The sequence below is a fragment of the Acidithiobacillus sp. AMEEHan genome, from assembly GCF_030996345.1.
In the GTDB taxonomy this organism is placed as follows: domain Bacteria; phylum Pseudomonadota; class Gammaproteobacteria; order Acidithiobacillales; family Acidithiobacillaceae; genus Igneacidithiobacillus.
In genome coordinates this window covers 2153029-2210699 of sequence record NZ_CP118747.1, presented here as the reverse complement: position 1 = coordinate 2210699, position 57671 = coordinate 2153029, and the positions used below count along the sequence as shown (strand labels likewise).

51 protein-coding genes and 3 pseudogenes (2 of these 54 only partly in view) are annotated in these 57671 nt (G+C 58.5%); 46 read left to right on the top strand and 8 right to left on the bottom strand.

Going from position 1 to position 57671, the window contains the following annotated elements; genetic code table 11:
• The 34 genes and pseudogenes from ORD17_RS13510 to pstA form a co-directional block, all read left to right on the top strand.
• A pseudogene (locus ORD17_RS13510) lies at positions 1-288 on the top strand (LpxD N-terminal domain-containing protein) (its annotated part extends 126 nt beyond the left edge of the window); the annotation flags it as partial.
• Between the two features lie 2 nt (positions 289-290).
• Entirely contained in the window at positions 291-920 is a 630-nt protein-coding gene (locus tag ORD17_RS11255; protein ID WP_308388596.1) for a UDP-3-O-(3-hydroxymyristoyl)glucosamine N-acyltransferase, read from the top strand.
• An 8-nt stretch (positions 921-928) separates the two neighbouring features.
• Entirely contained in the window at positions 929-1375 is a 447-nt protein-coding gene (gene fabZ, locus ORD17_RS11250) for a 3-hydroxyacyl-ACP dehydratase FabZ (RefSeq protein WP_308388595.1), read from the top strand.
• Positions 1372-2154 carry an acyl-ACP--UDP-N-acetylglucosamine O-acyltransferase gene (gene lpxA, locus ORD17_RS11245; RefSeq protein WP_308388594.1) on the top strand — a complete coding sequence of 261 codons (783 nt, stop codon included), beginning with the start codon at positions 1372-1374 and terminating at the stop codon, positions 2152-2154. The genes fabZ and lpxA overlap by 4 nt, the downstream gene beginning before the upstream one ends.
• Positions 2151-3119 carry a Gfo/Idh/MocA family oxidoreductase gene (locus ORD17_RS11240; protein WP_308388593.1) on the top strand — a complete coding sequence of 323 codons (969 nt, stop codon included), beginning with the start codon at positions 2151-2153 and terminating at the stop codon, positions 3117-3119. The genes lpxA and ORD17_RS11240 overlap by 4 nt, the downstream gene beginning before the upstream one ends.
• A gap of 3 nt (positions 3120-3122) precedes the next feature.
• Positions 3123-4229, top strand: a complete 1107-nt coding sequence (locus ORD17_RS11235) for a DegT/DnrJ/EryC1/StrS family aminotransferase (protein WP_308388592.1) — start codon at positions 3123-3125, stop codon at positions 4227-4229.
• Positions 4226-5344: a lipid-A-disaccharide synthase gene (lpxB, locus tag ORD17_RS11230; RefSeq protein ID WP_308388591.1), complete on the top strand. Its 1119-nt coding sequence runs from the start codon at positions 4226-4228 to the stop codon at positions 5342-5344. The genes ORD17_RS11235 and lpxB overlap by 4 nt, the downstream gene beginning before the upstream one ends.
• Positions 5341-5919: a ribonuclease HII gene (locus ORD17_RS11225; RefSeq protein WP_308388590.1), complete on the top strand. Its 579-nt coding sequence runs from the start codon at positions 5341-5343 to the stop codon at positions 5917-5919. The genes lpxB and ORD17_RS11225 overlap by 4 nt, the downstream gene beginning before the upstream one ends.
• The gene (gene dnaE, locus ORD17_RS11220) at positions 5916-9407 is read left to right on the top strand and encodes a DNA polymerase III subunit alpha (RefSeq protein WP_308388589.1); all 3492 of its coding nucleotides are present in this window, start codon (positions 5916-5918) and stop codon (positions 9405-9407) included. Before ORD17_RS11225 ends, dnaE begins: the two co-directional genes overlap by 4 nt.
• Before the next feature lie 12 nt (positions 9408-9419).
• Positions 9420-10370 carry an acetyl-CoA carboxylase carboxyltransferase subunit alpha gene (locus ORD17_RS11215; protein WP_308388588.1) on the top strand — a complete coding sequence of 317 codons (951 nt, stop codon included), beginning with the start codon at positions 9420-9422 and terminating at the stop codon, positions 10368-10370.
• The gene (gene tilS / locus ORD17_RS11210) at positions 10357-11781 is read left to right on the top strand and encodes a tRNA lysidine(34) synthetase TilS (RefSeq protein ID WP_308388587.1); all 1425 of its coding nucleotides are present in this window, start codon (positions 10357-10359) and stop codon (positions 11779-11781) included. Before ORD17_RS11215 ends, tilS begins: the two co-directional genes overlap by 14 nt.
• A 66-nt stretch (positions 11782-11847) precedes the next feature.
• On the top strand, positions 11848-12639 hold the full coding sequence (locus ORD17_RS11205; RefSeq protein ID WP_308388586.1) for an ABC transporter permease: 792 nt from the start codon (positions 11848-11850) through the stop codon (positions 12637-12639).
• Positions 12640-12825, top strand: a complete 186-nt coding sequence (locus ORD17_RS11200) for a hypothetical protein (RefSeq protein WP_308388585.1) — start codon at positions 12640-12642, stop codon at positions 12823-12825. It begins immediately after the preceding gene.
• A pseudogene (locus ORD17_RS13505) lies at positions 12792-13004 on the top strand (ATP-binding cassette domain-containing protein); the annotation flags it as partial. The gene ORD17_RS11200 and the pseudogene ORD17_RS13505, both read left to right, overlap by 34 nt.
• Before the next feature lie 266 nt (positions 13005-13270).
• The gene (locus ORD17_RS11195; RefSeq protein ID WP_308388584.1) at positions 13271-13639 is read left to right on the top strand and encodes a hypothetical protein; all 369 of its coding nucleotides are present in this window, start codon (positions 13271-13273) and stop codon (positions 13637-13639) included.
• A gap of 115 nt (positions 13640-13754) precedes the next feature.
• Positions 13755-15041, top strand: coding sequence for an FAD-dependent oxidoreductase (locus ORD17_RS11190; RefSeq protein WP_308388583.1), 1287 nt, complete (start codon positions 13755-13757; stop codon positions 15039-15041).
• A 63-nt stretch (positions 15042-15104) separates the two neighbouring features.
• Positions 15105-15959 carry a DUF1641 domain-containing protein gene (locus tag ORD17_RS11185; RefSeq protein WP_308388582.1) on the top strand — a complete coding sequence of 285 codons (855 nt, stop codon included), beginning with the start codon at positions 15105-15107 and terminating at the stop codon, positions 15957-15959.
• A 98-nt stretch (positions 15960-16057) separates the two neighbouring features.
• Positions 16058-16485 (top strand): annotated as a pseudogene (gene ndk, locus ORD17_RS11180) (nucleoside-diphosphate kinase).
• Entirely contained in the window at positions 16482-17570 is a 1089-nt protein-coding gene (gene rlmN / locus ORD17_RS11175; protein WP_308388581.1) for a 23S rRNA (adenine(2503)-C(2))-methyltransferase RlmN, read from the top strand. The pseudogene ndk and the gene rlmN overlap by 4 nt, the downstream one beginning before the upstream one ends.
• A gap of 3 nt (positions 17571-17573) precedes the next feature.
• Positions 17574-18434: a type IV pilus biogenesis/stability protein PilW gene (gene pilW / locus ORD17_RS11170; RefSeq protein ID WP_308388580.1), complete on the top strand. Its 861-nt coding sequence runs from the start codon at positions 17574-17576 to the stop codon at positions 18432-18434.
• Entirely contained in the window at positions 18427-19416 is a 990-nt protein-coding gene (locus ORD17_RS11165; RefSeq protein WP_308388579.1) for a helix-turn-helix domain-containing protein, read from the top strand. The genes pilW and ORD17_RS11165 overlap by 8 nt, the downstream gene beginning before the upstream one ends.
• Positions 19385-20485, top strand: a complete 1101-nt coding sequence (gene ispG / locus ORD17_RS11160) for a flavodoxin-dependent (E)-4-hydroxy-3-methylbut-2-enyl-diphosphate synthase (RefSeq protein WP_308388578.1) — start codon at positions 19385-19387, stop codon at positions 20483-20485. Before ORD17_RS11165 ends, ispG begins: the two co-directional genes overlap by 32 nt.
• 12 nt (positions 20486-20497) lie before the next feature.
• Positions 20498-21766 (top strand): histidine--tRNA ligase, encoded by a 1269-nt coding sequence (gene hisS / locus ORD17_RS11155; RefSeq protein ID WP_308388577.1) that lies wholly within the window; start codon positions 20498-20500, stop codon positions 21764-21766.
• A gap of 44 nt (positions 21767-21810) precedes the next feature.
• Positions 21811-22419, top strand: coding sequence for a tetratricopeptide repeat protein (locus ORD17_RS11150; RefSeq protein WP_308388576.1), 609 nt, complete (start codon positions 21811-21813; stop codon positions 22417-22419).
• Positions 22419-23615: an outer membrane protein assembly factor BamB gene (gene bamB / locus ORD17_RS11145; protein ID WP_308390094.1), complete on the top strand. Its 1197-nt coding sequence runs from the start codon at positions 22419-22421 to the stop codon at positions 23613-23615. The genes ORD17_RS11150 and bamB overlap by 1 nt, the downstream gene beginning before the upstream one ends.
• Before the next feature lie 5 nt (positions 23616-23620).
• The gene (gene der / locus ORD17_RS11140) at positions 23621-24967 is read left to right on the top strand and encodes a ribosome biogenesis GTPase Der (RefSeq protein WP_308388575.1); all 1347 of its coding nucleotides are present in this window, start codon (positions 23621-23623) and stop codon (positions 24965-24967) included.
• Positions 24964-25374, top strand: a complete 411-nt coding sequence (locus ORD17_RS11135; protein ID WP_308388574.1) for a hypothetical protein — start codon at positions 24964-24966, stop codon at positions 25372-25374. The genes der and ORD17_RS11135 overlap by 4 nt, the downstream gene beginning before the upstream one ends.
• A complete protein-coding gene (locus ORD17_RS11130) occupies positions 25328-25840 on the top strand; it encodes a histidine phosphatase family protein (protein WP_308388573.1) in 513 nt (170 codons plus the stop codon). The genes ORD17_RS11135 and ORD17_RS11130 overlap by 47 nt, the downstream gene beginning before the upstream one ends.
• A 72-nt stretch (positions 25841-25912) precedes the next feature.
• Positions 25913-26290 carry a DsrE family protein gene (locus ORD17_RS11125; RefSeq protein WP_308388572.1) on the top strand — a complete coding sequence of 126 codons (378 nt, stop codon included), beginning with the start codon at positions 25913-25915 and terminating at the stop codon, positions 26288-26290.
• Between the two features lie 86 nt (positions 26291-26376).
• On the top strand, positions 26377-26952 hold the full coding sequence (locus ORD17_RS11120; protein ID WP_308388571.1) for a cytochrome b/b6 domain-containing protein: 576 nt from the start codon (positions 26377-26379) through the stop codon (positions 26950-26952).
• 12 nt (positions 26953-26964) lie between these two features.
• Complete coding sequence (locus tag ORD17_RS11115; protein ID WP_308388570.1) at positions 26965-27600, top strand: molybdopterin-dependent oxidoreductase; 636 nt, start codon at positions 26965-26967, stop codon at positions 27598-27600.
• A gap of 163 nt (positions 27601-27763) precedes the next feature.
• Positions 27764-28849: a phosphate ABC transporter substrate-binding protein PstS gene (gene pstS, locus ORD17_RS11110; RefSeq protein WP_308388569.1), complete on the top strand. Its 1086-nt coding sequence runs from the start codon at positions 27764-27766 to the stop codon at positions 28847-28849.
• Between the two features lie 119 nt (positions 28850-28968).
• Complete coding sequence (pstC, locus tag ORD17_RS11105) at positions 28969-29928, top strand: phosphate ABC transporter permease subunit PstC (RefSeq protein WP_308388568.1); 960 nt, start codon at positions 28969-28971, stop codon at positions 29926-29928.
• Positions 29925-30842: a phosphate ABC transporter permease PstA gene (gene pstA, locus ORD17_RS11100; RefSeq protein ID WP_308388567.1), complete on the top strand. Its 918-nt coding sequence runs from the start codon at positions 29925-29927 to the stop codon at positions 30840-30842. The genes pstC and pstA overlap by 4 nt, the downstream gene beginning before the upstream one ends.
• Before the next feature lie 10 nt (positions 30843-30852).
• On the opposite strand, the gene ORD17_RS11095 is transcribed toward pstA, so the two are convergent.
• Positions 30853-31431 (bottom strand): Maf family protein, encoded by a 579-nt coding sequence (locus ORD17_RS11095; RefSeq protein WP_308388566.1) that lies wholly within the window; start codon positions 31429-31431, stop codon positions 30853-30855.
• On the bottom strand, positions 31428-34229 hold the full coding sequence (ppc, locus tag ORD17_RS11090; protein ID WP_308388565.1) for a phosphoenolpyruvate carboxylase: 2802 nt from the start codon (positions 34227-34229) through the stop codon (positions 31428-31430). The genes ORD17_RS11095 and ppc overlap by 4 nt, the downstream gene beginning before the upstream one ends.
• Positions 34230-34443: 214 nt before the next feature.
• Between ppc and hfq the strand changes: the two genes are divergently transcribed.
• From hfq to ORD17_RS11050, 8 genes are all read left to right on the top strand, one after another.
• On the top strand, positions 34444-34716 hold the full coding sequence (gene hfq / locus ORD17_RS11085; protein ID WP_308388564.1) for an RNA chaperone Hfq: 273 nt from the start codon (positions 34444-34446) through the stop codon (positions 34714-34716).
• Positions 34713-36023 (top strand): ribosome rescue GTPase HflX, encoded by a 1311-nt coding sequence (gene hflX, locus ORD17_RS11080; protein ID WP_308390093.1) that lies wholly within the window; start codon positions 34713-34715, stop codon positions 36021-36023. Before hfq ends, hflX begins: the two co-directional genes overlap by 4 nt.
• A gap of 20 nt (positions 36024-36043) precedes the next feature.
• Positions 36044-37174 (top strand): protease modulator HflK, encoded by a 1131-nt coding sequence (locus ORD17_RS11075; protein WP_308388563.1) that lies wholly within the window; start codon positions 36044-36046, stop codon positions 37172-37174.
• On the top strand, positions 37171-38049 hold the full coding sequence (locus ORD17_RS11070) for a protease modulator HflC (RefSeq protein ID WP_308388562.1): 879 nt from the start codon (positions 37171-37173) through the stop codon (positions 38047-38049). The genes ORD17_RS11075 and ORD17_RS11070 overlap by 4 nt, the downstream gene beginning before the upstream one ends.
• Positions 38046-39266, top strand: coding sequence for an ATP phosphoribosyltransferase regulatory subunit (locus ORD17_RS11065; protein ID WP_308388561.1), 1221 nt, complete (start codon positions 38046-38048; stop codon positions 39264-39266). The genes ORD17_RS11070 and ORD17_RS11065 overlap by 4 nt, the downstream gene beginning before the upstream one ends.
• Before the next feature lie 21 nt (positions 39267-39287).
• On the top strand, positions 39288-40577 hold the full coding sequence (locus ORD17_RS11060) for an adenylosuccinate synthase (RefSeq protein ID WP_308388560.1): 1290 nt from the start codon (positions 39288-39290) through the stop codon (positions 40575-40577).
• 153 nt (positions 40578-40730) lie between these two features.
• A complete protein-coding gene (locus tag ORD17_RS11055; protein ID WP_308388559.1) occupies positions 40731-41507 on the top strand; it encodes a GNAT family N-acyltransferase in 777 nt (258 codons plus the stop codon).
• Positions 41504-42424: a lysophospholipid acyltransferase family protein gene (locus ORD17_RS11050; protein ID WP_308388558.1), complete on the top strand. Its 921-nt coding sequence runs from the start codon at positions 41504-41506 to the stop codon at positions 42422-42424. The genes ORD17_RS11055 and ORD17_RS11050 overlap by 4 nt, the downstream gene beginning before the upstream one ends.
• 11 nt (positions 42425-42435) lie before the next feature.
• On the opposite strand, the gene hemE is transcribed toward ORD17_RS11050, so the two are convergent.
• Genes hemE through gltB form a run of 3 tightly spaced genes read right to left on the bottom strand, consistent with a single transcriptional unit; the run spans position 42436 to position 49355 of the window.
• Positions 42436-43512 (bottom strand): uroporphyrinogen decarboxylase, encoded by a 1077-nt coding sequence (hemE, locus tag ORD17_RS11045; RefSeq protein ID WP_308388557.1) that lies wholly within the window; start codon positions 43510-43512, stop codon positions 42436-42438.
• Positions 43509-44912: an FAD-dependent oxidoreductase gene (locus tag ORD17_RS11040; RefSeq protein WP_308388556.1), complete on the bottom strand. Its 1404-nt coding sequence runs from the start codon at positions 44910-44912 to the stop codon at positions 43509-43511. The genes hemE and ORD17_RS11040 overlap by 4 nt, the downstream gene beginning before the upstream one ends.
• Before the next feature lie 24 nt (positions 44913-44936).
• Complete coding sequence (gltB, locus tag ORD17_RS11035; protein ID WP_308388555.1) at positions 44937-49355, bottom strand: glutamate synthase large subunit; 4419 nt, start codon at positions 49353-49355, stop codon at positions 44937-44939.
• Between the two features lie 346 nt (positions 49356-49701).
• Here gltB and ORD17_RS11030 point away from each other — a divergent pair, with 346 nt between their 5' ends.
• Genes ORD17_RS11030 through ORD17_RS11020 form a run of 3 tightly spaced genes read left to right on the top strand, consistent with a single transcriptional unit; the run spans position 49702 to position 51489 of the window.
• A complete protein-coding gene (locus ORD17_RS11030) occupies positions 49702-50298 on the top strand; it encodes a cytochrome P460 family protein (protein ID WP_308388554.1) in 597 nt (198 codons plus the stop codon).
• Positions 50299-50337: 39 nt separating this feature from the next.
• Positions 50338-50832 (top strand): DsrE family protein, encoded by a 495-nt coding sequence (locus ORD17_RS11025; protein ID WP_308388553.1) that lies wholly within the window; start codon positions 50338-50340, stop codon positions 50830-50832.
• 51 nt (positions 50833-50883) lie between these two features.
• Entirely contained in the window at positions 50884-51489 is a 606-nt protein-coding gene (locus ORD17_RS11020; protein ID WP_308388552.1) for a hypothetical protein, read from the top strand.
• A 259-nt stretch (positions 51490-51748) separates the two neighbouring features.
• Here the strand turns inward: ORD17_RS11020 and ORD17_RS11015 are convergent, their stop codons facing one another.
• Together ORD17_RS11015 and ORD17_RS11010 are read right to left on the bottom strand one after the other, a co-directional pair.
• Positions 51749-52840, bottom strand: coding sequence for a TQO small subunit DoxD (locus tag ORD17_RS11015; protein WP_308388551.1), 1092 nt, complete (start codon positions 52838-52840; stop codon positions 51749-51751).
• 30 nt (positions 52841-52870) lie between these two features.
• Positions 52871-54364, bottom strand: a complete 1494-nt coding sequence (locus ORD17_RS11010; protein WP_308388550.1) for a PQQ-binding-like beta-propeller repeat protein — start codon at positions 54362-54364, stop codon at positions 52871-52873.
• 273 nt (positions 54365-54637) lie between these two features.
• Between ORD17_RS11010 and ORD17_RS11005 the strand changes: the two genes are divergently transcribed.
• Positions 54638-55855 carry an ISL3 family transposase gene (locus ORD17_RS11005; protein WP_014003049.1) on the top strand — a complete coding sequence of 406 codons (1218 nt, stop codon included), beginning with the start codon at positions 54638-54640 and terminating at the stop codon, positions 55853-55855.
• A gap of 279 nt (positions 55856-56134) precedes the next feature.
• Here the strand turns inward: ORD17_RS11005 and ORD17_RS11000 are convergent, their stop codons facing one another.
• Positions 56135-57671, bottom strand: the 3' portion of a protein-coding gene (locus ORD17_RS11000) for an efflux RND transporter permease subunit (RefSeq protein ID WP_308388549.1). Its footprint extends 1595 nt past the window's final position; only the last 1537 of its 3132 coding nucleotides appear in the window; its start codon lies beyond the right edge, outside the window; its stop codon occupies positions 56135-56137.

The window sequence follows — 57671 nt, the reverse complement described above, 5'->3', positions numbered from 1 at the left end:
GAACTAAGTTTTTTGCAAGACAGTAAATATTTGCCACTACTGGCACAGACTCGCGCCGGCGCATTGATTATTTCTCCAGAGCACGCAGAACAATACGATGGCGCAGCCATCTGGAGTGAAAACCCCTACGCAAGTTTTGCGCAGGCGATGCAACTTCTTTACCCCGAACGAGCGGTTTCGCCATGGCGCTCGCCGGACGCTCGGGTCGCCGCGGATGCCGATGTGGACCCAAGTGCCCGCATCGAGGATTTTGTACAGATCGGCTCTGGGGCAAAAATTGGCCCTGGGGTGTGGCTGGAAAGTGGCGTCGTGATTGGACCAGGGGTGGTGATTGGCTTCGCCTCTCACCTCTATCCGGGGTCAAGGTTCTGGCTGGGTCGGTTCTTGGAGAGAACTGCATTGTCCACAGCAATGCCGTCATTGGGGCCGATGGCTTCGGCTTCGCGCAGACCGATGCGGGCTACGAGAAGATCCCCCAGATTGGGCGGGTGATTCTGGGCGCACGCGTGGAGATTGGCGCCAACACCTGCATCGACCGAGGCGCTCTGGCTGACACGATCGTTGGCGACGGCGTGAAGATCGACAATCTGGTGCAGATCGGCCACAACGTCGTCGTCGGCGCGGACACGGTGATCGCCGGACAGACCGGGATTGCTGGCAGTACCCGCATTGGACGGCGCTGCCGCATCGGCGGCCAGGTCGGCTTTGCCGGTCACATCAATATCGCCGATGGGACCGTGATTGCCGGACAAAGCGCCGTCACGCATGACATCCGCCAAGCAGGCGTCTATTCTGGCGTGATACCCGCTCAGGAGGCGCGGACTTGGCGACGTACGATCGCGCGGCTCAACCGCCTGGATGACATTCTGCGGCGGTTGCGCGGTGAGGCCAAGACAGCGCACGATTCTTCCTCTACTTAGGAGTGTTCATGGAAGGCTTTGATATTCATCAGATCTTGCGTCGGCTGCCGCATCGCTACCCGTTTCTCCTCGTTGATCGAATTTTGGAGATCGAGATTGGCAAAAGCCTGCGCGCGCTGAAGAACGTGACCATGAACGAACCTCATTTTCAGGGCCATTTCCCCGATTTTCCGGTGATGCCTGGGGTTTTGATCATCGAGTCTCTGGCCCAGGCGGCGGCCATTCTGGCCTTCGTTTCCGAGGACAAATATGGCGAGAACGCCGCAGTCTACTTCGCTGGCATCGACAAGGCCCGCTTTCGCAAGCCGGTGACCCCCGGCGATCAACTGATTCTGTCTGCCGAGGTCACTCGACGCAAGTCGGGTTTGTGGCAGATGGAGACGGTGGCAATGTCAGATGGTACGGAAGTCGCGTCGGCATTGCTGATGGCGACCTTACGCGAGCGTGAGGCATGAAAGCGCAGATCGACGCACGGGCGGCGGTCGACCCTGCAGCAATAATCGGCGACGGCTGTATCATTGGACCGTTTGCGGTCATCGGTCCAAACGTGGAAATCGGCGAAGACTGCCGGGTGGACGCCCACGCGCTTATTCAAGGGCCCACCCAGATCGGAGCACGCAACCAGATCTTCCCTTTCGCTTCCATTGGTACGGCACCCCAGGATCTTGGTTATCGCGGAGAAGAAACCCGGCTGGAGATCGGTTCCGGCAATACGTTCCGAGAGTTCGTCACCATCAATCGCGGTACCGTGAAAGGCGGTGGTGTGACGCGGATCGGTTCCCAAAACCTGTTCATGGCGTACTGCCACGTGGCGCACGACTGCCAGATTGGCGATCGCGTGGTGATGGCCAATGCAGCGACCCTGGCGGGCCATGTCATCGTTGAGGACGACGCCATCCTGGGCGGTCTTTCCGCAGTACACCAGTTCGCGCGCGTTGGCGCGCACGCTATCCTCGGCGGTGGTACCATGGCGCCGCTGGACATCCCGCCGTACATGATGGCAGCAGGAAATCACGCGCAATTACACGGGATCAACGTACGCGGTCTCAGCCGGCGGGGCTTTACCAAAGAGCAGATCCACACCTTGAAACGCGCGTATCGCCTGCTTTTTCGCTCCGGTAAACTGCTGGAAGAAGCAATGGAGGAAGTGGCGCGCGAAGGCCTCGATGCCCCCGAGACGCAACGCTTGCTGGATTTTATTCGCAGCAGTAAGCGGGGGATTACGCGGCCGTGAGACAGTTACGAACAGCCGTCGTCGGGGTTGGGCACCTGGGACGCTTCCATGCACAGAAATATGCCCGGGTTTCGCAGTTGCAGGGTGTCTATGACACCGATGGCGAGCGGGCACGGAGCGTCGCTCAAGAGCTTGCTTGTCGCGCATTTTCTGATCTGGGAGAGTTGCTGGCTGCGGTCGATGCCATCTCCATTGTGACGCCAACGCTGCAGCACTACGCAGTGGCGCGTGAGGCAATCGCTCGCGGGATCCATTGCCTGGTGGAAAAGCCCTTTACCTTTACCCTTGCCGAGGCAGACGATCTGCTCCGCTACGCGGACGCGGAAGGGGTAATCCTGGCGGTGGGCCAGATTGAGCGCGCCCAGATGGTCATGCAATACCTGCGGGAACAGAAGTTCCCGGCACCGCGCTACATCGAGGCCGAGCGCTTGGCACCGTTCAAGCCGCGCTCCCTCGATGTCGATGTGATCATGGACTTGATGATCCATGATCTCGACCTGGTCCTGATGCTTACTGCCGCCCAGCCGCAGGAGGTGCGCGCGGTGGGTGTCGCGGCGGTGACCGAACAGGCCGACATGGCCAATGCCTGGGTGACCCTGGGTAATGGGAGCGTGGCCAACCTGGCTGCCTCGCGGGTGGTGCGGGAGGCGGTGCGGCGCATGCGCATTTTCTGGCCAGATCGCTATGCTTCAGTGGATTTTCTGCAAAATCGCCTGACTTTTTACCGCCGCGGTGCCGGACAGGTGCCGGGCATCCCGGGGGTGATCGAGGACGTGGTCGAGCTGCAGGCACGCGATGCCCTGGAAAGTGAAATCACCGCCTTTCTCGCCGCTGTTTCCGGCCAGGGAATGCCGCTCTGCACGGGCCATGAAGGACGGGCTGCACTGGCAGCGGCGCTGTCCGTCCGGCAGGCAGTTAGCGCGTTTTTATCAGCATCTACATTACCCCAGCAGCAGGGAGAATGAGTGATGGAACAACAAATTCCTATGGTCGATCTACGCGCCCATTTCGCGCCCCTGCGGCAGGAGATCCTGGCAGGAATCGGGGAGATACTGGATCAGGCGAGTTTCATTTTGGGCGCGCAAGGGCGCGGCCTGGAGACGGAGCTGGCGGAATATCTCGGCGTTGCCCATGGCGTTGCTTGTGCCTCGGGTACCGATGCCCTGCTGCTGGCCTTGCGTGCCCTGGACATCGGCCCCGGCGATGAGGTCATCGTTCCCACTTTCACTTTCATCGCCACTGCCGAGGCGGTACGTTACGTTGGCGCGACGCCGGTGTTTGCCGACGTCGATCCCGACTATTTCTGCGTGACGGCGGCAGGCATCGCGCCGCTGATCACGCCCCGTACTCGCGCCATCATCCCGGTGCACCTCTACGGCCAGGCCGCGCCCATGCCCGAGCTCGTGCAGCTTGCGCAACAGCACGGCATTCCGCTCATCGAGGATATGGCGCAAGCCATTGGTGCGCGCCTGCATGGCCAACGGGTCGGTAGCTTTGGCCATCTCGCCTGCGTGTCCTTCTTCCCCAGCAAAAACTTGGGTGGGGCAGGGGATGGGGGGATGGTCTTCACCAACGACGAAGCCCTGGCAACCCGCCTACGCGGCCTGCGTAACCACGGTTCCTGGCGCACCTACGAACATGAAATCTTGGGCTACAACAGCCGCCTGGATGAAATTCAGGCCCTGATCTTGCGGAAGCTGTTTCAGCATATCGATGACTACAATGCTGGTCGCCAACGAGCTGCCGGCCTCTACGATGCTGCTCTGCAGGACTTGCCGCTGCAGATTCCCGGGCGCCGAGCCGGAGCCGAACATGTCTTCCATCAGTACACCCTTCAGATCACGGAACGCGATGCCCTGCGTGCCCGTCTGCACGCCGAAGGGATCGCTTGTGGAGTGTACTATCCCATTCCCTGTCACCAGCAGCGGGCCTTTGCCGATCTGCCGCCCAGCCATTGTCCGGTAGCCGAGAGTCTGAAAGACAAGGTCCTGTCCCTACCGATGTTTCCTGAACTGAGCTCGGCGCAGGTGGAGCGCATTGCCGGAGTGATACGCGCACATCTGCAGGGCGAATGAACAGAACCTTCCTCATTGCGATCGAGCGTTCAGGAGAAAGCCTGGGCCTTGATCTTCTGACGCGTTGCCGGGCGGCAGGGATCGAAGTGCAATGGGAAGGCGTGGTGGGAAGCCGTCTGCAAGCGGCCGGTGTGCGCAATATCGCCGATGGCGAAGTGCTGGGGGTGATGGGCCTGGTGGAGGTACTGCGTCACTATGGCAGCCTGCGGCGCCTGTTTCGGCAGGTCCGCGACTACCTGCAACGTGAACGTCCGGATGCGGTGCTGCTGATCGATCACCCCGCCTTCAATCTGCGTGTCGCCCGGGAGGCCAAGCGCCTGGGGATCCGTGTGCTCTATGTGGTTGGTCCACAAATCTGGGCCTGGCGGCAGGGGCGCATTCGGCAGATTCGTGAGCGCATCGACGAAATCTTTCTGCTTTTTCCCTTCGAGCGCCCTCTCTATGAGCAAGCGGGGGTCTCTGCGCAACTGTTGCCACATCCCCTGCTTGCGCAGACGGCCGCGGCGCCCAGTAAGGAAGAGGCGCGACGAAAGTTGTGTTTGCAGAACGCTCCAATCCTGGCCCTGTTGCCGGGCAGCCGGCGCAGTGAGCTGCAGCGGCTCGCCGCGCCGATGGCACAGGCAGCGCAGCTTTGGTTACAGGCGCATCCCGAATGGCAGATCGTCGTCGCCCTGGCGCGCGAGGAGCTGCGCCCGCTGTGGCGGGAGCGGGCCGGTCCCCTAGCCGGCCAGATCCAGGAGGTCTGTGGGCAGAGCACAGAGCTGCTCGCGGCGGCCGATCGCGTGCTCGTAGCCTCGGGCACGGCAACCTTGGAAACGGCGCTGCTCGGTCGGCCGGCCGTCGTGCTCTACGCCATGCAGCCGCTGACTTTCGCCGTTGCCAAACGCCTGGTGCGCGTGCCGCACATCGCCCTGCCCAATATCCTCCTGCAGCGTAAAGTGTATCCTGAACTTCTGCAGTCCGAGATCACCCCCGAGCGGGTGGTGAAGGAATTGGAGAATCTCCCCATTGCGGAACAGGAGCAGGCGCTCAAGCCTCTGCGCGGGCTGCTGCAGGGTGACGATAGCGACAGCATCGTGGCGGCCTTACGGCGCATTTTGCTCGGTCAGGAATGATGGAGCATTGGGGCGGAGACGTCGCCGGCGTTGATGAGGCGGGAAGGGGACCATTGGCAGGACCGGTCATGGTCGCGGCGGTGATTCTGGCGCGTCCGATAGCGGGCCTGCGTGACTCGAAAAAGCTGCGCCCGCAACAAAGAGAGCGGCTGGCGCAGCAGATCCGTGCCGAGGCGCGTGCCTGGGTCGTCGCGTCTGCCGGCACCTGGGAGATCGAACGCGACAATATCCTCGCTGCCACCCTGCAGGCCATGGATCGCGCCTTGCGCGCGCTGCCGATTCGTCCGCGGCACATCGTCGTGGACGGCAACCGTGTCTTGCCGCAGTGGCAGGCGGAGGCTATGGTAGGAGGCGATGATCGCGTGGATGCTGTCTCTGCCGCGAGTATCCTCGCCAAGGTTGCGCGGGACCGGGAGATGACCTTGCTGGATCGCCAATATCCTCTCTATGGGTTTGGCCGTCATCAGGCGTATGGTACCGCCGTGCATCTGGAGGCACTGCGACGTTTTGGAGCAACCCCCATACACCGCCGCAGTTTTGCGCCGGTAGCACGAATACTGGAAGAAAGAAAATGAGCACAGATTTCGTCCATCTGCATGTGCATTCGGAATATTCGCTGGAAGATGGGATCATCCCCGTCAAGAAACTGGTGCAACGTTGCGCCGAACAAGGAATGTCGGCAGTCGCCATCACCGATCACGGCAATCTCTTTGCCCTGGTCAAATTTTACAATGCCGCCCGCGCCCAGGGCATCAAACCGATCATCGGCGCGGAACTCTGGCTGCAGGGCGATGGCGTCGACGGCGGCAGCAGCCTGGTGCTGCTGTGTCGCAATCGCGATGGCTTTCGTGCCCTGAGTCACCTGCTCAGCCGAGCGTTTCTGGAAGGACTGCAAGACGGCAAGGCGCGGATCCAGCGTTCCTGGCTGGAGCAAGAGGATCGCGCTGGCTTGATTGCCCTATCGGCGGCAGGACAGGGTGAGATTGGCCAGCTTCTGCTGCGCGAGCCGGCGCGTGCGCAATCTCTTGCCCGACACTATCAGGAACTCTTTCCGGATGCCTTTTATCTCGAAGTTCAGCGCAATGGCGAAGCCGAGCAAGATGCCTTGAATGAGGCAACGATTGCCTTGGCGTTGGAACTGGATCTGCCGCTGGTCGCCACCAACAATGCCCATTTTCTCGACGCCGAAGACTTTCCCGCTTTTGACGCTCGACAATGCATTGCTGCTGGATACACTCTGAACGATGAGCGTCGCCCGCGGCGTTTCACGCCGGAACATCGCCTGCCCAGTGCTAGCGAGATGTTGGCACGCTTTGCCGACCTCCCTGAGGCCTGTGCCAATACGGTGGAGATTGCCAAACGCTGTAATCTGACCTTGACCCTCGGCCAATATACGCTGCCGGATTTCCCCACCCCCGACGGCAGTCCCATCGAGGTTTACTTCCGTAAGGCGGCAGAGCAGGGGCTGGCGGAGCGGCTGCAGAGCCTGGGCATCTCGGGTGAGGGGGCCATACCCTATCGTGAGCGGCTCCTGCGCGAAGTCGACGTCATCCTGCAGATGGGCTTTCCTGGCTATTTTCTCATCGTTGCCGACTTCATCCAGTGGGCGAAGGATCACGGCGTTCCCGTGGGCCCCGGGCGTGGGTCCGGGGCAGGCTCGCTGGTCGCCTACGCCCTCCGAATCACCGATCTCGATCCCATCGCCAATGCCCTTTTGTTCGAGCGCTTTCTCAACCCGGAGCGGGTCTCCATGCCCGATTTCGACGTCGATTTCTGCATGGACCAACGCGACCGCGTGATTCAGTATGTCGCGGAAAAATACGGCCGCGATCGGGTAGGGCAGATCATCACCTTCGGTACCATGAAGGCGCGGGCGGTGGTACGCGACGTGGGCCGGGTGCTCAATCTGCCTTATGGCTTTGTCGACCAGCTCGCCAAGCTGGTGCCCGGCGATTTGGGGATGACCCTGGCCAAGGCCCTCGAAGAATCCGAGGAGTTGCGACGTCGGCAGCAGGAAGAAGACGATGTGCGAGAACTGCTGGATATCGCTTTGCGTCTGGAGGGGCTGCCGCGCCACGCCTCCACCCACGCCGGCGGGGTGGTGATCTCTCCTGAGCCCCTATCCGACCGACTGCCACTGTTTACCGACGGTTCGGAGAGTGGTGGCAATGTTACCCAGCTTGACAAGGATGATGTCGAGAAAATGGGGCTGGTGAAATTCGACTTTTTGGGACTGCGCACCCTGACCATCATCGATATTGCCCTGCGCGGCATCAATGCGGAGCGCGCCGCGGCAGGGCAGGGGCCCCTCGACATGGCCAAGCTGCCACTCGATGACGCCGCCACTTTTGCACAACTCAAATCTACCGACACGGTAGCGGTGTTTCAGCTCGAATCTTCGGGCATGCGTGATCTCATCCGCCGCCTGCAGCCCGACAACTTTGGCGACATCGTCGCGCTGGTGGCCCTGTTCCGCCCCGGACCCCTGCAATCCGGCATGGTCGATGACTTCATCGCGCGTAAACATGGTAAGGCCAAGGTCGTCTATCCTCATCCTCTGCTCGAGCCGATCCTCAAGGAAACCTATGGGGTGATCGTCTATCAGGAACAAGTGATGCAGTGCGCCCAGGTGCTGGCCAACTATTCCCTCGGTGGTGCGGATCTGCTGCGCCGCGCCATGGGCAAGAAGAAGCCGGAGGAAATGGCCAAGCAGCGCGAGATCTTCCTGGCGGGAGCGGCGAAGAATGGCATCGAGGTGCATCAGGCCACAGCAATCTTCGACCTGATGGAAAAGTTCGCGGAGTACGGTTTCAACAAATCGCACTCGGCCGCCTACGCGCTGGTCTCTTACCAGACCGCCTATCTCAAAACCCATTATCCACGACATTTCATGGCCGCCGTGTTGACTGCTGACATGGACCATACCGATAAGGTGGTGGCTATGATCAGCGAATGCCGACGGATGGGGATGAGCATTTTGCCACCCTGTATACAGCGCAGTGAACTCGTGTTCCGACCGGAAGGGAACGGACTTCGCTATGGCTTGGGAGCCATCAAGGGCTTGGGTCGGGGTGCCGTGGAGGCCATCGTCGACGCCCGCAGGGCGGGTGGTGAGTTTCAGGATTTCTACGATTTTTTGTGTCGGCTGGATGGCCAGCGGGTCAATCGACGCAGTCTCGAGGCCTTGATCAAGGCGGGTGCTTTGGATGCCTTTCGACTGCCAAGAGCGCAATTGCTGGCCTCTCTAGACCGCTTCCTGGAGGCAGCGCAACAGCAGCAGCGCCAGGATGCCAGCGCGCAATGCAGCCTCTTTGATATGGAGACTCAGGAGCAGCGAACGATCCCAACACTGGTGTCCGCAGATGTCGACGATCGTGATCGTTTGGCGGGCGAGCGCGAGGTCCTCGGTTTCTATCTGAGCGATCACCCGCTGCGTGTCGTCCGCGCCGACTTGCACGCGCTTGGCGTCCAAGAGCTCGCCCAGATTACCGCTGGCGAGTCGGTCTTCGTCGCCGGCATGGTGGTGGCCCGTCGCAGCATGCGCACCAAGCGCGGCGATCGCATGTTGTTTCTTACCCTGGAAGATGAAAGCGGGCGCGCCGAGGCCGTGGTATTCGCGGAAACCTGGCGGCAGTTCAATGGCCAGATCGCCGACGATGAGCCTCTGTTGCTTCTCGCCGAGGCCAGTGAAGACAGTTACTCTGGAGGCCTGCGACTGACCGCCCAACGTCTGCTGCGCTGGGAAGAAGCCCGGGCGGCTTTGGCACGCCTTGTCGTATTGCACATCGACGCTTCGCCACTCAGCATCGCGAAACTTCCAGAATTGCTGCTGGCGCACCCCGGCGACTGCCAAGTGCGCATCGCGCTGACGGTGGCTGACGGGCAGGCGCGAGCGATTCTCGATTGTCCGCAAGGAATCTCTGCCAGCCCCGAGTTTCGCAGCGAACTCGATGCCCTGCTCGACCCCGATCGGCAAGAGTGGCAATATGCCCCTCCAATGAATCTGCTTGCCAATGTTGTCTCTCTGCGCGATGAGCGGCAGCGGCGACAGCGCACGGCCTGATAAGGAGAACGGGTGAAACTGCAATATCTCGACTTTGAACAACCCATCGCCGAACTCGAGGGAAAAGTAGAGGAACTCAAGGCGCTCAATCAACCGGGCATTCAGGAGGACATCAAGCGTCTGGAGAGCAAGGCGCGCAAGGAGTTGCAACGGCTCTACGGTAAATTGACCGCCTGGCAGACCGTACAGGTAGCGCGTCATCCGCAGCGCCCGTACACCCTGGACTATGTTCACGCGCTGTTTACCGACGTAGAAGTTCTCGCTGGTGATCGCGCCTATGCCGATGATGCCGCCATCGTCGGCGGACTTGCGCGCTTCCAGGGGCAGGCCATCCTCTGGATCGGTCAACAAAAGGGGCGGGATACTAAGGAAAAGATCCAACGCAATTTCGGTATGCCGCGTCCAGAGGGCTATCGCAAGGCTCTGCGCCTGATGCGCCTGGCGGAGCGCTTTCGCCTGCCAGTATTGACCTTTATCGACACCCCCGGCGCCTATCCCGGTATCGGTGCCGAAGAGCGCGGCCAGAGCGAAGCCATCGCTCGTAATTTGGCAGTCATGTCCGATCTCGCCGTACCCATCATCTCTCTGGTCATCGGGGAAGGAGGTTCTGGTGGTGCACTGGCCATTGGTGTCGGTGATCGTCTACTGATGCTCGAATATAGCGTCTATTCGGTCATTTCGCCGGAGGGCTGTGCCTCGATTTTATGGAAAGACGCGGCCAAGGCTGCGGAAGCGGCGGAAACCCTGGGCATCACTGCACGCCGCCTGCAGTCCCTCGGCCTCGTCGACGAAGTGATCGACGAACCCCTCGGTGGCGCCCACCGTAATGTACAACTCGTGTATGAGAACGTCGCTGCGAGTTTGGCGCAGCACCTACAGGAATTACGGGGTTTGGAAACTTCGCGCCTCCTCAGCCATCGCTACGAACGTCTGATGCACTATGGTGTCGTTGGCGCTGCCTGAGCCGGAGAAAGAACTACGGCAGAAACTGTTTTTCGACTGGCAGCTCTCCCCAGAGCAACGCTTTTTTCTTGCCTGCAGTGGTGGCGCCGATTCCACCGCCCTGCTGCACGCTGCGCACGCGCTGGCCTTGCGCGTCGAGGTTCTCCACGTCAACCACAATTGGCACCCAGACAGCGCACGCTGGGCAGAGCACGTGGCCACACTGGCGGCTGGGTATGGCTACCCTTGTCGCATCCTCGACCTGCCGGCAAAACAGGGAGGCGAGGGTCCGGAGGATCGCGCTCGCCGCGGTCGCTACCTCCTCTTCGCCGACCAGATGCGCGCAGGCGACTGGCTGCTGAGTGCCCAGCATCAGGACGATCAGGCGGAGACCATGCTGTTGCAGCTCCTGCGCGGCGCCGGCGTCGACGGACTGGCGGCCATGCCGGAGCGGCGTCGTCTGGGGGCAGGTACCCTGGCAAGACCTTTTTTGGAGCTGACACGGGCCTCGCTGCGCCAGTATTTACGTCAGCGGGGCATCCGCTGGCTGGAAGACCCTGCCAATAACGAATTACGCTACGCCCGGGCGCGTCTGCGCGAAAGGATATGGCCACTGTTACACGAACTTGGCTGGCCGCAGGCGTCGCGCGTCATCACCCGCAGCGCCGCCAACATCGCCGACCAACTGGCCGTGGAGGACGCCTGGTACGCCCAGCAGGCCATGCTGTGTTGGCCCGATGGCGAAATCGCGCGAGTCTTGTCTGTAGACTTTTTGGAGCAGTGGGCACCAGCCCTGCAGCGAGTCTTTCTGCGCCGCTGGCTCCGCGACCTGGGGATGGATGCCCCGGACCGGCAGTCCCTGGAGCGACTCCGGCAACTATTTGCCCCATCCCAAGGCGGCAGGCGGGTGGAACTCCCGAATCTCCACGCCTGGCGTCAGGGACAGAAAGTTCAAATCTGGCAACACTTTCCCAGCCATGAAATTCCTGCTCAGGAGTGGAAACCGCTGGCCCCTTGCGGACAGGGCGATGGCTTTCGCTGGTGCTGGGAACAGCCAGTAAGAGCAGCGCAAGGGCTCCGTGAAGGCGCGGTAATCATCGGCGGTGCAGAACTGCAAGGACGCACGCTGCGCTGGACCAAGCGGCAAGCCGGTGCACACTATCGAAACTCCGCCGGCCATCGGCGTCCTCTCAAAAAATTCCTTCTGGAGGTTGGCGTTCCCCCCTTCCTGCGCGACGACGTATCCATTCTGTATTCGGACACGGATGAAATCCTGTGGATTCCCGGCTTTTACCTGCGCAAGTCGGCTCTGCATGGCACAGAAGTCCTTTGGGTAGACCTTATTCACCCGACGGGGAATCCGGGAGACGGCACAGATCCTGGGGAAATGCTGCGTACTAGGTCCTGGCGATATTGGAGAGCGCTTTCCTGACTGGACACCTGTCGGCTCTTTCGGGAATAATGGCTATATGCAATCTAATACAGCGTTACTCTGTCGATGAAGCGAATCGGACCGTCGCGCGGCCTTTCCCTGGAGACGCCCCTACTGCTGTTTTCCCTGGCGATCCTTGGCATCCTGATCGCTCCTTTCTCCGAGATGTTTTTCGGCTTGGACTGGCAGCACCTGCAGTTTGCTCCCAACGACCCAGAAGCGATCCGCACCTCCTTGCTTTTCAGTGGTTCGGCCCTGCTGCTCTGTGTGCTGTTGGGAACGCCTCTCGCCTGGTGGATGGCACGTCGACGCTATCGCTGGAGTCCCGTTGTCGATGCACTGATCCTTTTGCCGCTACTCACCCCGCCACTGGCGCTCGGCATTCTCCTGGCCTCTTTTTTCGGACCCTATGCCGCCGCCGGGGAGTTTCTCTCGCATTGGGGACTGCGCCTGGTCAATACCGCACCGGCTTTCATCATGGCCCAGGTCTATGCCGCCATGCCCTATTATGTCCTCTCCGCCCGCGCCGCCTTCGAAGGCGTTCCCACCGATCTCGAGGAAATCAGCCATACCCTGGGCAAGTCCTCCTGGCAGACTTTCTGGCTGGTGACCCTACCGATGGCTCGCAACGGCTTGACTGCAGCAACAGCTCTGGCGTGGGTGCGAGCGATGGGAGAATTCGGCGTGGTGCTGATCGTTGCTTACTATCCTATGGGTATCCCCGTGAAGATATACCAAAATTTGGAAGACATTGGGCTGAGCGCCGTCTATCCCTTGCTTTGGGTGTTCTTTCTGGTGGCGATTCCCTTGCCGCTATGGATTCGACTGCGCAGCCGCCGCCAGCAGGTTCCGCTCTAAGTGCTGACCCTACGCTGTCAAACGAATACACCAGTCGCCCTCGACGTCTCCCTGACCGTAGAGGGTCTCTCCGTGCTCCTCGGGCGCTCCGGCGAAGGCAAAACGACCTTTCTCCGTGCCTTACTTGGACTCTTGCCAGCGCAAGTGGAGCCTTGGGGGATTTGCCCACGGAACAGCGCCCACTAGGATACTTGCCGCAAGGATACCGCCTGTTTCCCCACCTCAGGGTCTGGCAGAACATCGCCTTCTCCATACAGGGGCGCGACCGGCGCCCGAGAGCTTTGGAGTTGCTCGAGCGGATTGGCATGACGCGCTTCGCAGAGCAGTATCCCGCAGCGCTTTCTGGTGGCCAGCAGCAACGCGTCGCTCTGTTGCGGGCCATCGCCCGCAAACCAAAGCTTTTATTGCTGGATGAGCCCACATCGGCACTGGATCCGCAGACGCGCGACGAAATCATCGCTGCCCTTACCGAGGAATCCACCATTTTCTCCATCCCACTACTCGTAGTTACCCACGATGTGAGCATTTGTGCCGCAGCGCAACGCATGGCAATTTTGCAGAGTGGGAGAATCCAGGCCCAGGGCGAGCCCGCCGAAATTTTCTCCCGTCCCCCAATCCGCAGGCTGCACAAATGCTGGGGATGGAAAACTTTTTCTCCGGGAGGATCGAAGAAAAGCTCGCCGACCAGGAATATCTGGTCCGCATTCATTCGCAGCGCTTGCGCGCAACAGGAATGTCGGATCACGCCTTGGGGGAGGAGGTGATCCTCGGGATCCGAGCTGAGCACATCATGCTGCGGGATGCCAAGGACACTGACGTCGAAAATCTGATCGTCAGCGAAGCCGTGGAATGGCAGCGACAGCCACTCTGGCAGCGTTTTGTAACGGCGGCGCCGTTTTCTTTGCAGGGTCGCTTCCTTGCGCAGGACCGAAGAGACCCTCCGCGTACGCTATATCTGCAGCTTCCAGCAGAAAGGTTACGCTTGTGGAAGAAAGAATGAGCCTATAAGGATATATTTTTATTATTTTTATTTTATTTCTCCGACACAAACGAAATTTCTGAACTACACTGAAAGGGTAGATTGTTTTTCCGATGAAAACGGAGGGATGTAACGAATGAAACCGCATATCGTCGTATTGGGAGGGAACTTTGCCGGCTTGGGTTCTGCGCAGAAAATCCGGCAATATTGTGGCGACACGGTGCGCATCACCGTGCTGGACCGAAAGGATTATCTGCTCTTCGTGCCGAATATCCCCGCGGAAGTCTACGAGGATCGGGACCCGAGCAAGACCTTGTCCATGGATTTACGCAGCACGCTGGCGGAAGATGACATTGATTTCATCCAGGGTGAAGTGAAAGCGCTGGATGTAGATGCCAAACGGGTGGACTTCGTGCCCAATGAACGGCCAGGAGCGGCCAGCGAGTCTCTCCACTACGATTATGTCGTCGTAGCCGTGGGCAATCGTCTGGCCTTCGACAAGATCGAAGGTTTTGCCGAGCATGGTCATACCTGCACCGATTTTTACTATGGCAACAAATTGCGCCGGTACCTGCATAACGAATACAAGGGCGGACCGGTGGCTATCGGTTCTGCACGCTTCCATCAGGGTGATGGCACCAAGGACATCAAGCTCTACGGTGGCCATGCCTTTCCCAGTGCCGAAGCCGCTTGCGAAGGCCCGCCAGTGGAAACTATGTTGGCAACGGCCACTTGGCTCAAGGAACATGGCATGGGCGGTCCAGAGAAGGTCACCGTGTTTACGCCTGCAGGCCTGATTGCCGAGGACGCCGGCGAGCAGGTGGTCGGCAACTTGCTGAAAATTGCCTCAGGCATGGGTTTCAACTATGTCAACAACGGGAAGGACATCACCCGGATCACCAAGGAGGGTGTGGAACTGGCGGGTGGCCAGAATATCGAGGCAGAACTGAAAATCATCTTCCCCGATTGGGTACCCCACGACTTCCTCAAGGGACTGCCGATTTCCGACAGTGAGGGTTTTGTGGTCACCGACACCACCATGCGCAACCCCAAGTATCCCAATGTGTTCGCGGCCGGTGATGCGGCGGCGATCACCGTCCCCAAACTGGGCGGAATCGGTCATGCCGAGGCGGAAATCGTCGGCAAGCAAATCGCCAAGGACTTGGGCCGCATGAGCGCTGCCGAAGCCGACAAGGAGCTGGAGCCGGTGGTGTACTGCATTGGCGACATGGGCGCGAATCAGGCGTTCTACATTCGCTCGAACAGTTGGTTTGGTGGTCCCGATCAGGTATTGAAAATGGGTCACGTCCCATTTCTGCTGAAAATGCAGTACAAGAACCTCTTCTTCAAGACACGCGGCAAGATGCCGGAGTGGGGTCTCGATGCCTCCAAGCTCCTGGCGGAAAAGGTATTCGCCGCCTGAAGCAGATGCAGGGGGGCGGTTTGGCCCCCTGTCTTTGACTGTCTACACAAAAAGGAGAGCAGAATGACCACGGAACAGAGTACGGTGCCCGCGCTCAGCCCGGAACAATGGGCGGGTCTGGGGCGATTGGGAGGCATGATCAGTGGCGCGGAGTCTTTCCTCGGCAGCCCGGCAAGCAGTGCTGTACTGGGCATGGCCTTGCGCCTTGGGGAATGGAATGAGCGCTATGAACTCGAAGCTTCCATCGAGGAGCTGTTGTCCACTGTCTACGCGCTGCGTCGTGCTGGCGTGTTGCAATGGGTAACCGACAATGCGGAATTTCTGCGCGACAACGTTGAGTTGTTACGCGGTTTCGTCCCACAGATTCTGGAAGTCGTGCGGGACATCCCCTGGGCAACTTTGGCAAAGGCGATGCAAATGTTGGGCGATGTGCTGCCCAAGGTGCAGGCGCTCGGAGAATTCCTGCAGACGGGTGCCGGCAATGATCTGGTCGCACAACTCAAGAAATTGGGCGACCTATGGGAAGAAACGCGCGCCGATGAAAGCATCGTTGCCGCCCTGCGCTTGCTTCGGCAGTTGCAGGAGGATGGCAATCTGCAGCGGATAGCGGATCTCAGCCGCCAGATTGGCCTGCTGGCAGAGACCATTCCAGTGGAATCATTGCTTGGGCAGCTGATGCAAGAGCAGGAAAAAAGTCCCCTGATGACCAGCCTTGCCACCTTGCTGCATTCTGGCAAGGCGATGGCCAAGGCCCTGGAAGATGCTGCAGAACATGAAGCCCAAGGAAAAGCCGGTGGGATATCCGGGCTCTACCACATGCTGAAGGACGCGGATGTGCAGCGCGGCATGCGCGTGGTGGCAGTTCTGCCGGTCTATCTGCAGAAGGCCGGGGTGCTGCCCAAGAACGTCGCCGCCTAAACAGGAGGAGACCGCTGCATCCATCGCCCATTAAATTGCTCAGGACAGCGCCTGATGGTAGGATTGCGCCATTTTAAGCCTATTTGAAGAGGATGTTTATGGCTCTTGAACGCACGCTTTCCATCATCAAACCCGACGCCGTCCAGAAAAATGCCATCGGTGCCATCCTCAGTCGTTTCGAAAACGCGGGCCTGCAGGTCGTTGCGGCCCGCATGCTGCATCTCAGTGCTGAAGATGCCGGTGGGTTTTATGCGGTGCACAAGCATCGTCCCTTTTATGGTGAATTATGTGCCTTCATGAGCAGTGGCCCGATCCTGGTTTCAGTGTTGGAAGGGGAAAATGCCATTGCCAAAAACCGTGACCTGATGGGTGCCACCAACCCCAAGGATGCCACCCCGGCACCATTCGTGCAGACTTTGCCGAAAGCATCGACGCCAACGCCGTGCATGGCTCCGACAGCCCCGAGACGGCCGCCTGGGAAATTTCCTACTTCTTTTCGCAACGGGAGTTGTGCCCGCGCTCATGAGCGTTCCTGCGCCGATCAAGGTTGCTGACCGTCCCAACCTCCTAGGCCTGGACCGGGCGGGTCTGGAAGCGCTGTTCGCAGCGTGGGGCGAGCCGCGCTTTCGTGCCGCCCAGGTATTGCAGTGGCTGCATGCCCGACAGGTCAGTGACTTTGGGCAAATGAGCAACGTCAGCAAGAAGTTGCGTGCGCGACTGGAAGACACCTGCGAAACGGCGGAGTTCGAGGTGCTGCGCGAGCAGCACGCTGTCGATGGTACGCGCAAATGGCTACTGGGATTGGCCGATGGGAATGCCATTGAAACGGTGTTCATTCCTGAAGAGGAGCGCGGCACCCTGTGCATCTCCTCCCAGGTCGGCTGCTCTCTCGCCTGTAGCTTCTGCGCTACTGGCGCGCAGGGTCTCAACCGTAACCTGGAAACACACGAAATCATTGCACAGATTCGTGTCGCGCGGCGCGTCCTCGGTCTCGATGCCATCAGCAACGTCGTCTTCATGGGTATGGGCGAACCGCTGCTCAATCTGAAACAGGTTCTGCCCGCCATCCGCCTGCTCTTGGACGACTATGGTTATGGCCTCAGCTCGCGACGCGTGACCGTCAGCACCGCGGGAGTGCTGCCGGGCTTGGCACAGTTGGGGCGGGAAAGCCCGGTAAACCTCGCCATCAGTCTGCACGCCACCCGCGACGATATTCGGGACGAGCTCGTGCCGATCAACCGTCATTATCCCCTCGCTGAGTTGCTCGCCGCCTGTCGTGCATATCCTCTTCCACCACGCCGGCGGATCACCTTCGAATACGTGATGTTGGAAGGAGTCAACGATCAGGATCAGCATGCCCGCGAGTTGGTGCGCCTGTTGACTGGAATGCCGGCATTGGTGAATCTGATCCCCTTCAATCCGTTCCCGGAAACGCGCTATCGGCGCAGCTCCCAGTCCCGCATCGATGCATTTCGCGAGATCGTCCTGCGTGCGGGCCTGATGACTGTCACGCGTAAGACGCGCGGCGATGATATCGCTGCCGCCTGCGGTCAGCTCGCCGGCCAAGTCCAACAGGGACGGCGTAGTGTTCCTCTTCAGGTGCTGAATTGACCCATGCAAAGTCGTGAGCTGACCCGTATCCGCGCGCTTTTGTTGTTCACCATGGTACTCTCTACCAGTGCTTGTGCTCTGTTTTCCGGCCACGAAAAGCTGACTCCTGCAGAGGAAGCGGCAGCGGCGGCGCGCAACGCTCCACCAAATCCTGCCGCCTCGCTCCGCGCGGCGCCGCCAGATCGGGTGGCCATTTATACTTCTCTCGGTGCAGCCTACTTGCAGGGCGGGCATCCCCGCGCGGCGGTGCGGGAACTGAAACAGGCTATTGGTCTGCCTGGCAAACACGGCGATGCCTACAACGTCTTGGGACTGGCCTATCAGGCGCTTGGCGAGGCGGAACTGGCAGAAAGCGCGTTCCAAAGCGCCCTCGCTGAGGAGCCCGGCAATCCAGAATTTTTGAATAATTATGGTGCGTTCCTCCTGGAGCAAGGCAAATTCTCCGCTGCGGTGCGACAGCTCAGCAAGGCCACCAAAGATCCTTTGTACAGTACGCCGGAGTATGCCTGGACCAATCTCGCGGCTGCCTACCGCGGTCTGAAGCAAGACAACCTGGCGATTGTCGCCTTGCAGAAGGCGCTTTATTTCAAACCCGGATATCCCCCCGCGTTATTGTTGTGGGCGGAAATGGAATATCAGAGCCACGAGTTCTCCTCCGCTGTCGCACATCTACAGGGAGTACTGGCACAGGAGCCGAGCAATGCTCAGGCATTGCTCCTCGCCGGCAGGATCGCTTGGCAGCAGGGGCGCCAAGATCAGGCGCGTTCCCTGTGGGAGCGCTGCGTCAACGCCAGCCCCTACTCGGCAGCGGGAAAGGAAGCGCAAACCCTGCTTTTACAGCATGGCGCCAGCAGCAATGGATGAGGAATTTACAAAGCTTCTGACGCAGTTGCGGTCGGCACGGATCGCGCGCGGCTGGGAACTGACGGAGGCCGCACAAAAGCTACACATCACCAGCACCCAGATTGCAGCGCTTGAGGAAGGTCGCTTCGACGAGCTGCCAGGCGCATTATTTGCGCGCGGCTATCTGCGCAACTACGCCCGTCTTCTCGATCTCGATGCAGATGAGCTGCTGGCCGCCTATGACCGCTACCGAGGCGCTTCTGGACTACAGGCAAGCAAAGAGGTACTTCCACGCAGCGAACTCCCGCTTCTGGACTATAGCGGCAAGACGCTGTTTTTTTCTCTCCTGCTCGCGCTTGTCCTGATTCTTCTTGGGTGGTGGCTATGGGGCAGGGGTGGCCCGGCCTCTTCGGCGCCGATTGCCACTGCGGCCAGTGCTTCTGCCAAACCCAGCGCCCCACAAGTGGTCATGTCTACCCCGGCAGAATCGGCAGCGGTTACCGGCTCGGCCTTCTCGCTGGCGGCGACCACCACGGCAGGCGCAACCACTTCTGCCACGGCAAGCACACTCTCTCCCCAGATGCGCGGCCTGGCCTTCCATTTTACCGGAGATTGCTGGGTACAAGTGCGCGACTCTAGTGGCACCATTGTTCTCTCCACCCTAGGGCGGGCGGGACAAGAGCTCTCCGTAACGCAGGGGCAGCCGCCATATCGTATATTGGTGGGCAAAGCGAGTGCCGTGCAAATCACCTATGCGGGAAAAGCCGTTGCCCTCCCGGCCAATGCCATGAACGTGGCGCGGGTACAGGTGGGCAGCGCGCCGGCCACAGCGCCGTCCGTTTCCGCAAAGCTTGCCCCAAGCCCCTCGGCCGCGGCACAATCACGGCAATCTTCTCGTCCCCTTGCCACCACTGCCTCTTCTTCGGGTTCAGCGGTCGCTAGCGACATATCTACTTTCAGCGAGGTAGCGCATGCAACATCAGTCACCCATTCAGCGTCGTAAAAGCCGGCAGATCCATGTAGGCAAGGTCGCCATTGGGGGCGACGCGCCAATTTCCGTGCAAAGCATGACCAATACCGAAACCCGAGACGTGACCGCGACCGTCGCGCAAATTCGGCGGCTCGAGGCGGTCGGTGCCGACATCGTTCGCGTATCCGTGCCGAGTATGGAGGCGGCCGAGGCATTCAAAGCCATTCGCGCGCAGGTTGAAGTCCCGTTGGTTGCCGATATTCATTTTGATCATCGCATTGCCTTACAGGTAATGAGCGATGGTGTGGATGGTCTGCGCATCAATCCCGGCAATATCGGCTCGATCGACAAAGCGCGATTGGTCGTCGAGATGGCAAAAGACAAAGGGATTCCGATCCGTATTGGGGTAAATGCCGGCAGCCTCGAAAAAGACCTGCAAGAGAAGTATGGCGAGCCGACGCCGGAGGCCTTGGTCGAATCGGCTTTGCGCCATGTCGCCATCCTCGACGAGCTCGATTTTCATGACGTAAAGATCAGCGTCAAGGCTTCCGACGTCTTTTTGGCCGTGGGCGCCTACCGTCTGCTTGCGCAGAAAGTTGACTATCCACTGCACCTGGGAATCACCGAAGCCGGCGGTCTACGTTCCGGGACCGTGAAATCCGCCATCGGTCTGGGTCTGCTTCTCAACGAAGGCATTGGTGACACCATCCGCGTATCTCTGGCGGCGGACCCGGTCGAGGAAATCCGTGTGGGCTTCGATATCCTCAAGAGCCTGCATCTGCGCCAAAAGGGGATCAACCTGATTGCCTGTCCGTCTTGTTCTCGCCAAGAGTTTGATGTCATCAAGACCATCAATGCCTTGGAAGGGCGTCTGGAAGACATCCTCGAACCCATGGATGTGTCCGTGATCGGCTGTGTGGTCAATGGGATCGGCGAAGCCAAGGAAGCGGATATCGGACTGACCGGCGGAGACAAACGCAGCATCCTCTATTATCGTGGCAAGCAGGTGGATCGGATCGAGAATCAGGACATCGTCGATGTCCTCGAGAAACGGATCCGCGCCGAAGTGGCAGAGCGTCGCGCCGCCCGCAACGAAGCCTGAGGACGGCACCCTTTGGCAAAAACGACCCTCACGGCCGTGCGGGGGATGAACGACATTCTGCCTCCGGAAAGCGGCGCCTGGCAGCGGCTCGAGCAGTCTTTTCGTGATGTGCTCGCGCGTTATGGCTGTGCCGAGATCCGTTCTCCCATCATCGAGCAAAGTGCCCTTTTTGCCCGAGCCATTGGGGATGTCACCGATATCGTGCAGAAGGAGATGTATACCTTCGCCGATCGCAACGGTGACTCTCTGACCCTGCGTCCCGAGGGCACCGCCGGTGTGGTGCGTGCCTTGATCGAACACGGTGTGCTGCGCGGGCAGACCCCTCGGCTCTATTACCTAGGGCCGATGTTTCGCCACGAGCGCCCGCAACGTGGCCGCTACCGTCAATTTCATCAGCTTGGGGTCGAATTCTTTGGCATTGCCGGAGCCAGCGCGGACGCTGAGATCATTGCATTGTCGGCGCGACTGCTGGCCAGCGCCGAGATCTCCGCGCAGCTGCAGCTCAACTCGTTGGGCACCCCAGAGTCCCACGCCAACTACCGCGAAATTCTTCTTGCATACCTGCGTCCTCACGCGCAACAACTTTGCAGTGATTGCCAGGAAAGACTGGAACGTAATCCGCTACGCGTGCTCGACTGCAAGATAGAGTCATGTCAAGAGATTGCCAGTGGAGCTCCGCAGTTGCTGCAACATCTCGATCCGGAATCGGCCGCGCATTTCGCACTGCTGGAGGAATTACTGCAGGGCATGGGTATTGCGTATACAATCAACCCACGCTTGGTGCGTGGCCTCGACTATTACCATCGGACAGTCTTCGAATGGGTTGCCGACGGCTTGGGTTCGCAGGGTACAGTCCTCGCCGGCGGCCGCTACGACGGGCTGGTGGCGCAACTTGGCGGTCCGGAAACACCCGCTATCGGCTTTGCCCTCGGTATGGAGCGGATTCTCGCGCTGCGGGCGCTGCGGCAGGCAAGTGAACCGGTGACGGGCCCCACACTTTTTCTCGGTGCCCTAGATGAAGCCGTATTGCCAGCTGTCTTCCGGCGCGCCGAGGAGTTGCGTAGCCAAGGCCTGAGCATTGTGGTCGCCGGACCGGGCTCGGTGAAATCCTTGCTGAAACAAGCGCAGCGAAGCGCGGCACGCTACCAAGTGTTGCTGGGCGCCAGCGACCTGACAGGCGGCGATGTTCTCCTCAAGGAACAGGAAGGGCAGGCCGAGTGGCGGGGCCCCTGGGCAGAACTGTCGCGTGCCTTGGCATCCCTTGGCGTTGATTTCCCCTAACTCCCCCTCCATACTACACGGCAAGCGCCACAGGCAAAAACTTCATGACTGGCCCCGACTTTACCGAACTTCTCCAACGTCATCGCAAGCTGTTGATCGTGGTCTTCGTGCTGATCATCGCCGGGGTTCTGGCGTTTTTTGCTTACGACAAATATCAGCGGCATCAAAATGAACGCGCGGCCGTACTGTACAGCGAGCTGACCGATAGCTTGGCAAGCAGCAACGACGCCACGGCCCGTGTCAGTGCGGAAACCCTGATCCATGATTATGCGGCTACCCCCTACGCCAGCATGGCGAGGTTTTATCTGGCCCGGCTGGACATCGATGCCAAGCAGGATGGCAAGGCGGAAGAGCAGCTATTGCAGCTGACCCGAAAAGCTGACCTGCCAAAGGGGATGCAGGGGCTGGCACGTAGCGCACTGGCGAGATTGTACGTGGATAATGGAAAATATCAGCAGGCGCTGGAATTACTACAGAGGCCCGATGCTGCCTTTGCGGCGGTGGATTGGGAGTTGCGCGGCGATGCGGAAGCGAAACTGCGGCACGATGACCGCGCTCGCGACGACTATGAAAAAGCGATCGCAAACCTGCCCGCAAGCGACCCCTATGTGGTATACCTTCAAATGAAAATGGCAAATTTGGGAGTTTCTTGATGGGCTATGTTACGGCAGGCCGCATGCGTACTGGACTGCGTGCCATTGCCATGCTCGGGACGATCTTCACGCTGAGTGGTTGTGGTGTCTGGAATTGGGCCTTTGGTCCCTCGGAGCCAGCTCCCAAGCCAATGGCGGCCATGCAGCAAAAGATTTCTGTCGCATTTGCCACCGACTGGCAGGCTCGTCTTTACGGCGAGTGGCGTCTGGATCCCTACAATGCCACACAGATTCAGGTCACGGACCATGCGATCTACCTGAGTGACGACTCTGGAAATCTGCTTGCTCTCTCCCGAAGCGGGCGCTTGCGCTGGGTATTCCATCTGGACGGCAAGAGTCCGCGCGGCCCCACAGTTGCCGGTGGTGTGGTATATGTGGGTACCGATCGCGGCACGCTCTACGCGGTCTCTGCGGAAAAAGGCAAGAAACTCTGGAAGGTGCAGTTGGGCGCAGAGCCCAGCAGCCCCATCACTGTGGCTGATCAACGTCTGTTCTTGCAGTTGTCGAATGGCCATTTGCTCGCCTTGGGTACCCATAATGGTTCGGTCGACTGGACCTTCTCCCTTCCGCAACCGTCCTTACTGCTGCGGCGAAACAGCGGCATCGTGATTTCCGGCCAGACCCTTTATACTGGTTTTGCCGACGGCAAGCTGGTCGCTCTCAGTACCAACGATGGCGCCGAACTTTGGCGCGCCACCGTCGCTATCCCGCACGGCAACAACGAACTCGCGCGCATGGTGGACGTCGCTGCAACACCGGTATTGGACGGCAATCGCGTGATCGCCGCAGCCTATCAGGGAAACATAGCAGCTTTCAGCAAGGATAGTGGGGAGCAAGACTGGAGTCGCCCAATGTCGACGGTCCTCACCCCGATTCTGCACGATGGCCGGCTCTTTGTGGCCGGCAGCGATGGCCAGATCTACGCGATGGATCCTGCCAGCGGCACCGTGGAGTGGCGCAATACGCGTTTCAAGGGCCAATCATTGAGCGGCATGAGTCTCTGTGATGGCAAGCTGCTGCTGACCAATTATGCCGGTCAGGTGATCACCATCGACCCGCAGACTGGCCACCGCACCGGTCAGGAAACCGTTTCCAGCAGCGGCATCCAAACCGCACCGGTGTGTGTGGGTAAGGATCGTTTTCTCGTTTTGAGTGGTGTTGGAACCCTCTATCAGCTGCAGTTTACGCAGCCATAGTTGTCATGGCGGCAATACTCGCACTCGTCGGTCGCCCGAATGTGGGCAAGTCCACGCTGTTCAACCGGCTGACCCGCAGTCGGGAGGCGCTGGTCGCAGACATGCCCGGTTTTACTCGCGATCGCCACTATGGGACGGCACGGTACCAGGAACGGGATTACCTAGTTATCGATACCGGCGGTTTCGAGCCCGAAGAGCGCGAGGGACTGGTCGCTGCCATGGCGCTTCAGACGCGGCAGGCCATTGCTGAGGCCGATGTCCTCCTGTTTCTCGTCGACGCCAAAGAGGGGCTTGCTGGCCAGGACGAGGAAATCGCCCGGGAACTGCGGCGCAGTGGCAAACCGGTACTACTGCTGGTCAACAAAATGGATGTGCGGCATGCAGTAGCTGAACTGCCGGAATTTCATCGTCTCGGACTGGGAACACCGATCACCCTCTCCGCTGCCCACGGTCACGGCATAGAGCAGCTTTGGGCTGCCATTTCTGCCCTCCTGGTAGAGGCGCCGGCAGGAGCCGAAACGCCGAGTGAACTGGAGGCCGGTCCGGCCATTGCGGTGCTGGGCCGTCCGAATGTCGGAAAATCCACCCTGGTCAACGCCATGTTGGGGGAAAAACGAGTCATCGTTTTTGATCAACCGGGAACGACCCGCGACAGTATCCGCATTCCCTATGAACGTGCGGGACGGCGCTATGCAATGATCGACACCGCAGGGGTGCGGCGGCGAGCTCGGGTAGGGGAGGGGCTGGAAAAGCTGACGGTGCTCAAGACGCTCGCTGCCCTGCGTGAGGCGGACGTGGTGCTGATGGTCATGGACGCGCATGCCGGTGTCGGTGATCAGGATGCGCACCTGGTGGGTGTTGCGGTAGAACTCGGCCGCCCGATTGTCCTGGTACTGAATAAGTGGGATGGCCTGGAAGCGCGTGAGCGAGAGCAGATCAAGGGCGAACTGGAACGACGGCTGGCCTTTCTCCGCTACGCGCCGTTTCACAGTATCTCTGCTCTGCATGGTAGTGGGGTAGGGGATCTGTACCGCAGTATCGATAAGTTATGGAAAAACAGCCAGCGACATTTTTCCACTGGTGAGCTGAACCGCCTGTTGGAGGATATCGTAAGCGGTCACCAGCCACCGCTGGTGGCCGGTCGAAGGATCAAACTGCGCTACTGTCATCAAGGTGGCACCCAGCCAATCACCTTGGTCTTTCACGGCAATCAGCTCGACCGCCTGCCCGGCGCCTACAAGCGCTATCTGGAGACAGCGTTTCGCAGTGCATTGAAGCTTGATGGGGTACCCCTCCGCCTGCTTTTTCGTCAGGGGGAGAATCCCTACGCCAGCCGCGGAGCACGCGCATGAACCTCTCATCATCCTATCGTTGGTGGCTAGCTGCCGGGATTGTCTACGCTGCCTTCTTGTTGCAACACTTTTTCGGCATCCTACAACTGCCGGCGTGGCATTGGGGGATGGCAATCGCCTACGCCTTGTGGGCCGCCCTGGCACTGGGCGCCATTGCCCGCAGCTGGCCGACGCTCACGCCCTACGGCTGGCGACCCCTGGTGATTTTCCTGGGCGCGATTCTCTCGGCGATCGACATATTCGCCGGGCCTGGGCCGGCCTCAGCGCAGCGCATAGACGCGTGGATGACGGCGCTGATCGGGATCGCTATCGTTACGATTCTGGCGCGCTTCACGCCCAGAAAATGGAGCAAAGCCTGGTTTGGGCAGGAGGTGCAACCTGGATCTCGTCCTTATTCGTCACGCTGAAGCCGAAGAGCATAGCGCCGACGGCGCCGATGCCAGTCGCCGCTTGACCGCTCGTGGTGCAGCGCAGGCCGCAGGGATTGCTCGAGCTCTACGCCAATTCCCTCTGCAAGATGCGGAAATCTGGTACAGTCCCAAAGAGCGCACACGGCAGACCGCAGCTGCATTGCAGGCAGAATTGCAGGCGTCGGTGTATCGTGCCGAGGAGGCTCTCATAACGGGTAACCTGTCCAGATTACAGTTTGCCTGGCAGGAAGATCAGGCGAAGCAGGTGATTCTCGTTGGACACCAGCCCTTGCTCGGCGACTGGATTGCGCAGCTTGCGGGCATCCACTTGCCGATAGCCAAAGCCAGCGTGACATTTTTGCGCGAAAAAACTCCCGGTGGACGATTCCAGTTTCTCGGACATTTTCGCCCAGAGCTTTTTGCAGCGGCAAACCCTCCTGAAAAAAATCCGTGCGCGTGTTAAGGTGTGCAGATGGGAGCGACTGATTCGCGCCCTTGTTCCATCCTGCTTTGTACGCTCGAAAGGAGATGACTTATGTCGGAAAGTGAAGCCCCAGATCTCGTGATCATCCTGATTACCGGGCCGGAGAATCCGAAGCGCTTGCCTTCGGCCTTTTTTCTCGCAGCTACTGCCGCTGCGGGTGAACAAAAGGTGGTGATGTACTTCACTGGCCCAGCGACCGAGCTGCTCGCCAAAGGCAAGGCCGAGTCGATTTTTCCCATGCCCGGCGGCAAGAGTGTTGCCGACTTCATGAAGCTTGCGGAAGACAACGATGTGCAGATTATCGGCTGTCTGCAATCCTTGGAGTTGAACGGAATGACCAAGGACGATCTGGCAAAAGAGATCCCGCTGATGAATCCCAGTTCTGCTCTGCCCACCCTGGGCGCTGCCGGCCGCGTTCTGACCTGGTAACTTGCACTGCCCGCGAATTGCGGGCACACCTGCATCCATTCGGGAACTGTCTGCGTAGTCATGCACAGGATCAGGACGGAGCGAGCATGACAGCTTCCCGAATCGTAGAAAAATCGCAAACACTACCGTACCCGCGCGGGGCGCGCGTGCTGCATCTGGGGCTCGTTCTACTTTTCAGCTTCGAGTTGCTCAACTCGATTCTCGCCCTCTGGTTCCAGCACTTTTCCCTATTTCAGTGGCACATCCTGGCGGGTCTTGCCCTATCTTTTTGGCTGACGCTCTCCTGGGTTGTTTATCTATCGACATCCTGGGGCCGGCAGTTGTTGTATGTGTGGTACTGGCCGGGAAATATTCGGGCCATCTTTTCTGATGTAGGCAGACTGTCACGTGGCCGGCTTCCCGGACATGGTCCTGAGCCGGGTCTCTCCTCCTGGTGGCAGGGCATGTTTTTTTTGCTCGTCAGCTGGGTGGATTATGCCGGACTGGCTGCCTGGCTTACCATGCGGGGTTATCTTGCCGTTCCCGATTTGACCCAGATCGGCCTCAGTTCAATGCGGCTCGGTACCCCCATATTGTTGTATTTCTGGCTGGGGCACGTGGGCATGGCGCTTTATCATGCCGCGCGGCGACAGCCATTGTGGTCCATATTCGCACTTTGGTAGGGGGAAAAGCAAATGCAACGTCGAGATTTTCTTCTTCGCAGCGCCAGGCTTGCAGGCGGAGTGGCTGGTGCACTGCTCCTGCCTGCCTGGGCGCGTGCCGACACCATCCCCGTCTTTCCCGAATACTACACCTATGCTGGGTTCTATCCCCAAATCGATCCACAACATTATCAACTGCAATGTGGCGGCCTGATCGCAAAGCCACGCAATTTCGCCCTGGCGGAGCTGTATCAGCGCAGCGTCCTGCCGGAGGTGCGCAGTTTCCACTGCGTGACGGGCTGGACAGTGGCGAACGTGCATTGGCGAGGCATCCGGCTGGCCGACTTCCTGGCTGAATTGCGGCCGCTCGATTCCGCACGTTTCGTAGTGTTTCATAGCGCCGACGGTGTATATGTCGACAGCCTCAGTCTGGATCAGGCGCGGGCACCTGGGGTCATCCTGGCGACCCATATCGCGGGACAGCCGCTGCTGCGCAAGGGTGGCTTCCCCTTGCGTCTACTGGTACCGCAGATGTACGGATATAAGAGCGTGAAGTGGGTCGATCGCATCGACCTGCTTGCCGACAGGCCTGAAGGCACTTGGGAGCGGGATGGATATCCGAGTAACGCATACATCAAGAAAGGCTTCAGTTGGAGCGATCTCCTCTAGCATCACACGAAGTCCGTTGTCATAAAAGTGTCATAAAAGTGTCATAAAAGGTTCATGATAGTGTCATGAACTTTCGGTATGATTGCCACCGCATAGGGATTTCAGATAGTGAAGTCTCCTACTATGCTGAAGTAACTTTGATAACGCCATCTTCGGAGGTTTTATGTTGCTAGGTTTCAAGAAGACCGTCGCCCATGCTATGACGGGTGCCGTTGTTGCATCCCTCCTCGGCCTCGCCGCCACTGCCGCTACTCCAGCTGTTGCGGCTCCGCAGGTCAGCCTGCTGGAGACCGGTTCCACCCTGTTGTATCCCCTGTTCAACCTGTGGGTGCCGGAATATACCAAGATGCATCCCAACGTGAAGATCACCACCCAGGGTACCGGTAGCGGCACGGGTATTGCCCAATCTATCTCTGGCGTGGCGCAGATCGGTGCTTCCGATGCCTACATGTCCGACGCCCAGGTCAAGATGCACCCGATGTTGAACATCCCTCTGGCCATCTCCATCCAGATGATCAACTACAACCTGCCGGGTCTAAACAAGAAGCACATCAAGCTCTCCGGTCCGGTTTTGGCGGGTATCTATTCCGGCAAGATCACCAACTGGGACGATCCTGAGATCGCCAAGATGAATCCCGGCATCAAGCTGCCCAACCACAAGATCATCCCCATCCACCGTACCGATGGTTCCGGGGATACCTTCATTTTCACCACCTATCTCTCTGACACCGATCCGGCTTGGGCCAAGAGCGTAGGCTATAGCACCACCGTCAGCTGGCCGAACGTGCAGGGTGGCATCGGCGCAGTCGGTAACCCCGGCATGGTCGAGGCGCTGAAGTCCACTCCCTACGGTGTTGCGTATATCGGCATCAGCTGGAAGGCACCGGTAGAAAAGGCGGGCCTCGGTATTGCCATGCTGAAGAATCGTGCGGGTAATTTTGTTCTGCCGACGGTGGAGAATGCCAAGGCGGCGGCGGCTGAGATGGTCAGCAAGACACCTGCAGATGAGCGCATCAGTCTGGTTTTTGCGCCAGGTCCGAAGTCCTATCCGATCATCAACTATGAATACGCGATCGTCAACCCGAAGCAGCCGAACCCCGAAACGGCAGCTGCTCTGCGTGACTTCCTGAACTGGGCCCTCGATCCGAAGGGTGGCAATGCGCCGCAGTTCATGGAGAAGGTAAACTTCGTACCCCTGCCGGAAAGCGCTGTTGCCTTGTCCCGCAAGCAGGTTGCCAAGATCCAGTAATTCTGGGGCGTTTCGCACCGCAGTCCGTGGGCTGCGGTGCCTTGCATAATCAACGCTGCGGCTCTTTTTCTGGAAGCGCCGCACGTTTATTATGGGGCCTGCTCCAGTGGAGGGAGACCATGAAACTATCGTTTTTTCGTTTCGGCTTGGTCGGCACGGCAAGTTTTCTGCCGCTGTCGCTCATTGCACTGGTCGTATTTCTCACGCTCTATTCCTGGCCGGCGATTCAGTACAATGGCTTGGAATTTTTTTGGCAAAACAATTGGGACCTCGGTAACCTGTACGGAAACCCCGTCGAGATTCGTGGCCAGCAGGTTATGCCGGGTGCCAGTTTTGGTATCTGGTTTCTGGTGGTAGGTACCCTTGCCAGCGCCTTTTTGGCTTTGATTTTTGCCTTACCAATCGCCGTTGCCACGGCTTACTTCTTGGCGGAAATGCTGCCCAAATGGTTGTCTGGCCCGCTCGCACTTCTGGTGGACCTCCTGGCGGCCATTCCCAGTGTGGTTTTTGGTCTTTGGGGGTACGCTCTGCTGATTCCTTTCTTAGGGCAGTCGGTCTTTCCTTGGCTTGCCAGTCATCTGAGTTTTGTCCCTTTCTTTGGTGGCAGTCCGGGGAGCGGATACGGGCTCTTCACCACTGCCATCGTGCTGGCGTTCATGGTCATCCCCCTGATTTCGGCGACCATGCGCGAGGGTATCAGTGCCATAGAGCCAGCCCTGAAAGAAGCGGGCCTGGGCATGGGGCTAAATCGCCTCGAAGTCCTTTGGCACATCATCCTGCCCAAGTTGAAGACCACCCTGGTGGGTGTCTCCATACTTGCCTTGGGTCGCGCCCTCGGGGAGACCATGGCGGTGGTCATGGTCAGTGGTAACGCGCTCAACTACTTACCCAACAACATTTATACGCCAATTTCGACCATGGCAGCCTTCATTGTCTCACAGCTAGAGAGTGCGCTGCAGGATCCCACCAACATGGCAGTAGAGGCCCTCGCAGAGATCGCCCTGGTACTGCTCATCTTGACGGTGATCGTGAACATCATTGCCCGGCTCATCCTGTGGGGAGCGAAAGTACGAACATGAGCGCATCAAATCTCTCCAGTACGGTGACCCAGATCAAGCGTGGCGGCACTTTACAGGCCGCGCGTATTTCCTGGAAACGTCAAGTTTTTCGGGGCGTAGGTACAGTTTTCATTTGGGCAAGTTTTGTGATTGTCGCGGCAGCGTTTCTGTCGATCATTGCGGACGTGTTGATCAAGGCCCTGCCGGGGTTGAAACTTAGCCTGTTCACAGAGGTGAGCACAGGCATGGGCGGCGGCCTCAAGAATGCCATTGAGGGTACCTTGGTGCTCTCGCTGGGATCTCTGCTCATTGCTGCGCCCATCGGAATTGCCGCTGGAATCTACCTGAGTGAATTTGGTACTGGTCTGGCAGGTAAAGCGCTACGTTTTCTCTCCGACGTCTTGGTAGGGGTACCCTCCATTGTCCTCGGGTATGTGGGGTATATCACCATGGTGATTTATCTCGGATGGCAGTTTTCCGTAGCGGCCGGAATCCTCACCCTGAGCGTGATGTTACTGCCATACATTGCCCGGACCACCGAAATGGCCCTGTCCAACATTCCGCCTGCGGTACGTGAAGCGGGTTTTGGTATTGGGGCAGGGGAGGGTACGGTCATCCTGCGTATTCTTCTCCCTGGGGCATTGCCAGCAGTCATGACCGGACTGTTTTATGCTTTGGCCCTATCAATGGGTGAAACCGCCCCCTTGATCTATACCGCGGGTTGGTCAAACTACATGTGGAACGGCCAGTTCACCAATCAGCCCATTGGTTATCTCACCTATGTCATCTGGACCTTCATCAATGAGCCCTTTGAGGAGGCCCATGTCTTGGCTTTTGCAGCAGCGTTTTTAATCACCCTGGTGGTCCTGAGTCTGATTCTGCTCGGACGATGGATGGTGATCTGGCAGTTGCGTAAGCGGGGAAGCTACCGATAGGAGGGGTAGTTCAGGGCAGAGAAAATCCCGCTTCCCGCAGCATTGTCGCCAAGCGAATCAAGGGGAGCCCGATGATGGCATTCGGGTCCTCCCCGCACATACGCTCGATCAAACAAATTCCCAGACCCTCGGCGCGCAGGCTCCCCGCGCAGTCAAAAGGCTCCTCCTTTTCAATGTAGCGATCAATTTCTTCTGGACTGAGGCAACGTAGATCCACTCTATAGGGCACTAGTTCGACTCTTGCTTGTCCCGAGGGTGCGAGTAGGCATAGTCCATTCAGCAGGGTCACGGTTCGTCCCTGCATAGCAATCAGTTGCTTACGGGCATTTTCCGCATTGCCAGACTTGCCAAGAATTTGCTCGCCGCAGCAGGCGACTTGGTCGGCGCCGATGATCCAAGCTCCCGGATGATCCTCGGCAACCCGCCGGGCCTTTTCTTCGGCGAGGCGTTGCACCAGCGCCTCTGGCGCCTCTTCTGCACGTCGCTCCTCGTCGATAGCGGGCGAGTGATAATCGAATGGGATGCGCAGTCGCGTCAGCAGCTCACGCCGATAGGGACTGGAGGAGGCGAGTATCAGCTGCGACGTCATCCAGTGTTCCTCTGCCCAGCCGCTATGGCATTGATTGTACGAAGCAGCGGGTCTAACCAAGTCTCGCGGAACTCCGGTGGAGTCTCTTCGTTTCGATACCGGCGCAGTAAGGCCAATTGAATGTGATTGAGCGGCTCCATGTACACATTGCGCCGCTGCAGGGAGAAGGCCAGTACCGGGTTTTCTTCGAGCAACTCCTGCTGCTCTTGGATGAGTAGGATTTCCTGCATACTGATCACAAATTCTGCGTGGATTTTCGCAAAGACTTGCTGCGCGCACTTCTGATCCCGAGGTAGCGTCGCATACTCCGCGGCAAGCGTCATATCCGCCTTTGCCATCGCCATGGTGATGTTGCCCAGCAGGGCGTGAAAAAACGGCCAGCGCTGATACATTTTCCGCAATAGTTCCAGACGTTCCGGATCTTTGCCACGCCAACTGCGAATGGCTGAACCCAGTCCAAACCATGCTGGCAATACGTGCCGCGACTGGGCCCAGGCAAAGACCCAGGGAATCGCACGGATCGAGCTCATCGAACGATCGCCACGCTGACGATGCGAAGGACGGGAACCGATGTTCATGTGAGCGATCTCATTCAACGGAGTCGCTTCGTAGAAGTAGTCCATGAAGCCTGGAGTCTGCTGAATCAGCTCGCGATAGACGGCTTCGCCCGTCTTGGTGAGCTCAGCCATGACGTTGAGGAAACTGGGATCGTCGGTTGGCACCGCCTGAATCAGGCCAAAGCTGGCACGCATCAAGCCGGTCACGCCGACGGTCAGCTCATATACGGCAGTTTCCAGGTTGGCGTATTTGAAAGACAGAACCTCTCCTTGTTCGGTGATCTTGATCTGCCCGCGTACAGTGTTGGCTGGCTGCGCCAGGATGGCTTCGTGGGTGGGACCGCCGCCTCGGCCTACGCTCCCGCCGCGGCCATGGAAGACACGGATATGAATGCGGCGGCGCTCTGCCAGGGCACTCAGTTGCAATTGCGCCTGATAGAGCGACCAGCTCGAGGAGAGGATACCGCCATCTTTGCAGGAGTCCGAGTATCCCAGCATGACTTCCTGCACATTTTCCTGGCCGCGCAGAATTTCGGCGTACTCCGCGTTGTCGAGTAACCTACCCATCACTGCTTCCATGCGTTCCAGATCATGGATGGTCTCAAACAGTGGGGTGACTGCGATCTCACTGTATAGGCCCTGGCGTGACCATCCGGCGAGGCCAAATTCTTTTGCCAAGACCAGGACTTCCAGAATATGGCTGGCCTCGTGGGTCATCGATACCACGTAATTTCCAAATGCGCGTTCTCCGACCTCCCGACGCAACTGACCGATGCACTTGAACATCGCGCAGGTCTCCATCGCTATTGGCGAGAGCTGTTCGGGCGTGCCCTCGACCAGTCTGCCGGGCTTTCGCAGGGCATCACTCAACAAAGCGAGTTTCTGTTCTTCCTCCATTTCGGCATAGCCCTGAAACTCAGCTACCCCGGCAAAGAGTTCCGTGAGGGTGCGGGTGTGTACGGTCGACTCTTGCCGGATATCCAGGGAGGCGAGGTGGAAACCGAAGGTTTCTACCAGCCAGACGAGGTCCTGCACCGCATGATTGGCGATGTATTCATCACCGTGGCCACGCAAAGAGTCACGAACTAGCATCAGATCGGCAAGAAAGTCCTGGTCACTGATGTACGCAGGACTATCCGCCACAAAACCACTGCCACTTTGACCGTTTTCGAGCTGGTGCAGACGCAGATCGAGCCGGGTCATCATGTAGCGCAGTTTCCGTCGGTATGGCTCGCTGGGAAAACGTTGATTCACCCATTCCGCAAGCTCTGGAAAGTCGTCCGCGTCCTTCTCCAGGGAGGCGAGGAGAATCGGCGAAATGCTGCAAAAGCGCGCCGAATGGCCCAGTAACGGATAGAGTTCGGAGAGACGACGCTGGTACTCGCGCAGCACCTCGATGCTCTGCGTGCGCAGAGTCCAGCCGGTAATCGCTGCGGTCACGTTGGGGTTGCCATCGCGATCGCCACCGATCCAGGAGCCGAAGCGAATAAAAGCGGGAATATCGACCTGCCGGTCGCCGTACACGCGGCGGGCTGCACGGCGGGCGGCGTGATAGGTCATCGGCACCGCCTGAAAGAGACTGTCGCGAAAATAGAAGAGGCCATTTTCGACTTCGTCCTGCACCTGCGGCCGGTTGGTCCGCACTTCTTCCGTCTCCCAGAGAATCTGGATCTGCGCCTGCAGCTGCCGCAGTACGTCGCCCTCTTCCTCTTCGGTCAAGGTCGGGTCATCCAGGGCCTTACTGGTGAGAAAAATCCGTCGCAGAGCATGCAGTACGGTACGGCGCTTGGACTCAGTGGGATGCGCCGTAAACACCGGCAGGTAGTGTAGCTGCCCCAAGAGAAACTGGAGTTGTCCGGCGTTGACCCCAGCCTCCTGCAAGCGCCGGAAGGTATCTTCAAAGGAGCCGACCCAGAGTCCGCTACCGCGCTGCAGCAAACGACGCCGCTGCACATGCTGGAACTCCTCCTCCGCGATGTTGACCAGACTGAAATAGGTGTTGAACGCACGGATGACGAGCACGAGGTCATCTTGGGGCAGCGCATCAATGAAACGCGCAAGGCGCTGACGGAGCTTGGGATCTTCCCGGCGATGCAGACGGATGTAACCTTGGCGAAGCTGCTCTACGGCGCTGAAAACCCGCTCGCCGGCCCGCTCGCGCAGCACCTCGCCGAGAATGTTTCCCAAGCGCTTCACGCGAGCACGCAACGCACGGTCGCTGGTCAGTTTTTTGGCGTCCACAAACTCTCCCCAGTACGGAATGTTGGCATGTCGGATATTGCAGAGAACTTATCGGCAATCCGGCAAAAGGTCAAAGACCCACCTGGACGAAGTCACCGACACGAGGCTTCGGCATGCTGCCAGCACCGTGTCTTCCCCATAGCGCACGGGCGACTTTTGAGATAGTCTAAGAGCACTAGCCGATGGCACGATTTGCGTAAAAAAGGAGACAATAGTGGCCAGTCAACAAAAAGGGCAAATTTTGCAAGACCCTTTCCTCAATCTCTTGCGTAAGGAGCACGTTCCGGTAGCCATCTACTTGGTGAACGGCATCAAGTTGCAAGGCTTTGTTGAATCCTTCGACCAGTTCGTTGTGTTGTTGCGCAACAATGTCAGTCAGATGATCTATAAACACGCGATTTCCACCGTGGTTCCCAGTCGCGATGTGCGCTTGCCACTGCCGGAGGTAGAGGGCGAAGCGACCACCGGAGATGAGGCCGCAGACTGAGTCAGAGCCCGGGGATCCAGCGATCGCATCGAGATCGCTGCTTACTGATCCACCTTTCTACGCCCGGGAGTCTGGCGGACGATGGTGGAGAGGAGTTCCAGCAGTTGGCGGCGGACACCGGAGCCGAAATACTGGCCCTGTGGACGATGTCGCGCGCGCGTCTGGATCCCGCCACTTGTGTTGGGAGTGGAAAAGTTCAGGAAATCGCTGATTTTGTGCGCGCCAACGCGGTCGATCTGATACTTTTTGATCGCCCGTTGAGTCCAATTCAGGAACGAAACTTGGAGCGCGCCTGCGCTGCACGGGTTATCGACCGAGTGGGACTCATTCTCGATATCTTCGCCCGTCGTGCGCGTACGCATGAGGGGCAATTGCAGGTCGAACTTGCACAACTGGATCACTTGCGTACCCGGCTGGTGCGCGGCTGGGCCCATCTTGAGCGGCAGCGGGGTGGCATCGGCCTGCGCGGACCCGGCGAAACGCAGCTAGAAACGGATCGCCGGTTGATCGGGGTGCGGATTCGCATCCTGCGCGAACGGCTGGCTCGGGTTGCTGCTCAGCGAGCCACGCAAAGACGGGCGCGGCTGCGTGCGCCCGCCCCCATGGTCGCCTTGGTAGGCTACACCAATGCCGGAAAATCTTCCCTTTTCAATGTGCTGACGGCAAATGACCAGTATGCCGCCGACCAGCTCTTTGCCACCCTGGATCCTGCTGTTCGTCGCCTCTCCGGCACTGGACCGACTACCTTGCTGGCCGATACCGTCGGATTTCTTCGCGACCTACCAACGGAGTTGATTGCCGCTTTTCGCGCCACTCTGGAAGAAGTGAGGCAGGCCCAATTGCTGCTGCACATCATTGACGCAGCGGCGCCCGATCGCGATGCGCAAATCCTCGCAGTGGAGAATGTTCTCGCCGAGATTGGCGCGGCCGGCTTGCCGCGCATTCGCGTATTCAACAAGATTGATCTGTTGGGCGAGGAGGCGCGGGAACGGGTCGCGGAGACTGGCCAGGTGAGCGATCTCTGGCTCAGCGCCCATAGCGGTGCCGGCATGGCCCGTCTTGCGGAAGTGATCACTCAGCGTCTGCATGGTACACGCCTTCGTCTGCGCTGTACGCTGCGCCCGGAAGCGGGGGCGCTGCGCGCCCGCCTCTTTCGTGAGGCCGCGGTCCTGGAGGAGCGTTTCGACAGCGAGGGGAGCGATCACCTGCTCATCGAAATCGACCACCAGGTCTGGGCCGGCTTGCGGGAGGAAATCGGGGCAGAGAGTTGTCAGCGGGAGGATCTGCCTTCTACAATGCGCCCATAGTCCGGGGTAAGGAGAGCGGGATGCCGTGGAGTGATCCAGGCGGAAACGGTAAACAAGACGGTAACGGCAGCAATAAGGGTCCCTTGGGACGGCGTCCCGGAAATTCCGGCGCAAGCTGGAATATCGACAAGATCACCAAAGAACTGCGCAAGCTCGGCGGCAAGCTGTCGGCGTCCCCCGGATCTGGGCCACGAGGAAAAATTCCTTTTCTCCGCTGGCTCCCCTTGATCGTCGTGCTCGTACTGATCGGCCTCTGGCTGCTTTCCGGCTTCTATGAAGTGGGTAGCGGAGAGGAGGGCATCGTGCTGCGCTTTGGTCGCGTGGTCGCCACCGTCCCTCCGGGAAGCCACTATCATTGGCCCAGCCCCATCGAGACGGTCGAGACCGTCGAAGTTGGCCGCAGTCGGCGCTTGGTCTTGGGCTACGGGGACTCGGGAGAGGCACTCAGCCCCGGTCGTATCGTCACCAGCAATGATGAGGTGGTCGACGTTCGCTATGCGGCAGACTATCGCATTGCACATCCCCGCGACTTTCTTTTTGCCAGCAGCAATCCGCAGCAGTACCTGGCTTTTGTGCTCAGTGCGGCGTTGCGCCAGGTAACCAGCGGCATGAGTTCCGAGCAGCTACTCGGCATGGCGCATGCGCCTTTGGAACAGCAGATATTGCAGAAAGCGCAAGATCTCCTGGCCGGCAGTGACAGCGGCATCAGCCTGCAGTCCGTGCAGATCATCGAGCTTACCCATCCGAAGGCGCTGGATGCGGAATACGAGAAGATTGCCAAGGCACGCAAGGATGCTGCAGATCAAGCCGAGCAGGCGAAGGCGGACACCGGCAAGACACTGCTTGCCGCCAAAGCCGAAGCTGCCAAGATGGCTGATCGCGCCAGCGTGCAGGCGGAACAGTTACTGGGCAAGGCCCAGGGCGACGTGGCTCGCTTCAATGCGGTCTACCGGGCCTACCAGCAAGACCCACAAATCAGTACCAAGCAGATGTATCTGCAGACCATGCAGGACATTCTTGCCAAGGCAGGCAAGATCGTCGTGGCGGATGGAAACGGCGCGCAGGTGGCGGTGCAGGTTGCTGCACCGACCCTGTCAGCCCCGCTAGGCAAAGCCAGTGCCCCCACTAGCAGTGGAGATAAGGCCTCATGAAACCGATGACCTGGGGCTGGATAGCTCTGGTAGTTGCCGTTTTGTTGTATCTGCTGTCTGCTAGTTTTTACCAGCTGCGTCCGGGACAGAGTGCGGTCGTTCTCAGCGCCGGACACGTAGCAGCCGAGCGCTCCCAGGCTGGGCTCTATTTTCACTGGCCTTTTCTTCAGTCGGTGCAGATCATCGATACCCGTAGACGCAGCCAGAGTACCAAGGCAGTCACGGTCACGCCGGCTACGGGACCGAGCCTGCAGCTCGACTGTTTTGTGCAGTGGCATGTCAGCGACGCAGAGAAATTTTATCAGCGCGGGCTGAACACCGCCTTGGCCGAGAGCCAGATCAGTGACGTGGTACAAGCCGCGCTCACGCGCATCGTCGATAAAAACCCCGGAGTGGCGCCGAGTGATGTGATTCTGGCCGCATGGCAGCAAACGTTGCGCGGTCAAGTGGGGGATTCGCTTGCACGCGACGGCATTTCTCTGGATGACCTCCATTTTCTGGAACTTGGCTTGACCGCCGAAGCGCAACAGGGCGTCTATCAAAAAATGCGTAGCGAACTGCAGAGCAAGCTTGCGGCAGAGGATCTGGCCGGTAAGGAGCAGGTGGAACAGATCAAAAATTCCGCAGACAAGGAACGCCAACAAATCCTGAGTCAGGCCTACGCCTCGGCGCAGCAGACCTTGGGCAAGGCACAGGCACAAGCAGCCCGGATGTACGCCGATGCCTATGGAAAAAATCCACGTTTTTATGCCTTTTACCGCAGTCTAGAGGTATTGCGCGACAGCACCAAAGCGGGAGACGTCTGGGTCCTGCCTGCCAACTCTCCGTTACTCCGCTATCTGCATGACGGACTCCAAGGAGGGGGCAAGCCATGATCAAGCGGAAAGATTCCCTCGCGAATTGGATCTTGCCCGCAGGCTTTGAAGATATGGGACCGCGACAGGCGGCAGCACTTGAGGGAAAGCGTCGTGAATTGCTGGATCTCTTTGCCTCCTGGGGATACCGACAGGTGATCCCACCCATGCTGGAACATCTGGAAGGCTTGCTGACCGGCAGCGCCGTCGATCTCGATTTGGAAACCTGGAAGGTACTCGATCAGGCCAGTGGTCGCGTGCTAGGTTTTCGCTCCGACATGACGCCACAAATGGCGCGAATCGATGTCCAGATGGCACGGGATGACGAAGCGCGACGCCTGAGCTACGCTGGCACCGTGTTGCGCGCACGTCCCGATGCGCTGGGCGGCAGTCGCGCGCCCTTCCAGGTGGGGGCCGAGCTGTTTGGCGTCGGTAGTGCCGATGCCGACCTCGAAATTCTGAGCCTAATGGTGGAGAGCGTACAGCGCTGCTGTCCGGGTACCGAACTGGTCTTGGATCTGGGGCATGTCGCAATTCCGCAATGCCTGGCGGAAGCGAGCGGGCTTGGTCAGCAGGATCGAGAAGAGCTGTTACGTCTGCTGGAACGCAAGGCCTGGCCGGATCTGCGGCAGCTACTGCAGGCAGACGCGGTGCCTGCGCAACAGGCCGAGGCGTTTCACGCGTTGGCGGAATTGCATGGAGACCACGAAATCCTGGCGCGCGCCCGGCAACGCTTTGCGTCCTATCCCGTCATTCTCCGTGCCCTGGAAGAACTCGATTTTGTCTGGCAAGTGCTCGTCCAGCGCTATCCGCAGCTCAGCATTCGCGCGGATCTGGCGGAAATGCAAGGGCATCGCTACCACACTGGCATGCTCTTTGCCGTATTTTCGCCGCAGCGGGGCGCGGCGATTGCCCGCGGCGGGCGTTATGACGGTGTCGGCAAGGCCTTTGGCCGCTATCGTCCGGCGACCGGATTCAGTCTGGATTTGCGTCCCCTGCTGCGCGATCTGATGGAGGAAAGAAGTTCTCCACGGGTCTGGGCTCCGGGTGGTTCCGACCCCAGCCTGTGGCAGGCCATTGAGGACCTACGGGCACAAGGGTATACCGTTGTCCAGGATCTGGCTGGTGGCGCTCCCGCGCAAGCACTTCCAGCAGGCTTTGACGCCTGCCTGGTGGCGGAGGGGGGGCGATGGAAACTGGCCGGCCACGAGCCTGAATTTCCCTTTTCTGCATCCTGATTTTTCGCGGAGTCGCTATCGATGTCCAGGAACGTAGTGGTGGTAGGCACCCAGTGGGGTGATGAGGGTAAGGGCAAGATTGTCGACTGGCTTACCGAGCAGTGTCAGGCAGTCGCGCGCTTCCAAGGCGGTAACAATGCCGGTCATACCCTGGTCATCGCGGGTAAAAAAACGGTGCTGCATCTCATCCCATCGGGCATTCTGCGGCCGGGTGTGCAATGTCTCATCGGTAACGGCGTAGTGCTCGACCCCGTCGCCTTGTTCGAAGAACTGGATCCTTTGCTGAAGGCCGTTCCGGATGCGGTACGGCGTCTCGTAATTTCAGACGCCTGTCCTCTGATTCTGCCCTACCACAAGCGGCTCGATCTTGCCCGTGAGCGGGCCAAGGGGGACGCACGCATCGGAACTACCGGGCGGGGAATTGGACCCGCGTATGAAGACAAGGTAGCGCGGCGGGCGTTACGGGTGGCGGATCTGTTTCACCGGGAACGCTTCGCGGCAAAACTTGGCGAAGCGCTGGATTACCATAACTTCGTACTGCAACACTACTTCAAAGAACAGCCGGAAGATTTTCATCAGACGCTGGAGCAAAGCCTCGCCTATGCAGAGCGGCTGGCGCCCATGGTTGCCGATGTCTCTCTGCGCCTCAGCCAGATTCAGGCGACGGGCGGACGGATCCTGTTTGAGGGGGCGCAAGGGAGCATGCTCGACGTCGACCACGGCACCTACCCGTTTGTCACCTCATCCAATACGGTGGCCGGCGCCGCTGCTGCGGGTACCGGGGTAGGGCCGGGCGAATTGGGCTATGTTCTCGGCATCACCAAGGCCTACACCACGCGCGTTGGTTCTGGCCCGTTTCCCACGGAGCTCTTCGATGATACCGGGCGGTGGCTGGCGGAGAAGGGTGGCGAAGTTGGTGCCACCACCGGGCGTGCGCGTCGTTGTGGCTGGTTCGACGCCGTGGCCTTGCGCGCTTCCTGTCGGGTAAACGGGGTAAACGGCTTGTGTATGACCAAACTCGACGTGCTCGACGGCTTGGCGGAGATTCGTGTCGCCACTGGCTACCGGGTGCGGGGTGTGGAGTGTCGTGACCTGCCGGGGGGTGCCGAATCTCTGGCTGATTGTGAACCCGTCTACGAAAGTTTTCCGGGCTGGTCAGAATCCACTGCCGGTGTTCAGCGTTGGCAAGAGCTGCCAGAAAATGCGCGAAGTTATCTCGAAGCCTTGGCGGAGCTGGTGGAACGTCCCCTGGCCATCGTTTCCACCGGGCCGGACCGCGCCCATACGATCCTCCGTGAGGCGTTTTTATGAGTTTGAGTTTCTTGTCTTTTCTTGTCAGCATTGCGTAGTATGTGGCCTATAACTCGCAGCGGTTGTCATCAAAATGTCATAAAACTGTCGCACTATTGTCATAGTTTTTGGTCATACTACTGTCTGCTGCAACCCGAATAGGGGGATTGAGGGATGCTCGAAACGCAAGTCCAGAAAGACATGGGTCGTAATACCAAAAAGGGCGAGCGCTCGCTGCGACTGTATCTCGCTCGTCATCAGGACGAGATCGAGGCGGCGCAGCGGCTGCGCTATCGAGTTTTCAGTGCGGAATTTGGTGCCCAGCTAAGTGGCCCGCCGGGAATCGATCAGGATGAGTATGATCCCTTCTGCGAGCACCTGATCGTCGAGGATGAGGTTCGACAGGAAGTAGTCGGTACCTACCGACTTTTCCTGCCGGAACAGGTAGCCAAGGTAGGGCGCTACTACGCGCAGACAGAATTCGACCTGTCGCGTCCCTTGGCACTCGGCTCGCGGGTCATGGAACTCGGTCGATCTTGCGTACATCCAGACTATCGCCAAGGCGCCGTGATCGTTCTTCTTTGGTCAGGCTTGGCAGAGGCCATGGGCATGTGGGACATCGAACATCTCATGGGTTGCGCCAGCGTGCATAGCACCAATGGTCCGGCGCTTGGTGCCCTCTATCGTTCGCTGGAGCAGCAGATGGTGCCAGCCGAACAGCGCGTGTTTCCCCTGCGCCCGGTACCCGGCTTCGATCCCGACGCTCAGGTGGAGCCGGTCGAGTTGCCGACACTGCTGAAAGGCTACTTACGGGCGGGAGTGCGGCTGGGAGGCGAGCCGTATTGGGATCCCCAGTTTCACTGCGCCGACTTTTTTGTATGGTGCGATTCACGACTGATTACTTCGCGCTACCAGCAACGTTTTCTGGATCCTGTGGCCCAAGGCAAATGATCTTTCGTTGGCGACGTCGCTCCTCGTCTGCACAAGCGCAACTGATCCCGTACCCCAGCGACCGCATCCTGCGGCGCAGCAAACCGCGTTTCTATCGCCGCTTGTGGCGTATCCCCGCCCTCGGCCTGCATCTGGTTCTGGCGTTTCCCCTGAGCTGGTGGTACTACGGACGCAAGGCGGAAATCGATGGATCGGCGCTGGCGGTATTTCGCTGGTGGTGTGGCGTTGCGCTGCGCATCCTGGGAATCCGGCTCCGGGTAGCTGGGACCTTGCCGATGGCGCCGACAATGTTGGCGGCCAATCACGTATCCTATCTGGATATTCTGGCACTCGCCGCGATTCGCCCAGGTCAGTTTGTCGCCAAAAAGGAGATGGAGTCTTGGCCTCTCTTTGGGCGTTTGGCACGTCGCCTGGGAACCTTCTTCATCGACCGTAGCGACGCTAGGGCCAGTCAGCGGGTTTTGAAAGAGGCGGCCAAGGTTCTTCGTGATGGCCGTATTCTCACGATCTTTCCCGAGGGGACGACAAGCGACGGCACGGACGTTGGCGACTTTTTCGCCGCTCCTTTCGAGACCGCCGTCAGTTCTGGCACTATGGTGGTACCGGTTACCCTGCGTTATGAGGATGTCCTCCGTCCCGGACGTGCGGATCGGGTCTGCCCATTCATTGGCGACGATACCCTTGCGGGACATCTGTGGCGGCTCACGGCCTCGGCACCGCTCACCCTGCGCATCCACTTCGGTTCGCCCTTGTCGCCGCAACTGGGTCGGAGAGAACTCGCGAAAGAGACGCAGCGTCTGATACGGGAGTCGTTACACCGGATGGAGGAGGGCGCTGCAATTACCTATCTGGACCCTCATCGCCACCGCCTGCGCGATGCGTGGGAGGCTTGGCGTCACGGTAGTCAATCGCGCTAGATCGAGGCCCCTCAATATTCTTCGTAAACGCTGTCGTTGCCGCAACCGTTCCATGCGTGTACGGTCTCTACCAGTAGTTCAACATTATCTATCGGCGTTTGCGGCGTGATACCGTGGCCCAAGTTGAAGATGTGTCCCGGCCTTCCCGCATTCGCGCAGAGGATGTTCTCGATTTCGGAGCGCAACAGGGCGCTTTGCCCATAGAGCGCAATCGGGTCGAGATTGCCCTGTACGGCGACGTTCTTACCCAGACGTCTGCGCGCCATGTCGATATCGATGGTCCAATCCAGACCGATGACGTTGGCGCCGCTCGCGGCCATGCGCTCCAACCAGTTAGCACCGCCCTTGCTGAAGAGAATAATGGGCAGCTCCTTGGCCTCCGGCATGGCGCGCAGTCCGGCGATGACCCGTCGCATGGGTGCCAGAGAAAAACGCTCGTAGGCAGAAGTCGTCAACGTACCGCCCCAGGTATCAAACAGCATCAGTGCCTGCGCTCCCGCCGCGGCTTGCCCGTGCAGGTAGTCTGTCAGTGCCGTCACCAAACGTTCAAGCAGTGCTTCCAGGCTTTCTGGGTCGGAATACAACCAAGTCTTTGTATGCAGGAACTCGCGGCTACCTCGGCCCTCGATCATATAGCAGGCGAGGGTCCAGGGGCTGCCGGCAAAACCGATGAGCGGCACCTGGCCGTCCAACTCCCGGCGAATGAGACGTACCGCGTCCATGACGTAGCGTAGATCCTGCTCTGGATCGGGCTGCCCCAAGCGCTGCAGATCGCTGGCTTGGCGCAAAGGATTACGAAACACCGGGCCCTCGCCCTCGAGAAAATCCAGCTCCATTCCCATGGCGTGGGGCACAGTCAGGATGTCGGAAAAGAGGATGGCGGCGTCGAGATCGAAGCGCCGCAGGGGTTGCAACGTCACCTCACAGGCGAGTTCCGGCGTCTGGCATAGCTTCAGGAAATCCGATACCTGGCTGCGCGTAGCGCGATATTCGGGCAGGTAGCGCCCGGCCTGGCGCATCAGCCAGACTGGCGTGCGATCTACCTCCAGTCCCCGGCAGGCACGCAGGAAGCGGTCTGCCTTGCTCATTCTGCGGCACTCAAAAAGTCGAGGATGCCTTCGGCAGCCCGACGCCCCTCATCGACCGCCGTGACCACGAGGTCAGAGCCACGGTGCATGTCACCGCCCACAAAAACCTTTGGGTTACTGGTTTGGAACTGGGCATTGGCAGTCACCCTGCCAGCCTTGTCGGTGGCAATGCCAAAGTCGTCGAACCAAGCAGCGGGGGAGGGGTCGAAGCCGAAGGCAATGATTACCGCATCGGCGGCCAAGGTCTCCTCCGAGCCGGGCACGACTTCGGGATATCGGCGACCCTTGGCGTCGGCCTCTCCCAACTGGGTGCGCAAGACCTTGACTCCCTGCGGACCAGACTCGGCGTTACCAACGATCTCCACGGGCTGGCGATTGAAAAGGAATTTCACCCCTTCCTCGCGGGCGTTGCTCACCTCCCGGCGGGAACCGGGCATGTTTTCTTCGTCGCGGCGATAGACGCAGCTGACCGCCGTTGCCCCTTGCCGGATAGCGGTGCGCACGCAGTCCATGGCGGTATCACCACCGCCAAGAACGACGACGCGTTTGCCGGCCAAACGGATGTACGGATGCAGCGGATCCGGCAGGGCCATCAGATGAGAGATATTGCCGTTGAGGAAGTCCAATGCCTTGTAGACCCCGGGCAGGCCCTCACCGGGAAAATGCCCCTGCTTCGCCTTGTAGGTTCCCATGCCCAGAAACACGGCGTCGAAGTCGCGCAGCAGATCGGAAAAGGGGATGTCCTTACCCACTTCCTGTCCAAGACGGAATTCGATGCCCATTTCCTGCAGCAGGTCGGCGCGTCGGGCGACGACTTCCTTCTCCAGTTTGAAGGGCGGGATGCCGAAGGTCAGCAAGCCACCCACGGCGGGGTAGCGATCGAAGACGACCACATCGACGCCATTGCGATTGAGGATATCGGCACAGCCGAGTCCCGCCGGCCCAGCGCCGACCACCGCCACGCGCTTGCCCAAACGCTCTACCGGCTCCCGTATCGGCTTCCAACCCCGCGCCAGGGCCTCCTCGGTAATGAACTTTTCGAGGTTACCGATGGTTACCGCGCCATAGTCTTCGTTGAGGGTGCAAGCGCCTTCGCAGAGACGATCCTGGGGACAGATGCGACCGCAGATTTCCGGTAGGGTATTGGTGCTATGGGAGAGGGTCGCGGCCTCCTCGATGCGGTTTTCGACGATCAACTGTAACCAGTTGGGAATGTAGTTGTGTACTGGACACTTCCACTCGCAGTAAGGATTGCCACAATGCAGACAGCGGTCGGCTTGCAGGCGAGCGCTGTCGAGATCGAAGACTTCGTAGATCTCGCGGAACGCCTCACGTCGCTCGTCTACCGGCAGTTTCTTGGGATCCTGTCGACCATCTTCCAAAAAGGCAAAGTTGTTCATGATGATTCCTCGCGATGGGCAGGGTCAACTGGCTTCTTCGAGCAACACATCGAGCTTGGCCGCCTTGGGCACCACCAGCCAGACCTGTGCGACAAAGCGCGACCAATTGTTGAGCAAGTCCTGGGCCAGCAGGCTACCAGTCCATTCTAGGTGACGTTTGACATGGCGTTTCAATAAGATTTCGTAACCGCGCATGGATTCGGTATCGATGCGATGGACGTTGACCAACTCGCCATTGACGCGATTCGGAAACTGGCCGTCGGCATCGCGCACGAAAGCGAGACCACCGGTCATGCCGGCGCCGAAATTGACGCCAACCCGTCCGAGAATGATGACCTGGCCACCGGTCATGTATTCGCAGGCGTGATCGCCAGCGCCCTCGATGACCGCAATCGCTCCGGAGTTACGCACCGCAAAGCGCTCGCCGGCGCGCCCAGCGGCGTGCAGCATCCCGCCCGTGGCGCCATAGAGACAGGTATTGCCGATGATGGCCGATTCGGCGGCGACATAGGGGACATTCTCGGGCGGCGCAATGATGATGCGGCCACCATTCATGGCCTTACCGACATAATCATTGGCATCCCCGTGCAAGCGCAGGGTCATGCCCTGAACGGAAAAGGCGCCGAAGGACTGTCCGGCGGTGCCATGCAGCTCGACGTGGACGCAGTCATCGGGCAAACCGGCATTACCGTAGCGCTTGGCGATCTCGCCCCCCAGTCGCGCCGCGATGGAGCGGTGGGTGTTCTGGATGCGATAGTGCAGCCGTGTGGGAATTCTTTCCTCCAGGGCCGGACGGGCATCGGCCACGATTTGTTCGGCAAGTTCGCCTCGGTCGAAGGGCGGATTGCGATCCTGCTGATGAATGTTGTGATCAGCATTTTCCAGCGCGGCATTGCCGAGCAGTGGGCGCAGATCCAGGGCGGCCTGTTTGTCCGTTGCCGCCTTGCCGATCTCCAGTAGGTCACTGCGCCCCACCAGGTCGTCGAAACGACGAATGCCAAGTTCGGCCATGATCTCGCGCACTTCTTCGGCAACAAAACGGAAGTAGTTGATTACCAGTTCTGGTAGCCCTTTGAAGTGCTTGCGCAAGGTCTCGTCCTGGGTAGCCACCCCGGTGGCGCAGTTGTTGAGGTGGCAGATGCGCAGATACTTGCAGCCCAGCACGATCATCGGTGCGGTACCAAAGCCAAAACTCTCAGCGCCGAGCAAGGCGCCCTTCACCACATCGAGCCCTGTCTTGAAGCCACCGTCGACCTGCAGACGCACGCGATGGCGCAAGAAATTCTTGCGCAGGGTGACCTGAGTTTCCGCCAGCCCCAGCTCCCAGGGAGAACCGGCGTATTTCACTGAAGTCAGTGGGCTGGCACCAGTGCCGCCGTCGTAGCCAGCGATGGTGATGCGATCGGCATAGGCCTTGGCCACCCCGGCAGCGACGGTGCCCACACCGGCTTCGGAGACCAGTTTGACCGAAACAAAAGCGCTGGGATTGACCTGCTTGAGGTCAAAAATGAGCTGTGCGAGGTCTTCGATGGAATAGATATCATGGTGCGGCGGCGGGCTGATCAGCGCCACACCTTCCTTGGCATAGCGCAGGCGCGCGATGATGCCGCTGACCTTGTGCCCGGGCAACTGACCGCCTTCGCCAGGCTTGGCGCCCTGAGCGATCTTGATCTGCAACTCTTCGGCATTGACCGCATACTCCGGCGTCACACCGAAGCGGCCGGAGGCGATCTGTTTGATCTTGCTGACCTTGTTGTTGTGATAGCGGGCAGGATCTTCGCCACCCTCGCCGGAGTTGGAGCGCCCGCCAATAGTGTTCATGGCAATGGCCAAGGCCTCATGCGCCTCGGGTGAAAGCGCGCCCAAGGACATCGCCGCGGTGTCGAAGCGTGGGGTAATGCCCTCGACGGGTTCCACCTCATGCAGCGGGATCGCCTTACCACCGCGCAGGTGCAGCAGATCGCGAAGATTGGTGACCGGCCGTCCGTTCACCAGCTCAGCGAAACTGCGATAATCCTCCTGGCGGCCGGAGCGGGTGGCGGCCTGCAGACTGGCGACGACATCCGGGTTGTAGGCATGGTATTCGCCACCATGGATGTATTTCAGCTGACCGCCAGCACTCATCCGCCGGTGCGGACGCCAAGCATCTGCCAAGAGTTGACGCACGTCCGCCTCTAGGTGCCGGAAATCTGCCCCCTCGATACGAGTGACTGTGCCGCGGAAGCAGCGCTCTACCACCCGCGAAGACAGTCCCAACGCCTCAAAGAGCTGGCTGCTGCGATAGGAGGCAAGGGTGGAGATCCCCATCTTGGAGAGAATCTTGTAGAGCCCTTTGTCGATCCCCTTTCGGTAATTGGCCAAGGCCTTGGTCACCCCCACAGGCTGGCTGAAGGCACGACGCTCGGCCAGGCTGCGCACAATGGCATAGGCGAGGTAGGGATAAACTGCGGTAGCGCCGTAGCCGATGAGTGTGGCGAAGTGATGGGGGTCACGAGCGTGGGCAGTAGCGACAAGAATATTGCAGCGGGTACGCAAGCCGGCGTCGATCAGGGCGTGATGCACCGCACCCGCCGCCATGAGCGCAGGGATATAGACCTGATCCCTCTGCAATCCGCTGTCGTCCAGCACCACGATCACAGCTCCCGCTTGCACTCCCGCCACGACTTCTGCACAGAGACTGGTGACCGCAGATTCGAGATCACCGCTGCGCGGATAGCAGATGCTGAAAATCTGCGCGCGGAAGGCGGGTTCCGTACGCGAAACCAGTGCCTGAAAGGCAGCGTCGGACAGCACTGGCGAATGCACCTCGATGCGCCGCGCATACTCCGGGCGCTCGGCAAAGAGATTGCTCTCCGTACCTAGGATGGCATTCAGGGACATGACCAGAGATTCCCGCAACGGATCGATCGGCGGATTGGTAACCTGGGCAAATTGCTGACGGAAGTAGTCGGCCAGATGGCGCGGCTGAGTGGAAAGCACCGCCACCGGAGTATCGTCGCCCATGGAGCCGACCGCCTCCTGGCCACCTTCGGCGAGCACCCGGATGACCTGATCTTCCTCCTCCATACTGACGCCAAAGGCCTTTTCCCAGGCAACGAGGTCCGTTACCGAGCGGGCGATTTCCGGCGCATCGTCGTCTACGTCCAGATGTTCGGCATATTCTGCCAGCCAGTCGCCGTAAGGGGCGCTGCTCTGAATGCGCAAATCGATGCTGCTATTGTCCAGCAACTGACCATCGCGTAGATCCACTGCGAGGATCTGACCGGGACCCACCCGTCCTTGCGCGGTGATGTCCTGATGCGCGTAGTCGAACACACCCACTTCCGAGGCGATGTTGATGATGCGGTCGCGGGTGATGACATAGCGCGCCGGCCGCAGGCCATTGCGATCCAGGGCGCAGACCGCCATCTGCCCGTTATTGAGCACCAGGCCAGCGGGACCATCCCAGGCTTCCATGCGCATGGAGTGGTATTCATAAAAGGCCCTCAGTTCCGGAGCCATATTGGGCACATTGTGCCAGGCCGGCGGAATCAGCAAGCGCAGGGCCTTGAAAAAGTCCATGCCACCCTGCACCAACAGTTCGAGCATATTATCCAAGCTGAAAGAGTCGCTGCCGCCACCAACCGCTGGCAGCACCTCGTCCATGGGCAAGAGATCAGATTGCAGCAGAGGGGCACGTGCCCGAGCCCAGTTGCGGTTACCCTGGATGGTGTTCAGCTCGCCGTTGTGGGCGAGAATTCGGAAGGGCTGGCACAGACGCCACTCCGGCCAGGTGTTGGTGGAGAAGCGCTGATGGTAGCTGACCAGCGCCGATGCAAAACGCGGATCGCGCAGATCGGGATAAAAATCGGGCAGATGCTCGGGCATGACCAGCCCCTTGTAGCCGATCACCCGGCTCGAGCAAGTGACTGCAAAAAAGTCGCTGTCGGCGGCGCAACGTTTTTCCACTCGCCGGCGCAGGCGATAACAGAGACGCTCGAAGGCATCGTCATCTGCCTCCTCACCGCTGAGGAATGCCTGCTCGACACTTGGAAGGGTCTTCAGCGCTTCCGCACCGCAGGCTTCAGCCACGGTCGGCACGCTGCGCCAGCCGAGGAGGGCAAGGTCCAGGGCTTGCGCTTCTTCCGCAATGATCTTGCGGATTCCTTCCGCCCGCTGCCCATCGCGGGGCAGAAAAAACTGCCCTACGGCAAAGCGCAATGGCAGAGTGATGCTCGACTCGGTAGCCACCGCACGAAAAAACTCCTGCGGCATCTGGATGAGCAGCCCACAACCGTCTCCACTCTTGCCGTCGGCGGCGACCGCCCCACGATGCGTCAGGCGGGCCAACGAGCCAATGGCCGTGGCCACGATGCTGTGACTGGCTTGGTTGTCCATTTGGGCAATGAGGCCAAAACCACAAGAATCGCGTTCAAAATCTGGAGAGTAGAGATTATTTGTCATGCTTTCACCATCGGCCGGAACACTCCCTCCCGCCCTATGGCGAAAGGGCTACTATTATAAGCCGCTGATGCAGGAGAAACCAAGCCGCCTTTGCGATCTAGGTCGGCATTTTTCCTCCGCGTAAGGCGACGAGAGTGTTCCGCCCGGCCCATCCTGCGGGCAACGCCCGCATTGCGACTGGCGGCGGTCCTTCCCTCTGCCCGAGTCCGGTCATCTCGCCGCGACGCCACCGGGGCCAGGCGCGAACGCTAAATAGCCACACTTTGATAGCCGCTAACGGAACTGGTGTTTTCTTTGGGTTGAGCGTAGTTTAGCTTGAGAAACGCCCACATAGGAGCAGAGGCCCATGAAAAATATCTTATGCTTGGTTGCGGTAGTTGGAATATCCGGTGCGGCAATCGGCCCCGCGATGGCTGGAGTGGAGACTGTGCCGACGCCGCAGGCGCTCTGGCAAAAGATTCAGGTTCTGCAGAAAAACCATGCCATCATGCCAGAAAGCTCTCCATTCCAGGCCGGCTCCCGCACAGTGGATGCCTTTACGATCGATCTCGCCAATGCCGCTGCCGTGCAATCCATTTCACAAGCAGGTGGCATCGTCCATGTTACCCGATATGAAAATGGCAGCCTGCTCGTGAAGGAAAACTTCAACAAAAACAGAAAACCAACCGGTGTGACGGCAATGCTCAAGTTTGACGGGTATGATAGAGCAGATCGAAATTGGGTCATGGCAGCCTATAAGCCTGATGGAACGCTGATTTCTTTCGGGAAGATAGGCTCCTGTATTGCTTGTCACACGATGGTAGAGAAGCAGGATTTCGTATTTGCCCCACCGCCACAGCAATTGCTATCCATTCGTACCTGGAAAGCCTTTTTCCCCAAGCAGGAAATGAACCCTGCCTACGTCTCCCTCCTTAAAGAGCACCCTGAGGCCATTGTCAGGTAGGGATAACGCGCGCAGAGCGAAATACCAGAGGACAGTCTTATGAAGACCTCAAGAATATTTTTATTTCTTTTATTTCCGCTATTCGCTATGGCACCATCCGTCTTTGGCGACACGCTCAATGACTCGGCGGCCCTTTCCGGCCTACACTCGGCTAAGGCGATATTTTTGATCAATATCAAAAAGCCTGATGGCGTGGACCATCTTCTAAAAGTCGTTGCGCTTACCGAGAAGCAGTTTCTTCAGCAACACGTAACACCGCATTTTATAGTGGTTTTCATAGGTCCAGACGTTGCCTTTCTGACCAAGGACCGTCGTGGAATTTCCTATTTGGATGAGCGGAGTGTAGCTGACCTACAACAGGAAATCGCCAAACTGAGCAGAACTGGCGTAGTATTTCAAGCCTGTGGAGTCGCCATGCATGGGATGGATGTCCATCCCAAAAATCTGGTTCCAGAAGTGCATCCCGTAGAAAATGGATTCATCTCGGTGATCGCTTACCAAGAGAAAGGCTATGCACTCGTCCCAGTGTATTGATGACTCTTTCATTGCCACTCCCCATGGAGGGAGCACCATGAAAAGGTAGAAATGAAAACCCGCATCTTATCCGTATTGGCAGTTGCCATGCTGGCGGTGGCAGTCACGGCCTCTGCGGAGATCATCGGCGACCCCAGCAAAGCCTGCGAATATCTCTCGACACATGCGTTGGAGGGTCATGAAGCCAGCAAGACCGCTGCGAAAAAGCTCTCCGGCCTGCATATCCCTTTGTACGTTGATTCTTCCAAGGTCATTGCCAAGGTGGGACACATTCCCGATGTTCCGTACTTCTCCAGCATTCCACAACCGGGCTACTGTGTTGCTCTCTCGCCAGTCATCTTGAATACCAGTGTCTCCCAAGCTGGAAGGACTTGGCTTTGGTTGGTAGCGATCGCGGGAACCCGAGAAAAGAGCGCATACCACGAAGCCGTTATGGCCGCAGAACATCCCCTTCTGCGCCACGTGGCTGGCTGGATCGGGATGGGCAATGGCGTTTCGAAGAAGGCTGTCCTGGCTGCCGAGTGCCAGGCATCCCGCTGGATGCATTCTCCTTCATCACTGCAGGAGTTTAGGCTGATCCAGGGAGATTTGGCTGACAACAAATATCTGCCAAGTATTGCGCAGATGCATCAAAAGATTGTCAAGTGTTCCCAGTAGTTCGGCCTTTGGAGGCGGAGGCGAACTGCTCCCAGTACTTGGCGAAAAAACATCTGTTCACTCATTGTGCGCGGGATAAACCCGTTTCAGCAGTGAATGCGATCGCCAAGCGAATCTCAACAATGAACCATTGTGTCTATCCGTTAAAAATCCCGTACCTGGCACCCAACAAGCTGAACTTACATATCTCCTATCCAATCTTGAAGGAGTGCCGAGGATTTGTGAACTTATGTAACAAGACAAGCAGAGAAAAACCAGGTCATCCCTCTATCTGACCAGATACAGACATTGTTTTTCCATTGATCGTCAGGATCTGTAATTGGTACGGCCCAGCACTGGTACCCAGGAAGCCTGACGAATCGCTGACCGGCAGGTGTACGGTAGCGGCAGCTCCTAGCCCTGCTTTCAGGCCCAATATCGGATCTGGACTGATCTGTTGATAGGCGTAGTCATTGTGGATGTCATTAGCAGGCAGGCGTGATAACTGTTTGCCATCCCATACCTCAACAACTTTTCCCGCGTAATCCAACAGACGAGCTGAGATGATATGAGATGGAACCGAAGCGGTACCGGCGTTCACATACATATGAACCGTAACACTCCCATCTGGCGCAATCTGCAGGTCACGCATTTGCACATGATGTACCTTTACTCCAGTAGGGTCGCCGTGAAAGGGCGTTATGACGGAGCCACGGTAGTAAGAATAGGTTGCCACGATGAAGATGACGGCAATCCAGAACAGCGTCAGTGCCAGTTTTTTGAACGCGGCATCCGACAGAGGTAAAGGCTCGCTCCCGCCCAACCAGCGGAACCATCCCTTTGTTCCGAGCGAGGGTTTGGTTTTCAATAACCAGTTATCGATGGAATACGCTCCACCACCGATCAGAAAAAGAGCAATGCCCATACCGAAGTTGGACGCCGCCATTGTCCATTCGTCGATACAAGTGGCACCCTGCCAACCAAAAAGGAGCATCAGAGTGAACGACAATCCAAGCGTCATGATTGCAGCGAGACGAGTGAGAAAGCCAGAAATCAACATGAGCCCGGAAATCAATTCCACTGCACTGAAGATAATGACTCCTGCATATAGCAGGACAAAATGATGCAGTAAAAACGATACCAGATGGCTGGTGCCAAGAATCGCCCCAGGCATGGCGGTTTGGAACTTGTACGCCATCCAATGGCCAGCAGGATTAATTTTTTGTGGACCATAGATGAAGCGGCGAGAGCCACCACCCCAATATATCCACCCCTGAACAAAGCGTACTGCCAGCATACCGATGGCCATGATCCGCCATAAATGTTTGCTCTCGATAGTCTGCTGACCACCGCTTTCGATTGTCGTTGCCATATTTGCCTCTAAGTAGAAATTAATCGGTTGTTAGCTGAACTGCGGGTTCACATCCTTCACTGGTACCGCATTTACCCAGTCCCACGAGTTGCCCAGGTACATGGTGCCGCCGACGATAGTGGGGTTCACGATGCCGAAACGTCCTCCTACGTGGTAACTGTGGATGAGGTGACCGTTCTTGGGGTTCACCGCGTAGATATCCGGCCCAGTGGAGATATAGAGCGTTCCCTGATAATAGGTGGGTGCTCCACGCCCCGCACCCGCAGGACCTGGGTTCGGTACTTTCCATGTCCATTTGACCTGGCCAGTGTGAAGGTCAATTGCGGTGTAATCAGACGTTACAGGACTGCCGACGTAGACCATATTATCGTGAATCATCGGCACACCGCCTTTGAATGCAGGAATCTTTGGACCGCGCCCCAGATTATCAGTCCACAATACCTGTCCCGTCTTACCATTAAAGGCCCGCACTATGGTTTCCATGGTTGGCTTTCCGTCGACGATTTTTGCGTTTGCGACAGTATCCATTACCACAATGCCATCTGCGGCTGCGGGAGAGACATCCCCCATCCCGGTATTCACCGCACCCGGGATTTCACCTTTCCAGATCACCTTTCCAGAATGAATATCCAGACTATACAGGCCGGGAATCACGGACATGGAGACATATACCCGCCCACCCATGACTACTGGACTGGACATGTTGGCAATGCCGCCGACATGGGTTTTCCATTCCGGTTTGCCATCGGTTGAGGAGATTCGGTATATATTCCCATCGCCGGTACTGATGAAAAGGGAGTGATCTGCGTACGCTGGTGTCGGCATCGCGTCTCCCGCAGTCTTAAAACTCCATTCCAGCTTGCCCGTCTTTCTGTTCAGGCAGAATACCCCGTTGTAGCTGATGTCCTTTCCACGACCGGCTTTTTCTGGATCCTTTTTATATTCCATGACGTTCGCAAAATTGAAAGAAACACTGCCTGCCGAGAGATAGACATGGTTACCAACTACCAATGGATTTCCCATGAGCGTATTAGCCACCGGGCTGGATCGCCAAATCAATTTTCCGGTCTTTGCGTTGATGGCATAGGCGAACATATCATCGCTTTCGGCATACACAACACCACGCACTACGGAAACCCCCAATGCGTTGCCATAAAACTGCGTCTGCACTGGCAGGGCTTCTTTTAATCCGTCCACTTTTTCCCCGTAGGGATGATCGTCGTTCAATGGCCAGGCACGCGCCTCTGGAAAGTTCCAGCGCACTCCCTGACGAATCCACTGCGGCGCATTTGCTCGCACCGAGAATGCGGCATTATGTTGCGGATTTCCATAGGCATGAGTCCATGATTCTGGCCCCACTCTATCCGCAGCGATGGGCGCATTTTGAGGCAAATACAGCGTCGCAAACGGGCTTTGCGGATCCAGCGAATTATGTATCGGATCGAGAGGTACATTTGCGGCAAACGCGGCCATAGGTGTCCAGGCTGCTATCGCGACGGCTACATAGATTTGTTTTGCATTCATGGTCAACTCCTATCATGATGAATTTTTCACATGAGCCTTCAATTGATTAATTAGACTATGGTAATATAGTAATGTAATCTAAATAATCATAAAAGCTGATGTAATGGTAGATACCACAAAAATATCCATCAACCTATTTTTTGTAACAACGTGTATCTCTGTTACATCTTGTTACGGTGTGAAAATTTTATCCAATAATATGGCTCCTCGACACATTGAGTGGGTAAGGCGGTATGATTGCTTTATGGGAAGGGCAGCGAGCTGAGGATAAGGATGGACCAAGGTAATCAACTGTTCACTCTGGCGTTGGGGTTGGTTCCGCCGTGGATGGTGGACGATGTGCGGTTCACGGTGGAGGAAAAGCGCCTGGACCTGCATGTGAACTTCCCAAGGGGTAGTCAGTTTCCCTGTCCGGTCTGCGGCCAGGACTGCCCGGTCTATGACACCCAGGAGAAGGTCTGGCGTCACCTCGACTTCTTCCAGCATGCGGCTTATCTCCATGCCCGCGTACCACGGGTCCATTGCCCGGAACACGGCGTGCATTTGGTATCCGTCCCTTGGGCGCGGGAAGGCTCGGGATTCACGCTGCTCTTTGAGGCTCTAGTCATGGCCATGGTCCGGGAGATGCCCGTGTTGACGGTCTCCCGCCTAGTGCGGGAGACGGACCAGCGACTCTGGCGGGTGCTCGATCATTACGTCGCCAAGGCCCGCGAGGCCGCGGACATGTCAGAGGTCCATTCCGTCGGTATCGATGAGACGAGCAGCCGGCGCGGCCATGATTACATCACCCTGTTTGTGGACCTCGTGGCGAAGCGCCTGCTGTTTGCCACACCCGGCAAGGATGCCGAGACTTTTGCGCAGTTCGCCGAAGATCTGCAGGCCCATGGCGGCAGCGCCGAGGCCATTACGGAGGTCAGCATGGACCTCTCGCCAGCCTTCCAAAAAGGGGCCGCAGAACACCTGCCCAACGCCCAGGTCACCTTCGATCGCTTTCACCTCATGAAGCTCGTCAATGAGGCCGTAGATGCCGTACGCAAGGGGGAAGCCCTCTCCCAACCAGACCTGAAAAAGAGCCGCTGGCTTTGGCTCAAGAACCCGGGAAAGCTCTCCGCCAAGCAAAGCGCCAGGCTCCGGGAGATCCTCAAGAACCAGAACCTCAAGACAGCACAGGCTTATCAGCTTCGCCTGACCTTCCAAGAAATCTTCACCGTCCAGAATCGCCACCAGGGCGCCACCCTGCTCAAGGCCTGGGTGGAAAACGTCAAGGACAGCGGATTACCGCCAATGGTCAAGGTCGCCTACACCGTCATGAATCACTGGGATGGTGTGCTCCGCTGGTTCGAGAGCCAGATCACCAACGGGATTCTGGAAGGCTTCAATAGCCTCCTCCAGTCCGCCAAGGCAAAAGCCCGTGGCTACCGTACCCACAAGAACTTTATCAACATGGCCTACCTGATCCTCGGTAAACTGGATCTCAGGCTACCCACATGAAACATCGAAGAACCAATAATATCATATGGTAAGGATTCTGAATAACCAGCATATCTCCAAAAAATAATATTGTGGACTCCAGCCACCCGTATTGCTCGGTAACACGAGTGGCTCGCAGCCATAGTGTGAGAGTTTTTTCACTTCCTTGCGTACAGCGCAATTGCACGCAATGCATGTCTATCGCTAGCACTTCGATTCTGGCAAATACATGCAGAGAGAAGGTAAGAGATACACATTTTCGTGAACGCCACCCCTTACCATCTTACCCTGGTCCCAACGTCAATGATGCATAATGGAACTCGGATCTTTCTTTTTTTGTAGCACAGCCCCATTCTCTCTGTTCTGCGCTGCCGTCTTGAGTTCAGCGCCCCAGAGGCTATAGATTGCAGGGATGACAAAAAGGGAAATGAGGGACCCAAAACTGAGCCCGGCAATGATCACCAGGCCCATGGAAAACCTTGCCTCCGCGTTGCCTCCCGTAGCGAAGAGGAGGGGCACCGCGCCCGCAATCATTGCAGCCACCGTCATGAGAATGGGCCGCAGGCGCAGCGCTGCCGCTTCGCGTACCGCCAACGCCCGGTCCCATCCCCGTTCGGTCTGTAACTGTCGCGCGAATTGCACAATGAGAATCCCTTGTTTCGCGGTCAGACCAATCAGCATGACCATTCCAACTTCGGAATAAATGTTGATGCTCGACAGCCCCAGGGCAACTGGAAACAGTGCGCCGAAGGCAGCAAGCGGCACGCCGGCAAGAACGACTAGGGAATCACGGAATCCATTGAACTGGGCCGCGAGCAAGAGCAATACAAAGATCAAAGCAAAGGCAAAGGTGATCGCGAGAGAGCTGCCCTGCTTCTCGTATTGCCGGGATACGCCAGCGTAATGGATCTGATCGCTGCTCGACATCCGGCTCTCGGCTTGTCGATGCAAAAAATCGAGCGCCTGCGCCAGAGACACCCCCGGCGCCGGGCTGGCCTCGATCGTCACTGCTGGGAGGTTCTGGAATTGCGGCAGATAGGTGGGAACGACTTGCTGCGTTAGCGTGACGAACGTGGACAGCGGCACATCTGCACCTGAAGGGGTCTGGATCTGATAGTTCTGTAACAGATTTGGATTGGCGCGCAACGCCACCGGAACCTGTGGAACCACGCGATAGCTGAGCCCATCCATGCTGAAGTAATTTACGTAATTGCCACCCAGCAGGGTTGCCAGACTTTTTCCTACATCGGCCAGGGTCAACCCGAAATTGGCGAGCATCTGCTTGTGAATCTGGATCTTCAATACGACGTCGTTGTATTCGAGATTGCTGGCCACAAAACTGAAGAGTCCGCTAGCGCGCGCCTTTTTCACGAGCGCATCACCGACCTCGTCGAGCTCCCGGTAATCGCCCGAGGTACTGCTGACCACAAACTGCACGGGCAGACCCACCGCCGAGCCGGGGAGAGGTGGCAGTCCGAAGGCTGCCAGTTGCATTCCCGGTACTTGCGCCGAGAGCTCTTGTACGCGGCTACGGACCTCCTGCGTGGTCTTGTTACGTTCCGGCCTCAGGACCAGTCCCGACATCATTTCGTTATTGAGCAGGAAGCCGCCAATACCGACCCCGTTCACCACAAAACTATCGCTTCGTTGCGGAATCTGGTCAAAGACCGACTTGGTTAGGTAGCGGTCGTACTTGTCCATGTACTCCAGAGTTGCTGTCGGTTGGGCGAGCCCACTCACATAGACAATTCCTTGATTGGCTGGCGGCGCCAGCTCCTGTGGACTCAGCCAGAAGAGCCCCACGACTCCCACGACCAACAAACCGGCCCCCGTGAGC

Excerpts from the sequence above, each read along its gene's own strand:
- rlmN (WP_308388581.1), top strand. The coding sequence starts at position 16,482 with ATGAGCGTTCCTGCGCCGATCAAGGTTGCTGACCGTCCCAACCTCCTA.
- ORD17_RS11225 (WP_308388590.1), top strand. The coding sequence starts at position 5,341 with ATGATGGAGCATTGGGGCGGAGACGTCGCCGGCGTTGATGAGGCGGGA.
- ORD17_RS11235 (WP_308388592.1), top strand. The coding sequence starts at position 3,123 with ATGGAACAACAAATTCCTATGGTCGATCTACGCGCCCATTTCGCGCCC.
- ORD17_RS11150 (WP_308388576.1), top strand. The coding sequence starts at position 21,811 with ATGACTGGCCCCGACTTTACCGAACTTCTCCAACGTCATCGCAAGCTG.
- ORD17_RS11165 (WP_308388579.1), top strand. The coding sequence starts at position 18,427 with ATGGATGAGGAATTTACAAAGCTTCTGACGCAGTTGCGGTCGGCACGG.
- pstS (WP_308388569.1), top strand. The coding sequence starts at position 27,764 with ATGTTGCTAGGTTTCAAGAAGACCGTCGCCCATGCTATGACGGGTGCC.
- ORD17_RS11015 (WP_308388551.1), bottom strand. The coding sequence starts at position 52,840 with ATGGCAACGACAATCGAAAGCGGTGGTCAGCAGACTATCGAGAGCAAA.
- der (WP_308388575.1), top strand. The coding sequence starts at position 23,621 with ATGGCGGCAATACTCGCACTCGTCGGTCGCCCGAATGTGGGCAAGTCC.
- ORD17_RS11070 (WP_308388562.1), top strand. The coding sequence starts at position 37,171 with ATGAAACCGATGACCTGGGGCTGGATAGCTCTGGTAGTTGCCGTTTTG.
- ORD17_RS11055 (WP_308388559.1), top strand. The coding sequence starts at position 40,731 with ATGCTCGAAACGCAAGTCCAGAAAGACATGGGTCGTAATACCAAAAAG.
- ORD17_RS11075 (WP_308388563.1), top strand. The coding sequence starts at position 36,044 with ATGCCGTGGAGTGATCCAGGCGGAAACGGTAAACAAGACGGTAACGGC.
- dnaE (WP_308388589.1), top strand. The coding sequence starts at position 5,916 with ATGAGCACAGATTTCGTCCATCTGCATGTGCATTCGGAATATTCGCTG.
- ORD17_RS11030 (WP_308388554.1), top strand. The coding sequence starts at position 49,702 with ATGAAAAATATCTTATGCTTGGTTGCGGTAGTTGGAATATCCGGTGCG.
- gltB (WP_308388555.1), bottom strand. The coding sequence starts at position 49,355 with ATGACAAATAATCTCTACTCTCCAGATTTTGAACGCGATTCTTGTGGT.
- pilW (WP_308388580.1), top strand. The coding sequence starts at position 17,574 with ATGCAAAGTCGTGAGCTGACCCGTATCCGCGCGCTTTTGTTGTTCACC.
- ispG (WP_308388578.1), top strand. The coding sequence starts at position 19,385 with ATGCAACATCAGTCACCCATTCAGCGTCGTAAAAGCCGGCAGATCCAT.
- ORD17_RS11050 (WP_308388558.1), top strand. The coding sequence starts at position 41,504 with ATGATCTTTCGTTGGCGACGTCGCTCCTCGTCTGCACAAGCGCAACTG.
- ORD17_RS11120 (WP_308388571.1), top strand. The coding sequence starts at position 26,377 with ATGACAGCTTCCCGAATCGTAGAAAAATCGCAAACACTACCGTACCCG.
- pstA (WP_308388567.1), top strand. The coding sequence starts at position 29,925 with ATGAGCGCATCAAATCTCTCCAGTACGGTGACCCAGATCAAGCGTGGC.
- ORD17_RS11185 (WP_308388582.1), top strand. The coding sequence starts at position 15,105 with ATGACCACGGAACAGAGTACGGTGCCCGCGCTCAGCCCGGAACAATGG.
- ORD17_RS11135 (WP_308388574.1), top strand. The coding sequence starts at position 24,964 with ATGAACCTCTCATCATCCTATCGTTGGTGGCTAGCTGCCGGGATTGTC.
- fabZ (WP_308388595.1), top strand. The coding sequence starts at position 929 with ATGGAAGGCTTTGATATTCATCAGATCTTGCGTCGGCTGCCGCATCGC.
- ORD17_RS11115 (WP_308388570.1), top strand. The coding sequence starts at position 26,965 with ATGCAACGTCGAGATTTTCTTCTTCGCAGCGCCAGGCTTGCAGGCGGA.
- ORD17_RS11025 (WP_308388553.1), top strand. The coding sequence starts at position 50,338 with ATGAAGACCTCAAGAATATTTTTATTTCTTTTATTTCCGCTATTCGCT.
- ORD17_RS11195 (WP_308388584.1), top strand. The coding sequence starts at position 13,271 with ATGCTGGGGATGGAAAACTTTTTCTCCGGGAGGATCGAAGAAAAGCTC.
- lpxB (WP_308388591.1), top strand. The coding sequence starts at position 4,226 with ATGAACAGAACCTTCCTCATTGCGATCGAGCGTTCAGGAGAAAGCCTG.
- ORD17_RS11020 (WP_308388552.1), top strand. The coding sequence starts at position 50,884 with ATGAAAACCCGCATCTTATCCGTATTGGCAGTTGCCATGCTGGCGGTG.
- ORD17_RS11190 (WP_308388583.1), top strand. The coding sequence starts at position 13,755 with ATGAAACCGCATATCGTCGTATTGGGAGGGAACTTTGCCGGCTTGGGT.
- bamB (WP_308390094.1), top strand. The coding sequence starts at position 22,419 with ATGGGCTATGTTACGGCAGGCCGCATGCGTACTGGACTGCGTGCCATT.
- ORD17_RS11040 (WP_308388556.1), bottom strand. The coding sequence starts at position 44,912 with ATGAACAACTTTGCCTTTTTGGAAGATGGTCGACAGGATCCCAAGAAA.
- lpxA (WP_308388594.1), top strand. The coding sequence starts at position 1,372 with ATGAAAGCGCAGATCGACGCACGGGCGGCGGTCGACCCTGCAGCAATA.
- ORD17_RS11010 (WP_308388550.1), bottom strand. The coding sequence starts at position 54,364 with ATGAATGCAAAACAAATCTATGTAGCCGTCGCGATAGCAGCCTGGACA.
- ORD17_RS11005 (WP_014003049.1), top strand. The coding sequence starts at position 54,638 with ATGGACCAAGGTAATCAACTGTTCACTCTGGCGTTGGGGTTGGTTCCG.
- pstC (WP_308388568.1), top strand. The coding sequence starts at position 28,969 with ATGAAACTATCGTTTTTTCGTTTCGGCTTGGTCGGCACGGCAAGTTTT.
- ORD17_RS11060 (WP_308388560.1), top strand. The coding sequence starts at position 39,288 with ATGTCCAGGAACGTAGTGGTGGTAGGCACCCAGTGGGGTGATGAGGGT.
- ORD17_RS11065 (WP_308388561.1), top strand. The coding sequence starts at position 38,046 with ATGATCAAGCGGAAAGATTCCCTCGCGAATTGGATCTTGCCCGCAGGC.
- ORD17_RS11095 (WP_308388566.1), bottom strand. The coding sequence starts at position 31,431 with ATGACGTCGCAGCTGATACTCGCCTCCTCCAGTCCCTATCGGCGTGAG.
- ORD17_RS11205 (WP_308388586.1), top strand. The coding sequence starts at position 11,848 with ATGAAGCGAATCGGACCGTCGCGCGGCCTTTCCCTGGAGACGCCCCTA.
- hemE (WP_308388557.1), bottom strand. The coding sequence starts at position 43,512 with ATGAGCAAGGCAGACCGCTTCCTGCGTGCCTGCCGGGGACTGGAGGTA.
- ORD17_RS11125 (WP_308388572.1), top strand. The coding sequence starts at position 25,913 with ATGTCGGAAAGTGAAGCCCCAGATCTCGTGATCATCCTGATTACCGGG.